Consider the following 57,671-nt stretch of genomic DNA (forward strand, 5'->3'; position numbering starts at 1 on the left):
GCCACGATCGACGGCAACACCGCCACCTTCACCCCGAACATGGACCCGGCCGCGAGCTTCGCCGCCCCCGCCCTGCCGGCCCCCGTGGTCAAGGATGTCGCCAGCCAGGCCGACCAGGACGCCGCGTTCGGCGCCGCGGTCAACCAGTTCGGCATCGCCAGCTCCATGGGCACCCTGCTGGGCACCCTCATCGGCGGCGTGGCCGGCTGCGCCATCGGCGCCGCGGGCGGCGCCATCGCCGGTGTCGTGATCATGTCGGTTCCGACCGGCATCGCGGGCTGTGTGGCCGGCGCCGCGATCGGCATCCCGCTGGGCGCCGCGGCCGGTCTGATCGGTGTAGGCGGGCCCGCCGCCATCGCGGTCGGCATCGGCCTGTTCAACCGCCTCAACGCACCGGACTCCACCCCGGCCGCTGCGGAACTGGTTCCGGCTCGAGAAGGCTGAGACCTTCGGGCTGCCGTCATGGCAGGTCAGTAATCCGTTCAGCTGGTGGTGTGGTGGCCGCCGCTGTCGGAGTGGCCACCGTGGTGGCCGCTGCTGTCGGGGTGGCCACCATGGTGGGGTGGAATTCCGGATTGTGATGTGTCGGAGGAGATTCCGAAGTCATTCAGGGCGCCGCCGCGCTGGCGGGCGCGCGGTCGGGTGTCGCGGTGGACGATCATGGTGCGAATCGCGTAGGCGAACAGCAGCGTGAAGAACGCGATCACGATGACCAAGAAAATTGTCATCGTCGCAGCGTGCGGCGGGGTTGGACCGATGTCAATCGATTTCGAACAAGCCGCATCCCGCGAGGTTCGAATCGGCCGGAGCGGGGCGCGGCTCGCAGCGAGACCGACTGCAGCCGAGGACATCCTCTTCTGCGGCTGACCAACCCGTCGGCAGTGCATGGTGTTGCCGGGTTTCGGATGACCGATGCAGTCCCGCACAATCCGCTGTAGAACAGCGATTCCGCGCCAATTCCTCAGCTGTAGTGCGTGTTCAGAACGGTTGGGTTGGCCGTTCATGCGCGCATGGCAGCGTGCACTTCTGCCGCGGCCCGCGCGGTTCGAAGCGGCCGACACGGGCCTGCGGAAAGTCAACGGGCAGAGTGCTTCACGATCGCCGGCGGTGCACGCTCACGCCGAATGTCAAGTATTTCTGGGGCCGTTGATCGACTGCCGGTCAGTCGGTGAGCAGGATGGTGAGCAGGGTGCGGAGTTGGTGTTGTTGCTCGGTGGTCAGCCGGGCCAGTGGTTGGCTGGCGAACGGCATGCGGGCTCGTAGGTCCTCGGCGACGCGTCTGCCCTGATCGGTCGCCGCGACCAGGCGCACTCGTCGGTCGTTCGGATTCTCCCGGCGCTCGATCAGGCCGCGGGTCTGCAATTTGTCGACGAGGGCGGTGACATTCGACGGCTCGGCGTGCAGGTGTTCGGCGATCCGCCGGGTTACGACCGGTTCCTGTGCTGCCAGCAGCGCTTTGGCCTGCATGGGCGTCAACCCATGGGCGCCGGCCGCTGCCTCCGCCTCGGTGGCGTAGCGGCGATTGATCGCTGCGAACAGCCCTACCACCTCGGTCGTCAGTTCCCGCTGCTCCTGCTCGCTCGACATGCCTTCCACTATAGCGATACCCCATCATAATTATGGTGTATTATGATTATGGTTCATAACCAATAGCCAGGAGGGAACCCCATGAGCCCGTCCATCGACCGGAAAACCGTCCTGATCACCGGCACCTCGACCGGCATCGGACTGCATACGGCCATCCACGCCGCCCGCTCCGGCTGGCAAGTCATAGCCACCATGCGCGACACCGCCCGCTCGACCGCACTTGTCGAGCTCGCCCGCGACAACGGAGTCGCCGACCACGTCGAGGTACGACAGCTCGACGTCACCGATCCGGCCTCCGTCCACCGCTGCGTCTCCGGCATCGTCGACGACCACGGCCACCTCGACGCACTGATCAACAACGCGGGCGCCGGCCACCTGGGCACCCTCGAACTGGAGGACATCGGCGAGATCCGCGCCGTCATGGAGGTCAACTTCTTCGGCGTCCTCGAAGTCACTCGTGCCGCACTCCCGCAACTGCGCGCCACACACGGACGAGTCCTGACCGTCAGCAGCGTCGGCGGGGTCGTCGGACAGCCGTTCAACGAGGCATATTGCGCCGCGAAGTTCGCCGTCGAGGGCTTCATGGAAGCGTTGGCGCCGGTAGCCGCGCAGACCGGTGTCACGGTCAGCGTCATCGAACCCGGTGCCGTCGCAAGCGAATTCGTCGCCAACGTCGGCGGACGCGAAATACTGGCCAGGAACGCGGCCGGACCGTACGCTTCTGCGCTGGCCGCCTACCGCAAGCGCACCGAGGGCGCCTTCGCCAACGCCCAATCTCCCGAATCCGCCGCCCAGGCCATCGTCGAAGCACTCGACGCCACCGACCTCCCGTTCCGAGTCCAGACCTCCGACACCGCCCGAAACTTCGTCGCCGTCAAACTCGCCGACCTCGACGGCGCGAAAGTGCAGGACATGACCAGCACCTGGATCGGATGAACCACCCGACCGCAACCAGGTGATGGCGCGCTCACTGACCCTGCCCACTGACGCTCGCGGTCATCCCGCACCCACCCGGCGGTGAAACCCAATGGGGCCGTGTCGATCTGCACCCGCCCGCCTCGTTGGTCTGACGAAAATGCCCAATCTTCAGCCGTCCGCTTTGCGCGCGTTCATCGCCCGGCCACTTTCAGCAGGATCTTGCCGCCACGGAGGAGATGCTGCACCGCGTCCTGGATGTGCTCGAGGGGGTACACGCCCGCCACGGGGACGACGAGGGTGCCGTCGGCCACCAGCGGTGCCGCCTCACGAATGACAGGCACCACCTTGTCGCGGTAGTCGAAGTCGCCGACAAAGAATCCGCGAACGGTGAGGTGCTTGCCGACCAGTGTCGAGGTATCGACCCACATGGGCTCATCCCTGGCCCAGGAATAGCTGACCAACCATCCACCGTCGGAGAGCAATTCGAGCAGCCGCCCCACTACTGGACCACCGACGGCTTCCACTGCCAGCGCCACTCGCGCGTCGCCGATCGCTGCTCGAACATCGCCGACCGCATCGCGGTCGTCGACGTGGACCACGTCGGCCCCGGCTGCTGTGAGCTCTGCGAACGTCGCCTCGTCACGGGCCAGGTTGATCGTCTTCAGCCCACGAAGTTTGGCCAGTGCGATCAATGACCGTCCCACACCGGAGTTCGCGGCGTTCTGAACCACCCAGTCACCGGGCTGCAGGGGGGTGCATTCACTGAGCATCAACCCTGCCGCCGGGGGGTTGCTGCCCAGCATCGAGTACTGCTCGATGTCGCCGCCGGCCGGGAGTGCGAACAGGCCGTCGGCGGGCACGACGAGCCGCTCACGCCACGCACCGGAATACAGGGGTAGCACAACCAGATCGCCGACTTGAAGTCCATCGACCTCGGCGCCAGTGGCAAGAACGCGCGCGACCCCCTCCGCGCCTGGTATGTGGGGCAGGGGTGGTCGCGCCAGCATGCCGGTGACAACCAGTAGGTCGTGCTTGTTCAACGGCGAGACCTCAACGCTCAACAGAACCTCATGCGGGCCCGGTGGCGGCGGCTCCTCGATGTCGACGACGCGGAGCACCTGCGCGGGGTCGCCGAACTGTTCAATCTGGATGGCGCGCATATTAACCCCTCTCCATCGAAGATTAGGCGAGCACAAGTGGGGAAACTCGGCGAGCACCGTCACAGTGGCGCCGGTCGGCACGGGTGCTGTAGATCAGTCCTTCCTTTGCCGGTAACTGAGTAGGGCTCTGCGCAGACCGCTGAACGCATAGCCGGCCGCCCACACCGAAATCAAAATGAGGACAACGAACATCGGTAGCCAGCTGCTCTTATGATGATCGACGCTCCACCAGACCACCGTAAACAGAATCGTGCAGATGAACAGCAGGATGTCGCGCAAGCTGCCGCGATAGGAGCCGGCCGCTCTGCGCAGCAGCTGGTATCGGTTGACGGTCGCGACCAGGTCGTCGATGCGACTGTCGATGCTCCCTTGGAGTTCGGCTCGCCGCTCCACCTCCTGCGGAGGTAGGCGTTCCAGCAGTTCCATATCCTGCTTGATCGTCTTGCGAACATCCGGGCCCTTCAGATATCCCGCCGCCGCACCGAGAGCCAATCCACCAGCGATGGGCGCGATCCCCACGGCAAGGTCAACCAGAGCGGGCATGCTTCTGTCTCCTCAGCCACCCATCAATATCGCGGCAAAAGTATCGCCCAGATCATATGCCTGGTCGTGTGCCGCTGTGTCGATCGAAACGCCGACCTCGACGTATCTGGTCATGCTTGACCGATCAGACGTTTGCTCGGCATTGCGACGAGAACGGCAAAGTACCGGTATCGGGGTGAGGGGGTCGTCGTCCTGACAGCGCTCGCACGAATCGCGGCGTGCCGCGTCCGCTGTCGAAGTCGATTCAGCGGCGGACGCCGCAGAGGTTGGCTGCGATACGAAATAATCGGAGGGATTCCGATGGGCAATTCTGTTGATCGCCTACGGAAAGTCACCGACGCTACGGCAACCTCGCTACCTCAACCGACTCACTAACGAATCTCACCACTCGTGGCGGTCCGAATTCATCGGGCCGCCATCGAGTGCGGAGGCGCGACGGGACCTGCCGCGCGGGATGATGAAGGCACCGCGGAAATCCGGGTTGAGCGATGCCGAGGTGGTGCGAACGGGATTGCGGAGTGAAGACCTTCCCGGTACACCGGCGCAGCGGTCACCAGATGTTCCAGGTTCCCCTGAGTGGCTTGACCTCCCGGTCTGCGCGCTCCAGATTCGGAACCAGTTCGGCGAAGTATCGGCGGGCGTCGCAGTTGTCGTCGCAGTGTTGATGTTGCTTCAGACCATGTTGTGCCGCTTGCAGATTCATGACCGGATAGTCCGGTGCGTCATGCGAGATGACTGTCATGGCCTGCTCCCTGTCGTCCGTTCGCTCGCACGGATCACGGCGATGGCCTGACGCTTCTTGCCGCACACGGACATCGGGCAGGACTCGTGGGTTCGGAGGACATCGCGCGCGTAACCGATCGACATCGCGCTGATCGCCTCGTGGTTTTCGATGGGAATGCCGTACATGGCTGGCGCTCCGATTGTCGGCGTGGATGTTTGGTGACCCCCGGCCGCCGGTACGACCTGGTCTTGCGACCCGCTCTCGAAGGGCACACGATCGGAACTTGTTGACCGGGTCGGCTGTTCAGGTTCCCGACGGCCGGGGGTGAATACCAGTAAACAGCCGCCCGTTCATTGGCGGAAGATTCCAGGGCAGGAGTACTCGAATTTTCTCCCCGTCTTCCAAACCCCAACACGAAAACCATTCCAAATCAGCGCACAAACGATAGTGAGGCTAACGGAATGATCGGTTCGACCGTTCCCCGCAGAATGTTGGGGCGCGAACTTCGGAGGCTGCGTGAGACATCCGGGGTCAGCGTCTCCAAGGCTTGTGCCGTCATTCAGTGTTCGCCGCAGACCATGTGGCGGCTCGAAGGCGGCCAGGGCGGAGTCAAACTGAAAACCCTATACGTCGAAGCCCTTTGTAAGCTTTACGAAGCCTCCGACGAAGATACTGCCGCCCTGCTCGGACTGATAGAAGAAGCCCAGCGCCCCGGTTGGTGGCACTCGTACGGCGACTGCGTGCCGGAACACTTCGACCTTTACCTAGGGCTCGAGCAGTCCGCTCGGCGTTTCACCGCATGGCAGACGACGTTCGTTCCGGGCCTGATCCAAACACCGGCTTATCGGCGTGCCCTGGAGTGGACAGCCTTCCCCGGAATGCCCACCTCGGTCGTCGAACAGCGTGTGGAATTGATCATGAAACGCCAAGAGCGGTTGGAAGATCCGGCGTTCTCGGCAGCCGTCCTGCTGTCGGAGTCCGTACTGGGTCACGCGATCGGCGGACCAGCTGTCATGGCCGATCAACTCGACCACCTGATCAAGGTCGGGCAGCGGCGCAATGTGTCGATCGGCGTTGTGCCGCAAACGGTCGGCGCGCATCTGGGGCTTCAGACGTACCACTTCGTTCTGCTGGAGTTTCCGCCCCGATCATCGCCGGAATTGAAGACCAAGTGGATCGAGCCGCCTGTGGTCTACGTCGAAGGGTTCACCGGGGCTCTCTACCTCGATCAGGCCGACAAGGTGGACCGCTACCGTAGCGCTCTTGTGGAAATCAAGCGCCGTGCGTTGGATGAGCAATGCACACGGGACTTGTTGGCCCACAAAGCGAAGGAGTATGCGGTATGAGCACCACCCGACTGGGTGCCCAGTGGTACAAGAGCAGCCGTTCAGCATCTCAGGAGGCTTGCGTGGAGGTCGCGCACTTCGGCACCGAGACCGGCGTGCGGGATTCGAAGAACCCCGGCGGCCCTGAGTTGATGTTCCCCGCCGACCAATGGGCTATCTTCAACGCGGCCGTGAAGGACGGAAAGTTCGACCGGTCCTGACCGGCCATGACGACTGTGGGAGTCTGGGCGTGGTGTCCGGGCTCCCCTTCTTCATGCGTGACAAGATCTCCCACCAGCCTCGACACGTATACGACATGATCCGTTGAACACTCATCAAAGGAGATGTGCGATGCAGGTTAGGTCAGCAGTGGTCACCGGCGGCGCAGTGGTCGCTGGGTTGTTCGCAAGCCTTGTTCCGGGTGTGGCCCACGCCGATTTCATCGATCCGGCGCCCTACGTGGACGCCAATGGGGTGGCGTGGTTCAACATGGCGGGAAACAACTGTTCGATTACCCCGAATGGTGTTGTGGGGTGCGATCTTCCGACTCCGGCATCGATCATGTCGATGACGATCGCGGGTATGACGATTCCAGTGCCCTATGTGCCGGCCGTCGCCATCGACACGGCCAACTTTCCCTCGCACCCGCAGTGGAGCTCCAATGGCAGCCACACCCAGCAGGGTGGCAATCCCGCGATTGTGCCGGGGGTCGATCAGTACACGACGTCGATCTACTACGCCGGAGCCACGTGCACCGTTTCGGTCCGCAACGACGTGGTGTGCTCGGGGATGAGTCACGAATTCCGCGTCGCGGGGTTGCAGGCGTCCGGAAACTGAACCAGGGCAATCGGATCGGGCGCCCGCCTCGCCGTTAGGGAAGCATCTCGAAGTGTGATGGGGTGGCATCGCGGGTGCGGTGCCACCCCATCGGCCTGTTTGGTGAAAGCTGTTGCCCGCGTTGGCATTGTCATTCATGTGGCGGGGAAGAACGCCTGACCAGAGCGTTCGTCACGCCTTGAGTGATCGTGTGGAGCAGCCGTTCCGCCGGACCGCGACGGAACCGGCTGCGCCACAGAGTCGCAGCCACCAGGGAACCGATGGCGAGTAGTGCCAGTAGTTCCCAGCCCGGACCGTGGATGCCGCCCGGCAGTGCGGTCGCGTTCTCGTCGGGTATCGGCACCAGGACACGGACCGCCACCACTTGCAGGATGTAGAGGCTCAACGCGCAGGAGCCCGCGGCGATCAAGGGCCGCAAGGCGATACCGGCACGCGGGACCAGTGCCATCAGGACACCGATCACCAGGCAGGCGGTACCGGTCGCGCCGAACACCTCGAATGGGGTGCCGCTGTGCGGAGTGGCGACGGTCAGCCACCACCGGCTCGTTGTCGCCACCGCGCCGAAACCAGTCATATCGATGATCTGGCCCGGATCGAAGTCGGTGACCCCGGCCTGTGCCATACCCGTGGTGAGCAGGTCGACCAGGTGCGCGCGTCCGCCCAGCGGGCGCTGTACCAGCCACGAACCGCCGTATCCGAGCAGGGCCAGCAGTGCACCGACACCGATCACCGGCAGCGGCCGGAGCGCGCGAATCCCCCAGCGGCCCAGGGCCATACCGGCGAAGATGAATGGCATCCAGGTGAGCGCCGGGTACCCGCCGGTGAGCACCAGCATCTGGCCCGCCTGGCGCAGACCCGACCATGAGGTGAACATCTCGAAAATGGGGTCGCCGCCGGAAGCGTTCTGGTGCATGTGGCTTCGGATGACGAAGGACAGGATCGGCCCGGCGATCGCCCACCCCGCCGCGAGTAGCGCGAGCGCCCGGGCCTCCAGCCGCAGGGCGGGCAGGGCCAGCAGGAAGAACAGGCCGTAGTAGGTCAGGATGATCATGATTCCGATGCCGGAATGCAGTTGCGCCAGCGCCAGACCCAGCAGCGCGACCAGCACGGCTCGGGAGCCGATGCGAATCAGGCTGCGGCGGGCCGCGATCCCGGTGGCAGGGTGCGCCCCGCCAGACATGAGCGCCAGCGACACGCCCGCCAATACCGCGAACAGTGCGGCCGACCGGCCCTCGAGGACCGTCAGCCAGGACGCGCCCGGCTGGCCCCGCGGCGGCCCGACATGCACCGCGAACATGCCCAGCACCGCGATGCCCCGCGCCGCATCGAGCGCGAGGACGCGCGGCAGCGAATTCGAAGCATCCGATTCTTGCGGCACGGTGACCGACGCCGGCGATCCCATAACCTTGCCCACCTCCAGGATTTCTACTGGCAATGACAGCGAGGCTAATTCGGCACGCACTCGAAATTCGAGCCCAATGCCCGATTCACGGAAGAAATAGCCGAAAGAGTTAGTTCCCGGTTAACCAGAAGGCTTAGCCGGGAACTCGCGAGCTGAGCCTCGAGGGTGGCATCCAGCTCGATGGTGTCGATCAACCAATGGCTCCGGAAGACAGAACCTAGTCCCGCAGGAGAAGCGTGAGGTAGAGGCGGGTGGCCACGGCGTCGAAGGGCTCGGTACCGGGATCGGAGTAGGTGCGGGCGCCGGGGAGGTCGGCGGCGTACGCACGGGCGGCCTCGGCCAGCGCACCCATGATGCCCGCCGAGCGCTGGATGGCAGACTTCTTGGCCCACGCCAGGGCGCGGGCCGATTCGGGCAGCAGCCGTTCACAGGCGATGCGGACGCACAGCTTGTCGGCGAGGGCTCCATTCTGCAGACCGAACAGTGCAGGAGGCGCGAGGGTTTGGGCGAGTTCCCAGAAGCGGACGGTCTGGAAGACGTGCACGATATGGTCGGCGCGGTCGCCCAGGATGCGGGGATAGAAGTCCGGGACGAGCCGGTCGACGGTGAAGTTGCGGGCGGATTCCGTGCGGGCGATGCCGTCGAGCTCCACGCTGGCCTCGGGTGAATCGATCTGGTGCGCAAGGGTTTTGCCGCCCGCGAAGATGGCGTCGGCGCCGCTGCCGGTCAGGATCGGGCCGGTGACGCCGAGACGGTCCAGGACCGGCTGGATGGCGAGCATCGGGACGGCGTACGAAACCTCCCACAGCTCGGGCACTTTCAGGCGTTCCAGCGATTCCCGCGCCAACGCCGCCACGGCGGGGCCATCCAGTTCGACGATGTCGTGCGGCAGGCCGAGGGCGGTGGCGGCGGCAGTGGCGTTGGCGCGGTCGGTGCCGTCGGCGGTCAACACGGTGAGAGCGTGCGGGCGACGGCCCAGGGCGACGGCGGTGGCGGCCAGGAAGATCGAGTCGACGCCACCGGAGAGCAGGATGACCGGGTCAGCGGGCATGGCCTCGAACACCGCGCGCAGCCGGTCCCGAGTCTCGGCCGCCACCAGTTCGGCGGCGTGCCCGGGATCGGTGAGACGGCGTGAATCCGGGTCGGGGGTAGCGATATCGCGCAGGTCCGCGACGAATTGCATGGGTGCGCCGCTCTGGGCGGCGGGGGCGGTGTGTGCTGCGTCCGGTCGTCCCACGCGGCTCAGCCTACTGCGGCGCGGCACCGGCTCGGATTCCCAGCTGGCACATAGGTCGGACCCATGGCCCGCCCACGTAGGGGCTTCTGGATAGGAGTCACGGCAGGCCCGTCGGCCCGCCATCCCTCCGAGAAAGGTTCTGCGCGTTGAGCCCTGACGCTCCCCCGCACCCGGCCCGAGCCCTGTGCACGGTAGCGTTCGGATGTCGAATCCGAGGGAAAGGCTCTCCACCCTATGGGCAATAGCTGGCTGCGTCACCTGTCCCCTTCACCGAGGAATGGCTCCCACAAGCTGGTCTGCTTTCCCCACGCCGGCGGATCCGCCCTCTCTTTCGGACCATTGGCCGAGTCCGTCGGTTCGGAGTTCGACGTTGTCGCCGTTCAATATCCGGGACGCCAGGACAGAAGGCACGAACGGCTCGTGGGCGATATTTCAGGGCTGGTCGACGGCCTGCTTCCCGAGGTGATCGAGGCGGTCGGGGATACCGAGAATTTTTCCGTGTTCGGCCACAGCATGGGATCCGTCGTGGCTTTCGAGGCGTGCAGGCGGCTCGAGGACGAGGTAGGGGCAACGGCGACAGTGCTGTTCGCTTCCGGCCGCTGTGCTCCGTCGGCGACGCAAACCGGGCGCGTGCATCTGCTCGGCGATCGAGAACTGTGTGAACAATTGCTTCGGATCGGCGGTACGCCCGCGGTATTGCTCGAGGATCCCGACTTTCGGGAATTGATCCTGTCGATCGTCAGGAACGACTACCGAGCCATCGAGACCTACGCGTGTACGACGGACGCAATGGTCAAGTCCCCCATCGTCGCACTGGTCGGCGACCGTGACCCCGACGCGAGTTTCGCGGACATCCAGGAGTGGCGCGCACACACCTCCGGAAGCTTTGCCGCGCAATCGTTTCCGGGCGGTCACTTCTTCATCGATGCGAATTGCCGAGCGGTGGCCGAGTTGATCCGCCGGCACAGCTCGGCGGCGCTGCCGAGCTAGGCGGTGCCGTCGGTTGCTCGCTCGGGGATCCAGCCTGCCGGGTCGTGGATCAGTTCCTCCAAGGCCAGATAGGCGGCACCGGTTGCGCCGGGCGCCGTATCCGGCCGGGCAACCTCGACGCGCGGGGCAATCCACCGTGCCGCTACCACTCGACTGTGGAGGTGTGAGATGAGCGGGGGCAGCAGGAAATCGGCCAGCGCTGCCAAATGCCCGCCGAGCACGATGACCGGTATGCCGAGAATATTGATCGCCGCCGCCAGCGCGATACCGAGAGCCCACGCGGCACGCTCGAGGGAGTGCAGCACTGCGGCGTTCCCCGCGACCGCGTGAGCGGCGAGCTCGGCTATGCCGGTGCCGGCGGGCAATCCGGCGGCGGCGACGAGTGCCTGCCTGCCGGCGTACAACTCGAGACAGCCCGTGGAACCACACGCGCAGGCACCGCCGCCGGGATCGACGGTGACATGCCCGATTTCGCCGCTGCCCCCGTATGGCCCGGCCATCACCGTGCCGTCGATCACCGCCGCCCCGCCGATACCGGTATCGCCGGACACGTAGAAGAAGTCCCGGACCGCTCCTGGGCGGCCGGGAGCGTATTCGGCCGCTGCCCGGGCGGCCAGGTCCGCCTCGTTGCCGACTCGCACGGACAACCCGGCGCGTGCCCCGGCAGCGATGAACTCCTCGGGACGCAGTTCGGGCCATCCCAGATTCGGTGCGGTCATGAGTGTGGCGGTGTCGGCGCGCACGACCCCGGGCAGCGCCAAGCCGACCCCGACGACTCGCGCGTCGCCGGCCAGAGCTGTAATCAGTTCTGTGCTGAGCTCGCCGAGTCGGGCCAAGCAGGCGGCGGGCCGGCTGTTTCGCCAGTCGCCGATCTCGCTGCGTTCGCCGGCGATCTCCCCGGACAACGTGATCGCTCGAGCGGTCAAACGATTCGTATCCACTTGCAGCCCTAGGGCGATGAGCCGACTTGCGGCGATGATCGGCGTCGCCGGCCGCCCGCGGCTCGGTGCGGCCGCGCGCGGCAGCTCGGCGAGGATGCCACCGGCGACCAGCTCGTCGACCAGGCGAGACGCGGTGGCTCGGGTCATGCCGGTCGCCGCGGCGATACTCGCGCGCGACACACCCGCCGGGTTCCGCAGCACCGTGGTCAGCACCAACGCCAAGTTCGCCGCCCGGAGCGATGTCTGGCGGGCACTTGTCGGCGCCGTGCGTCCGGCCAGCGAAGAACCTCGATTCACGGATTGACCGTAACCCACCGGACAATTAAGTTCATCGGCTAAACAAATGAGAGGATCGTGCGATGTCCCGCCAACCCACACCGCAGGACAGGTTCTCGTTCGGACTGTGGACAGTCGGCTGGAGCGGCGCTGATCCGTTCGGTGCCGCGACCCGTCCGACACTGGCTCCGTGGGACTACGTCGACGGACTGGCCCAGCTCGGGGCGTGGGCAATCAGCTTCCACGACAACGACATCTACCCCTTCGATGCCGACGAGGCCATTCAGCGGCGGCGGGTGGCCCGGGTGAAGGACGCGGCCGATCGCGCTGGTCTGGCAATCGAGATGGTCACCACCAACACCTTCACCCATCCGGTGTTCAAGGAGGGTGGACTGTGCGCCAACGACCGGGCGGTCCGCCGCTTCGCGTTGCGGAAGATCCTGCACGCGGTCGATCTGGCCGGACAGGTCGATGCCACCACCTTCGTCATGTGGGGCGGCCGTGAGGGCAGTGAATACGACGGATCCAAGGACCTCTACGCCGCGCTCGAACGGTACAAGGAGGGCATCGACACCGTCGCGGCCTACATCGAGGCGCAGGGATACGACCTGCGAATAGCCTTGGAGCCCAAACCCAACGAACCGCGCGGCGACATCCTGCTGCCGACCGTGGGACACGCCCTCGCGCTGATCGCGGAGCTCGACCATGCAGACCTCGTCGGGGTCAACCCCGAGACCGGCCACGAGCAGATGGCGGGACTCAACTACACCCACGCGATCGGGCAGGCGTTGTGGAGCGGCAAGTTGTTCCACATCGACCTCAACGGGCAGCGCGGCGCGAAATACGACCAGGACCTGGTCTTCGGCCACGGCGATTTGATGTCGGCGTTCTTCACCGTGGACCTGCTCGAGAACGGGTTCCCCGGCTACCCCGACGGCCCGCGCTACACCGGGGCCCGGCACTTCGATTACAAGCCCTCACGCACCGAATACATGCCCGGGGTGTGGGAATCGGCACGAGCGAACATGTCGACGTACCTGATGCTGGCCGACAAGGCCCGCGCATTCCGGGCCGACTCTCGCGTGCAGGAGGCGATGGCGCACGCCGGGGTGTTCGACCTCGCCCAGCCGACACTGGGCGAGGGTGAATCGATACAGGCGTTCGCGGCGGCCCGAGACCAGCTGTTCGACCCCGACACCGCCGCGACGCGCGACTACGGTTTCGTGCGCTTGCACCAGCTCGCCGTCGAGCATGTGATCGGATGAGGCCATGACACTCGTAGCTGGGGTCGATTCCTCGACCCAATCCTGCAAGGTTGTCATCCGCGACGCCGACAGCGGCCGGCCGGTGCGCTCGGGTGCCGCCCCACACCCGCCCGGCACCGAGATCGATCCCGAATATTGGTGGCAGGCACTGCAATCGGCGATACAGCAGGCCGGCGGCCTCGACGACGTGGCCGCGGTCTCGGTCGGCGGGCAGCAGCACGGACTCGTCTGCCTGGACGCCCGCGGTGCGGTGATCCGTCCGGCGTTGCTGTGGAACGACACCCGATCCGCTGCTGCCGCACGCGACCTCGTCCACGAAATGGGCGACGGCGATCACGACGCAGGTGTGCGGCGCTGGGTCGACGTGGTCGGCACCGCACCGGTCGCGTCGCTGACCATCACGAAACTGCGCTGGCTGGCCGACCACGAGCCCGCCAATGCCGCCCGTATCGCGGCGATCGCATTGCCTCATGATTGGCTGACCTGGCGGTTACGCGGCGCGAGGTCGCTCGACGACCTGGTCACCGACCGCAGCGAAGCGTCGGGCACCGGCTATTTCGATCCGGTGTCCGGTGTCTACCGGCGTGAGCTGCTGGCAATGGCCTTGCGGTACAGCCAGACCCACGCGCAGGGCATCGTGTTGCCGGCGGTCGCGGCGCCGACGGCGGCCGCGGGCCCCTCCGACCCTGCGCTGAGCCGGTCGGAGATGATCGTCGGGCCCGGGTGCGGCGACAACGCCGGCGCAGCGCTGGGTTTGGGACTGCACGCCGGTGAGGTGATGCTCTCGCTGGGTACCTCGGGCGTGATCGCCGCCGTCACGACCACGCCGGTCCGGGACCCGTCCGGCACGGTGGCGGGCTTCGCCGACGCTACCGGTCGTTTTCTTCCACTGGTGTGCACGCTCAACGCCGCCAGGATCCTCGAGGCGACTGCCACCGTTCTCGGCGTGGATCTCGACGAGCTGTCGGCGTTGGCACTGGCGGCGGCGCCCGGCGCGGGCGGGCTGGTGCAGGTGCCCTACCTGGAAGGTGAACGGACGCCGAATCTTCCCCACGCCACCGGCTCCCTGTACGGCATGACGATGGAGTCGATGACCCGGGAGAATATCGCCCGGGCGGCGGTGGAGTCGCTGTTGTGCCTGACCGCCGCTGCTGCCGATGTGTTCCGTCGTGGTTCGGTGCCCGTCAACCGGGTCACGCTGACCGGTGGCGGTGCACGCTCGGCGGCCGTGTGCGCCATCGCGCCGGCGGTGTTCGGGGTGCCCGTCGATGTTCCTGTTCCAGGTGAATACGTCGCCGCAGGAGCCGCTCGCCAAGCCGCATGGGTGATGTCGTCGGCCCCGCAGCCCCCTGCCTGGCCATTGGCCACAACCCGCACCTTTTCCGCAGACCCGTCACCGGAGTTGCTGGCCCGATACCAGGAAGCAGCAGCACGCTCACACCCATAATCCGCTGGTTCGGTCCCGTTTGTCAGATCATTTGGTGCACATAGCTTTCCGAGACCCACAACAATCGCCGCCGCTCTGAATACCGCGTCGGCTTACTCGAACAAGGCGCTCGGCGAGAACGACCGGGTGAGCTTCAGCTCACCCGGTCGTCGCCCCTAACCCGCGAGCCAGCCCTCGATCACGTCCGCGGCATCCGCCGAGCCATCCTCCAGGATCGTGAAGTGATCAGCCTGGACCGGCACGACGGAATGCGTTGCGTCCCAAGGCTGGGCCTGCCAGTCCGCGCGCTCCGCCGAACTTCCCAGGAACGACCGGTCGCACTGGACGAACAAGGTCGGCGTGACAACGGGACCGGGCGCCATCTCCTGGAGCAGCCGGACATACCAGCCCATACCGGACAAACGGGCCTGGTCGAAGCGGCCGAAGGTCGCCTCGTTGGACACCATGTGCTCGGCCATCGCCCGCAGCAGCCATTCGCCCTCGCCGTCGTCCACCCGATAGGTATCGAGCATGACCACGCTCGCGGGCGCGGGTCCGCCCACCGCCTCCAGGTGCTCGGTGAGGAGGTAGGCCAGCAGACCGCCCGAGGAGTACCCGAGTAGCACGAACGGATCTCCTTGCGCCGCTTCGAGAACGCTGCGCGCCAGGGCCTCCAAGGCCGCCGTCGGCGTCGCCGGCAGGGATTCTCCCGTCCGGCAGCCGATCGGCGACAGCGCCACGACATCACGGGCGGTGCGCAGGTGCGAGGCGATCCTGGCGTACTGATGCGCGCCGCCGGTGGCCAGTGGCGGTGTGAGGCAGATGATCCGTGGCAGCGCCGAACCCGCGGCGACTCGCGCCGGAGCAGGGAGCCGATCCAGTTCGGATGCCGACGCGAACTGCTCGCGCAGCTCCGCCGCCAGATTCAACAGGGCGAAGCCGGTGCCGACTCGCCCGGATTCCACTGCGCCGCGGAACATTCCGTACAGCGAGTCGTCCTCGCTCACCCGTCCGCTGTCGTCTCGGGTGGCTGTGGTGAGCTCCTTCCGCAGGTATCGGGCCAGTGCCGCAGGCGTTTTGTGATCGAAGATCGCGGCGGTCGGCAGGGTCAGGCCGGTGGAGGCATTCAGCGTTGTCCGCAACTCCATGGCGGCCAGTGAGTCGAACCCGGCCTCGAGGAAGTCACGCTCGGGGTCAAGCGCGTCGGCGCTCTCGTGCCCGAGCAGTCTGGCGGCGTTCTCGAGGATGTGGGTCCGGAGCCACTGTTCCTGCTCGGACTCCGGGAGCTGTGCCAGCTGCCTGCGCAGCGCTCCCGTGTCCTGCGTTCCGCTGCCGTGCCGGCGCCCGGCCCGCTTGGCCAGGTCGCCGAGCAGTGCGGGCACCGCGTCCCGGGCGCGCAGCGCGGCCAGGTCGATCTCGACCGGCACGTGCACCGGACGCGTCGTGGATACTGCCGCGTCGAACAATTCGAGCGCCTTGTCCGCGGTCAGCGGCGGCATGCCCTGGCGGCGCATGCGCAGCCGGTCGGCCTGGTTGAGCCATTGCGACAGTCCGGTTTCGATGTCCCACAGGCCGTAGGCGAGCGAGGTGGCCGGTAGGCCCTCGGCGTTCCTGAAGGTGGCGAGGGCATCGAGGAACACGTTGGCCGCCGCGTAACCGCCCTGCCCGGCAGGCAGGATCGAGCCTGCCACCGAGGAGATCATCACGAACGCGGACAGTCCGGCGTCGCGGGTGAGTTCGTGCAAATACCACGCGGCGTCGGCCTTGGCGCCGAGGCAGTAGTCGATCTGCTCCGGCGCCAAGGTGTCGACCAGACCGTTGTGGGCGACGCCCGCCACGTGGACGACCGCACCCAGCGGATGCTCCGCGGGTATCGAAGCGAGCAGGTCTCGCAACGCATTCCGGTCGGTGACATCGCAGGCGGCCACGCGGACCCGGGCGCCGAGAGCGCCGAGTTCGTCGATCAGATCCGCGGCGGCGTCCGGTCCGCGACGACCGGCCAGCAGCAGGTGCCGCACACCGTGTTCGGTCACCAGATGTTCGGCGAGGTGGCGACCGATGCCGCCGGTACCACCGGTAATCAGCACCGTCCGTTCGGGATCCCATGGTGCCTGTCGCTCCGGGTCGGGCGACGCGGCGCGAACCAGGCGTGGCACCCGCACCCCGTCGGCGTCGACAGCCAGTTCCGGCTCACCCGAGATCGCCGCGGCGACAAGGCGATCCGCCGCTGTCGCCACACGCGCCTCGATGAGCACGATCCGCCCGGGGTGCTCCGCCTGCGCCGCGCGCACCAGACCCCACACCGCGGCCGCGGCCGGGTCGGCCTCGGAGTCGGTGATCACAGCCAAAGTGGTCGCGGCGTACCGCTCTTCACTCAGGAACTGTTGGATGACGCCGAGCGTGCGGTGCAGCCCCGTCCGCAACCGGGCCGGCACGTCGTCGCCGTCGACCGGGGGCCGGAAGAGCAGGACCGACGCCGGCTCCGGCGCGCCCCATTCGGCCCACGAGACTCCCGCCGCCGAACGCAGTTCCGGACCGGGCCGCCAGGTGAGCTCGTACAGCGCGTCCTGCGAGGACCGGGCCGCCCCGGAGAGCAGTTCGACCGACAGCGGGCGCAAGGCGAGCGACCGCACCGAAAGCAGTGGCGCACCACCGGAATCGGCCATCGCCAGGGTGACTTCTCCCTGATTCAGCCAGGTCAACCGGACTCGCACCCGCCGGGCGCCGTCCGCGTGCACACGCACCGAAGACCACGCGAACGGCACCAGGGTCGGCCGCTCTGCCTGCTCGTCCACACCCTCGGGAAGGCCGAAGGACAGTGCGTGCATGGCCGAGTCGAGCAGCGCGGGATGCACACCGTAGCCCTGGGCCGAGGTCTGCTCGGGGAGAGCGACTTCGGCGAAGAGATCCGCCCCGCGCCGCCACAGGGCCGAGAGCCCTTGGAAGGCGGGCCCGTAGTGGTACCCGTTCTCCGCGAGTTCGTCGTAGGCCCCGTCCAACGGCACGGCCGTGGCACCGGCCGGTGGCCACTGCACGAAATCGGCCCAGCCGTCGTCGCCGGCCGCTTGGCCCGGGCTCACCGTGCCGTGCGCACGGTGGGTCCACGAGAGCGACGGATCGTCCTCGTCCTTGCGCGAGTAGATGTCGAGCCCTCGGCGACCGGTCTCGTCGCTGTCGCCGACGATCACCTGGATCTGCACTCCGCCATGCCCGTGCAACACCAGCGGAGCCAGCAGTGTGAGTTCCTCGAGTTCCGGGCAGTCGACCTGGTCTCCGGCGTGTACAGCGAGCTCGACGAATCCGGTGCCGGGGAGCAGCACCGTGCCGAGCACGTCATGATCGGCCAACCAGGGATGGGTGGCCGTGGACAGGCGGCCGGTGAACCTGACGCCACCGCTCTCCGGCTGTGCCACCATCGCGCCGAGCATGGGGTGCTCGGTGGACCGCAGGCCGAGCGCGTGCGCCTCGCCGGTGTGCAGTGGGCCCGTGGCCCAGAAGCGGCGGTGCTGGAAGCTGTAGGTCGGGAGGTCGGTCTTCGTGCCACCGACTCCGGCGTAGTAGCTGGTCCAATCCACCGTCGCACCGGTGACGTGCAGCCGGGCGAGGCCCGTCAGCAGGGTCGCGGGGGTCGCGTTGTCCCGCCTGGCGAGAGCGATTGTGGTTGCGGTATCGAGGGTTTGGGCGATCATCGGGGTCAGCACCGCATCGGGACCGACCTCGGCGAACCTGGACACGCCGAGCTCGGCGGCCGTGGCGACCGCGTCGGCGAATCGGACGGTCTCCCGGACCTGACGCACCCAATACGACGGATCCGACATCTCGTCGGTCACCCGTGCACCGGTCACCGTCGACACCAGCGGGATCCGAGGGCGGGCGAACGCCAAACCCTGTATCGCTGTGGCGAATTCGGCCAGCATCGGTTCCATAGACGCCGAATGGAAGGCATGCGAAACACGCAACCGATGCGTGCGCCAACCCTTGTGCGCACACCGCTCAGCGACGGCGACGACATCGTCCTCAGCGCCGGAAAGCACCACCGACGCAGGGCCATTCACCGCAGCGATCGACACCTCACCGGCCAGCAATGGCAGCACGCCGGCCTCGGACGCACCGACCGCCACCATCGCTCCGCCAGTGGGTAGCGCCTGCATCAACCGCCCACGGGCAGCCACCAGCACACACGCATCCGCCAGAGACAGCACACCCGCCACATGCGCGGCAGCCACTTCCCCGATCGAGTGACCGGCCACCACATCGGCACGGACTCCCCAGGATTCGAGCAACCGGAACAGCGCCACCTCGAACGCGAACAAACCCGCCTGCGCGAACACGGTCTGGTCCACGAGGTCAGCACCGGCCAACGCCGCATTCAACGAAACCTGCTGCCCCAGCAGCGGATCCAGCTCGGCGACAATCGCGTCGAACACCTCGGCGAACGCCGGATACGCGCCGCGCAGCTCAGTGGCCATACCGGCCCACTGCGCACCCTGACCCGAGAACATCAGACCCGTCGAACCCGACGTCACCCGGCCGATCACCACACCGGGGGCCTGCTCACCGGCAGCCAACGACCGCACGCCCGCGAGCAGATCATCACGGCTCTCGGCTACCACAACCGCGCGATGTTCGAAAACAGCGCGCGTGGACGCCAGTGAGAAGCCGACATCCGCCGGATTCAGGTCGCGATCACCCACATGGGAAGCGAGGCGAGCAGCCTGACCGCCGAGCGCCTCGCCGCTTCGTGCCGAAATCACCCAGGGCAGTGGTCCGTCAGCGCGGTCCGTCGCCACCGGCGCCTGATCCACCGCCGGAGCCTGCTCGACGATGAGGTGAGCGTTGGTGCCGCTGATACCGAAGGACGACACACCCGCACGACGCGGACGATCCACCTCCGGCCACGCCACCGCCTCGGTCAGCAACCGGATATGACCTTCGCTCCAATCGACTTTGGTGGTGGGTGCATCGACGTGCAGGGTCTTGGGCAGCACGCCGTGGCGCATGGCCATCACCATCTTGATCACGCCGCCCACACCCGCCGCGGCCTGGGCGTGACCGATGTTGGACTTCAACGACCCCAGCCACAGCGGCCGATCCGCCGCACGGTCTTGGCCGTAGGTCGCAAGCAGCGCTTGGGCTTCAATGGGATCGCCCAGCGTCGTACCCGTGCCGTGGGCCTCCACCACATCAACCTCGACCGGCGAGATCCCGGCATTCGCCAGGGCTTGGCGAATCACGCGCCGCTGCGACGGACCGTTGGGTGCCGTGAGACCGTTCGACGCGCCGTCCTGATTCACCGCCGAACCAGCGATCACCGCGAGCACCTGATGGCCGTTGCGACGGGCGTCGGACAGGCGCTCCAGCACCAGCACACCGGCGCCCTCGGACCACCCGACGCCATCGGCGGTGTCGGAGAAGGACTTACACCGACCATCCGGAGACAAGCCCCGCTGACGGCTGAACTCCACGAAGGTCTCCGGGGTGGCCATCACCGCCACACCACCGGCCAGCGCCAGGTCACATTCACCCGACCGCAGCGACTGCGCGGCCAGATGCATGGCCACCAGGGACGACGAGCAGGCCGTGTCGACCGAGACGGCCGGGCCCTCCAATCCCAGGGTGTAGGAGATGCGACCGGAGACGAGACTGCCGGTCGCGCTGTTCCCGCTGCCCTGGGCGTAGTCGTGGTACATGACGCCGGTGAACACGCCGGTCGAGCTGCCGCGCAGCACCGCCGGATCCACACCGGCGCGTTCCAGCGCCTCCCAGGTCGTTTCCAGGAGTTGGCGCTGTTGCGGATCCATCATCGTGGCTTCGTTGGGGCCGATGCCGAAGAAGTTCGCGTCGAATTCCGCAGCGGTGTGCAGGAATCCACCTTCCCGGGTGTAGGACTTGCCCGCGCGGCCCGGTTCCGGATCGTAGATGCCGGTGATGTCCCAGCCTCGATCGGTCGGGAGGGTCGACACCGCATCCCCGCCGGCCCGGACCAGTTCCCACAGTTCCTCGGGGGACGTGACGCCTCCGGGGTAGCGGCAGGCCATTCCGACGACGGCGATCGGGTCCGTGTCGACGGCCCTGCTGGCGGTCACCTCGACGTCGCGGCTGGTGCCGGCGAACTCGTCGGCCAGGTATTTCGCCAGGGCCTGAGGTGTCGGGTAGTCGAACACCAGGGTCGCGGGCAGCTGCAACCCCGTCACGGCCTTGAGAGCGTTGCGGAACTCGATGGCGGTGATCGAATCGAAGCCCAACTCGCCGAAGGCTCTGTCCGCCGCGACCGCGTTCACGTTCTGATGCCCCAGAATCGTGGCGACCTGCGCACGCACGATCTCCACGAGCACATCGAAACGTTCGCTCTCGGGAGTGTTCGCCAGCCGAGCCCGCAGCGCCGTGAAGGCGCCCGAGGCCGCCTTGCGGCGAGCCGGGATGAGGCCCGCGAAGAGCGCCGGCGCGGCAGTGCCCGCGCTGCGGATGCTCTCGAAATCGAGACGGGCGAGAACCGGAGCCGCCACGTCGATCTCGAGAGCGGCATCGAACAGTGCGAGGCCCTGCACCTCCGACAGCGGCAGCATGCCTGAACGCGAAAGGCGTTGACGGTCAACGTCACTGAGTTGTCCGGCCATGCCACCGTCCCAGAGACCCCAGGCCAGAGAACTACCGCGGCCACCCGCAGCCCTGCGGTGTGCCGCCAGCGCGTCCAGGCATGCGTTGGCCGCGGCGTAGTTGCCCTGGCCGGGGTTGCCGAAGGCACCGGCGACCGAGCTGAACAGCACGAACGCCTGCAATGGCAGTCCGGCGGTGAGTTCGTGCAGATGCAGCGCGGCATCGACCTTGGGCCCCAGCACCGTATCCATGCGTGCCGCGGTCAGCGAGGCGATCGCACCGTCATCGAGGACGCCGGCCATGTGGAACACGCCGGTGAGCGGACGATCGGCGGGCACGCCTGCCAGCACCTCGGCGAGGGCGCCACGATCGGCGACATCGCATGCGGCGAACTCGACCTCGGCACCCAGCTGCCGCAGCTCTGTCCCGAGTTCTGCAGCGCCAGGCGCGGATTCGCCGCGCCTGCTCAACAGCAGCAAGCGACGAACACCGCGGGTGGCGACCAGATGCCGGGCGAACATCCCGGCGAGCAACCCGCCCGCGCCGGTGATCAGAACGGTGTCGCCCGGATCGAAGGCGGGAGCGACGGTCGGCGCGGTGGCGGCCGCTCGGCCCAACCGCGCGATGTGCACCTGCCCGGCACGCACGGCGACCTGCGGTTCGGCCGCGGCCACGATGCCGCCGAGCAGCCCGTCGAGAGCGGAGTCGCTGTCGATCAACACGATCCGGCCGGGGTTCTCCGCCTGCGCGGAGCGGACCAGGCCACCCACGGCGGCACCGGCCAGGTTCGTAATGTCCTCCCCGGCAACCGAAACCGCGCCGCTGGTTCGAACCACCAGCACCGATTCGATGAATCGCCGGTCTGCGATCCAGGCCTGCAGGATCTCCAGAACATCATGCGTCGCAGCATGAATGGCAGCCGGATCGTTGCCCGTGGGGCACTCCAGCACGACCACCGGCGGGACCTGCTCACCGAGATCCGGCCACACTGCCGCGGTGACCTCGGTAGGACGCATCGTGATCGGCGTCCAGTCGATCTGCAACAGCCCATTGCCGACGACGGATGTGCCCGTGGTCAGCTGCGCGGGATCGATCGGCCGGGAGGCCAAGTGCCGCACGGTCGCCACCGAAGCACCGGTCGAGTCCGCCAGGTCGATGGCGACGCCGTGCTCACCGGCACGGGTGAGCCGGACACGCAGGGCATCGGCGCCGGCCGCGTGCACGGTGACGCCGGACCATTCGAACGGCAGCGCGAGCCCGGCGCCCTCCGCCGATGCGTCCTCGTCAAACCGCAACGCGTGCAACGCCGCATCGAGCAACGCCGGATGCAGACCGAACCGCTCCGCCTCGGCGCGGGCCGCCTCGGGCAGTTCGACCTCGGCGTAGAGCAGCCCATCCGCCGCGCGCCACACCGACTTCAGCGCCTGGAACACCGGACCGTAGTGATAGCCCTGCGCATCGAGCGAGTCGTACGCACCATCGATGTCCACCGCGACCGCATCGGCCGGCGGCCATTGCACCAGATCGACAGGTGCACTGCCGATTTCGGGTGCGAGCACACCTTCGGCGTGCAAGGTCCATGCCGGTGCCGCATCGACACCGTCCTCGGAGCGGGAGAAGATCCGCACCGCGCGACGGCCGGTCTCGTCCGGAGCGCCGGCCACGACGCGCACCGCGAGTCCCGCGGATTCCGGGAGTGCCAGCGGGACCTGGAGGACCAGTTCCTCGAGGGTCGAGCAGCCGACCTGTTCGCCGGCGTGCAGGGCGAGTTCGACCAGACCGGTACCGGGGAACAGTACGGTGTCCATGACCGTGTGGTCGGCGAGCCAGGGGTGTGCCTGCACCGACAGCCGGCCGGTGAGGGTCACCGCGTCGGAATCCGGTTGCGACACCACCACCGCGGCCAGGGGGTGTCCGGTGGCGGCGAGGCCCATGGCCCGGGCGTCACCGCCGACGGCGGAGCCGTCGAGCATCCAGTAGCGGCGGCGCTGGAAAGCGTAGGTGGGCAAGTCGATTCGCCCGGCTCCGGTACCGGCGTAGAGGCCGGCCCAGTCTACGTGAGCGCCGGTCACGAACAGCCCGGCCACTCCAGCCAGCACGGACGACGCATCCGCCTCCCCACGACGCGCCAACGCCACCACCGCGACAGCACCGTCATCGAGGGTCTGGGCGACCATCGGGGTCAGCACCGCGTCGGGTCCGACCTCGGCGAACCGGGACACACCCATACCCGCCATCGCGATGACCGCATCGACGAAACACACGGTGTCCCGGACCTGACCGACCCAATACGACGGATCCGACATCTCGTCACCGATCCGGGCACCGGTCACCGTCGACACCAACGGAATACTCGGGCTAGCGAACGCCAAACCCTCGATCGCCGAACCGAACTCGGCCAGCATCGGCTCCATCAGCGCCGAATGGAAGGCATGCGACACCCGCAGCCGGTGCGTCCGCCAACCCTGCTCGGCACACCGCTCAGCGACAGCAAGAATACCATTCTCGACCCCGGAGAGCACCACCGACGACGGACCATTCACCGCCGCGATCGACACCTCATCAGCGGGCACGTCACCGGCCGCCAGCAGCGCCCGAACATCGGTCTCGGAGGCACCGACAGCGACCATCGCCCCACCAGTGGGCAATGCCTGCATCAACCGGCCACGCGCGGCCACCAGCACACACGCATCCGCCAGAGACAACACACCCGCCACATGCGCCGCAGCCACCTCACCGATCGAATGACCCGCCACCACATCCGCACGCACACCCCACGACTCGAGCAGACGAAACAACGCCACCTCGAACGCGAACAAACCCGCCTGCGCAAACACCGTCTGGTCGATCACGTCGGCACCGGCCAAGGCTTCACTCAGCGAAACCTGCTGCCCCAGCAGCGGATCCAGCTCGGCGACGATCGCGTCGAACACCTCGGCGAACACCGGGTGCGCCGCACGCAGTTCGGTAGCCATACCGGCCCACTGCGCACCCTGACCCGAGAACACCACACCGGTCAAGCCCGCCACCACACGACCGGACACCACACCAGGAGTCGTTTCACCGCGGCCCAGCGCTCGAGTGCCGGCCCGCAGGCCGTCCTGCTCGGGGGACAGCACCACGGCGCGATGGTCGAACAGCACCCTCGAAGTCACGAGCGAGAAGCCGATGTCGATCGGGTCGTGATCGTGCTCGTCCGTATGGGATGTCAGGCGGGCAGCCTGCTCGGCAAGAGCTTCGCCGGTACGTGCCGAGAGCACCCACGGCAGCACTGCACCGGCCGGGGCGGTCCTGGCCGCCGGAGCCGGGGCCGCTGCCGGAGCCTGTTCGACGATGAGGTGGGCATTGGTGCCGCTGATACCGAAGGAGGACACACCGGCACGACGCGGTCGATCAACGTCCGGCCACGTCACCGGCTCGGTCAGCAACCGGATATGGCCTTCGCTCCAATCGACTTTGGTACTGGGCTGATCCACGTGCAGCGTTCGCGGCAGCAGGCCATGGCGCATCGCCATGACCATCTTGATGACACCACCCACACCGGCAGCGGCCTGAGCGTGACCGATATTGGACTTCAACGAACCCAACCACAGCGGACGATCCGCCTCGCGGTCCTGCCCGTAGGTCGCGAGTAGTGCCTGGGCTTCGATCGGATCGCCCAAAGTCGTTCCCGTGCCATGAGCTTCGACCACATCCACGTCGGCCGAAGTCACCCGGGCATTGGCCAGCGCTTGGCGGATGACCCGCCGCTGCGAGGGACCGTTGGGTGCGGTCAGACCATTCGACGCGCCATCCTGGTTCACCGCCGAACCGGCGATCACGGCGAGAATCTGGTGGCCATTGCGCTGGGCGTCGGAGAGTCGTTCCAGCACCAGCATTCCGGCGCCTTCGGACCAGGCGACGCCGTCGGCGGCGTCGGCGAAGGACTTGCATCGTCCATCCGGTGCGAGCCCGCGCTGGCGGCTGAACTCGAGGAACATGTCCGGGGTGGCCATCACGGCGACACCACCGGCCAATGCCAGATCGCACTCCCCCGACCGCAGCGACTGCGACGCCAGATGCAGCGCCACCAGCGACGACGAACACGCCGTGTCCACCGAGACGGCCGGGCCCTCCAATCCCAGTGTGTAAGCGATCCGGCCCGAGACCAGGCTGCCGCCGGTGCTGGCTCCGGTCCCGGTTCCCTGGGCGTAGTCGTGGTACATCACGCCGGTGAACACACCGGTCGAACTGCCGCGCAGCACCGCCGGATCCACACCGGCGCGTTCCAGCGCCTCCCACGAGACCTCCAGCAGCAACCGCTGCTGAGGATCCATCATCGCGGCTTCGTTGGGGCTGATCCCGAAGAACTCCGCGTCGAATTCCGCTGCGGAGTACAGGAATCCGCCGCGTCGCGTGTAGGTCCTGCCTGCTTTGCCGGGTTCGGGATCGTAGATGCCGTCGATGTCCCAGCCACGATCCACCGGCAACTCACCGGTGGTGTCGGCACCCGAGACGACGAGGCTCCACAGATCCTCCGGCGACATGACGCCACCCGGATAGCGACATCCCATCGCCACCACGGCAATCGGCTCGTCGTCGGCTCGGACTCGACTGGTCGCGAGCTCTTCGACGACTCCGGCGCCGGTGAGTTGCGAACCGATGAACTCCGCGACGACCTGCGGATTGGGGTAGTCGAAGACGAGGGTGGCCGGTAGTTGCAGACCGGTCGCGGTATTGAGTTTGTTGCGGAATTCGACAGCGCTGAGCGAGTCGAACCCGAGCTGCTGGAAAGCCTGCTGGGGTTCCACAGCTGCCATGGACGCGTGCCCGAGAATGTCGGCGGCAGTGGACCGGACGAGTTCGAGCAGTGCGCTGTCGCGATCGCTGTCGGAGAGACCGGCCAGCTTCCGCAGGAATGCCTGACCTGCCGCGGTGCGAGTGTGGCGACGCACGGGCGTCGGCACGACCGCGCGCAGAAGCGCCGGGATCCGCTCGCCCTGGGTTCGCAGGATGGCCGGATCGACTCGCAGCGCGACCAGTTGGGCCAGGTCGGTGGCGATCGCCGAGTCGAACAGCGCCAGGCCCTCGGCCTCGGTCAGCGGCGGGTAGCCCTGCCGCCGCATCCGGTCGAAGTCGCTCTCGGACAGCTCGGCGCCGAGCGCGGTGGACCGCGCCCACAACCCGTAATCGATGGATGTCGCGGGCAATCCCAGGCCGCGACGGTGGGCCGCGAGCGCATCCAGGAAGACATTCGCGGCGGCGTAGTTCGCTTGGCCGGCGGCCAGCACCAGGCCACCCGCCGACGACACCAGCACGAACAACTCCAGCGACCGGTCGCGGGTGAGTTCGTGCAGATGCCACGCGGCGTCGACCTTGGGCCGGAACACCCGCTCGATGCGGTCGGGCGTGATCGATTCGATCAGGCCGTTGTCGGCGGTTCCGGCCGCGTGGATCACTCCGGCGAGAGGGTGCTGGTCGGAGATGGTGTCGAGCAGGGCGGCCAGCGCGTTTCGATCGGAGACGTCGCACGCGGCGATGGTGACCTCGGCGCCGAGCTCGACGAGTTCGTCCCGAAGCTCGGTGGCTCCCGGCGCATCCGGACCACGACGACCGGTCAGAAGCAGTTGGCGCACACCGTGTTCGGTCACCAGGTGCCGGGCGATCACCGCACCGAGACCACCGGTGCCGCCGGTGATCAGCACCGTGCCCGACGCTGCCGATCGAACAATCGTGCCCGAAGCGTGGCGACTCAAACGCGGCACGAGCACGCTCGTGCCCCGCAGTGCGACCTCGGGTTCCGACGCGACAGCGGCGACCGCGGTCGCGGCGGCGAGCAGCTCACCGTCGTCATCCAGATCGATAAGCTGGAAACGACCCGGGTGTTCCGCCTGCGCTGCCCGTACCAGCCCCCACACCGGGGCCTGATCCAGCCGCACCTGCTCCGCATCGGCGACGGTCACTGCCTGCCTGGTGAGCACCACCAAACGGGAACCGGCGAAACGAGATTCGGCCAGCCATCGCTGAACGGTATCCAGGACACCGGTGACAACCTCCCGTGCGGCCTCCGGCTCGGGGCCGTCACCGCGGGGGCAGTCCAGCACGACGATCTCAGGGACAACCGCGTCGGGGTTCGCATCCAGATCGGCGATCAACGCCGCGAGATCACGATGGCCGGGCACCCCGTCAGCGCCGCCCTGATCAGAACCGAGGAGCGCCACCCGATCCGGCTCGACCGTCACCCCCTCCGACAACCCGGCGGCGACCCACTCCACACCGAACAGGGCTTCCGACGCGTGGCGGCCGCCGAGCCGCTCGGCCGACACCGGCCGGGAGACCAGCGCATCCACCGACAACACCGGTTGCCCTTGCCCGTCGGCCAGCTGGACGGCGAACCTATTGTCCTGCACCGCGATACGTACTCGCACTGAGGCAGCGCCGATCGCGTGCAGCGCCACCCGGTTCCAGGTGAAGGGCAGCACCGGCGAATCACCGCCACCGTTGCGACGGCCGTGCACGATTCCGGCATGCAGAGCGGCGTCGAACAATGCGGGATGGATGCCGAAACCGCCGGCTCCCTGCGGATCCGGTAGCGCCACCTCGGCGAACAGTTCTGCATCGCGCTGCCATGCGGCCTGCAAACCCTGGAACAGGGGGCCGTAGCCGTATCCGAGATCGAACAGCTCGTCGTAGACGCCGTCGATCTCCATCGGCCGCGCACCGGCCGGAGGCCACGCGGCAAGATCGAAATCCGCCGCCACCTCGTCCGGCGCGAGCACACCTTCGGCGTTCAATGTCCACGCCGACGCGGAATCGACGCCACTGTCGGGGCACGAGAAGATCCGCACGCCGCGACGACCCGCGCCGTCCGGGGCAGCGACCACCACGCGCACCGCGACCCCGGCCGACTCCGGAAGCACCAGCGGCGCTTGCAGGACCAGCTCGTCCAGGGTCGGGCAGCCGACGTGTTCTCCGGCCCGCAGGGCGAGTTCGACCAGTCCGGTACCGGGCAGCAGGACCGTGTCCATGACCTTGTGATCGGCCAGCCATGGCTGGGTCTGGGCCGACAAACGGCCGCTGAGCGCGACCACCTCGGAATCCGGCTGCGAGACCACGGCCGAAACCAGCGGATGCCCGCTGGCCACGAAACCCATCGACCGGGCGTCGCCACTACCGGTGGACGTCGGAGCCATCCAATAGCGCCTCCGCTGGAAAGCGTAGGTGGGCAGGTCGATTCGCCGGGCACCGGAACCGGTGTACAGAGCGGCCCAATCGACCTGGGCGCCGGTCACGAACAACCCGGCCACTCCGGCCAGCAGTGTCGGCGTATCGGCCCGATCGCGACGCGCCAATGCGACCGGCGCGGCGGCACCGTCATCGAGGGTCTGGGCGATCATGGGGGTCAGCACCGCGTCGGGACCGACCTCGGCGAACCTGGACACGCCCGAATCAGACATCGCCACAACGGCATCCGCGAAGCGCACCGACTCCCGGACCTGACCCACCCAGTACGACGGTTCGCACATCTCGTCGACGATTCGAGCGCCGGTCACGGTCGACACGAGCGGGATGCTCGGGCGAGCGTACGCCAAACCCTCGATTGCCGTGGCGAATTCGGACAGCATCGGCTCCATCAGAACCGAATGGAAAGCGTGCGAGACACGCAGTCGGTGAGTGCGCCACCCCTGTTCGGCGCAACGATCGGCAACGGCCACGACGTCGTCCTCGACGCCGGACAACACCACCGACGACGGGCCGTTGACCGCCGCGATCGACACCCGGCCGGCCACCAGCAGCGGCAGCACATCGGCCTCCGACGCGCCGACCGCGACCATCGCCCCACCAGTGGGCAAACCCTGCATCAACCGGCCACGCGCCGCGACCAGCACACACGCATCCGTGCGAATCAACACCCCGGCGACATGCGCGGCCGCCACCTCACCGATCGAGTGTCCGGCCACGACATCGGCGCGCACGCCCCAGGATTCGAGCAGACGGAACAACGCCACCTCGAACGCGAACAAACCCGCCTGCGCGAACACGGTCTGGTTGACCAGATCACCGTCGGCCAACGCCTCGCTCAGCGAAACCTGCTGCCCCAGCAACGGATCCAGCTCGGCGACGATCGCATCGAATGTCTCAGCGAATGCCGGATACGCCGCACGCAGCTCGGTAGCCATACCGGCCCACTGCGCACCCTGACCCGAGAACACCACACCGGTCGAACCCGACATCGGGCGACCGGTCACCACACCGGGTGCCTGCACACCGGTAGCCAACGACCGTAGTCCCGAGAGGAGACCTTCACGCCCCTCGGCCACGACGACAGCACGATGCTCGAGCACGGTACGCGTGGACGCCAGCGAGAAACCGATATCGATCGGATCGTGTTCGCCCACAGACGATGCCAATCGAAGAGCCTGGCCGGCGAGAGCGTCACTACCGCGCGCCGAAACCACCCACGGCAGCGCCGCCGGAACGGTCTCGACCACCGGCACCGACTCCGCCACCGGAGCTACCGGTGCCTGCTCGACGATGAGGTGAGCGTTCGTGCCGCTGATACCGAAGGACGACACACCCGCACGACGCGGACGATCCACCTCCGGCCACGCCACCGCCTCGGTCAGCAACCGCACATGGCCCTCGGACCAGTCGACCTTGGTGCTGGGCTGATCAGCGTGCAGCGTTCGGGGTAGAACCCCGTGCTGCATCGCCATCACCATCTTGATCACGCCACCGACACCGGCCGCGGCTTGGGCGTGACCGATGTTGGACTTCAACGACCCCAGCCACAATGGCCGATCCGCCGCACGGTCTTGGCCGTAGGTCGCAAGCAGCGCTTGGGCTTCGATCGGATCGCCCAGCGTCGTACCCGTGCCGTGGGCCTCCACCACATCAACCTCGACCGGCGAGATCCCGGCATTCGCCAGGGCTTGGCGAATCACGCGCCGCTGCGACGGACCGTTGGGTGCCGTGAGACCGTTCGACGCGCCGTCCTGATTCACCGCCGAACCAACGATCACCGCGAGCACCTGACGGCCGTTGCGACGGGCGTCGGACAGGCGCTCCAGCACCAGCACACCGGCACCTTCGGACCACCCGACGCCATCGGCGGTGTCGGAGAAGGACTTACACCGACCATCCGGAGACAAGCCCCGCTGACGGCTGAACTCCACGAAGGTCTCCGGCGTCGCCATCACCGCCACACCACCGGCCAATGCCAGATCGCACTCCCCCGACCGCAGCGACTGCGACGCCAGATGCAGCGCCACCAGCGAGGATGAACACGCCGTGTCCACGGTGACCGCGGGGCCTTCGAGGCCGAAAACGTACGAGACCCGGCCCGAGACCAAGCTCCCGGTTGCGTTGTTCCCGGTTCCTTGCGCGTAGTCGTGGTACATCATGCCGGTGAACACACCGGTCGAGCTGCCGCGCAGCACCGCCGGATCCACACCGGCGCGTTCCAGCGCCTCCCACGAGACCTCCAGCAGCAACCGCTGCTGAGGATCCATCATCGCGGCTTCGTTGGGGCTGATCCCGAAGAACTCCGCGTCGAATTCCGCTGCGGAGTACAGGAATCCGCCTTGACGGGTGTACGTCTTGCCCGCGTGACCGGGTTCGGGGTCGTAGATGCCCTCGATGTCCCAGCCACGATCCGTCGGCATCTCGCCGGTGGCATCGATGCCGGAGGTGACCAGATTCCACAGGTCTTCGGGCGAGGCGACACCGCCGGGATAGCGGCAGCTCATCGCCACCACCGCAATCGGCTCGTCGTCGACGGCCGCGCTGGCGACCAGCTCGACGTCTCGGCCGGTTCCGGTGAATTCATCGGCCAGATATTTCGCCAGCGCCTGCGGTGTCGGGTAGTCGAATACCAGTGTCGCGGGCAGTGATAGGCCGGTGACGGCTTTGAGGGCGTTGCGGAACTCGACAGCGGTGATCGAGTCGAAGCCCAGCTCGCCGAAGGCCTTGTCCGCCGCGATCGCGTTCGTGTTCTGATGACCGAGAATCGCCGCGACCTGACCGCGCACGATCTCCACGAGCACACCGGAACGCTCGCTGTCGGGAGTGGTGGCCAGACGAGCACGCAATGGCGTCGCCGTACCTGAGGCCGCTCTGCGGCGAGCCGGGATCAAGCCGGAAAACAGTGCGGGCACGGCGAATTCGGTGCCCCGCAGGCCGTCCAGATCCAGGCGGGCGAGAACCGGAGCGGTCACGTCGCTCGCGGTGGCGGCGTCGAACAACGCCAGGCCCTGGTCCTCCGACAGCGGCAGCAGGCCCGACCGCGAAATGCGGTGCAGGTCAGCATCGCTGAGCTGCCCGGCCATGCCCCCGTCCCACAGACCCCAGGCCAGAGACTGTGAGTGGCTGCCCGAGGACCTGCGCAGTGCCGCGAGCGCATCCAGGCACGCATTGGCCGCGGCATAGTTGCCCTGTCCGGCATTGCCGAACGCGCCGGCCACCGAGCTGAACAGCACGAACGCTTTCAGCGGCAGGCCGGCGGTGAGTTCGTGCAGGTGCAGGGCGGCATCGACCTTGGGGCCCAGCACCGCATCCATCCGGGCCGGGGTCAGCGACGCGATGGCGCCGTCGTCGAGGACGCCGGCCATATGGAACACGCCGGTGAGCGGGTGGGCGGCAGGCACATTCGCGATCGCCTGCGCGAGTGCCTCGCGATCGGCGACATCACACGCGACGAACTCGACCTCCGCGTCGAGCCGCTGTAGCTCCGTGCGCAATTCCGCGGCGCCGGGAGCAACCTCGCCACGTCGGCTCAGCAGCAACAGGCGACGCACACCATGGGTGTCGACCAGGTGCCGGGCGAACAGTCCACCGAGCAGACCACTCGCACCGGTGATCAGAACCGTCTCGTCCGGAGCGAAGGAGTCGGTCGCCGAAGCGGTCGCCACGGTGGCCCGGCTCAGCCGCGCACCGTGTACCTGACCGGCACGCACGGCAACCTGTGGTTCCTGCGCGGTGAGAATCCCGCCCAGCAGCCCGTCGATCGCGGAGTTGGTGTCCACCAAGACGATCCGGCCGGGGTTCTCTGCCTGCGCGGAGCGAACCAGGCCGCCGACGGCAGCACCGGCCAGGTTCGTAATGTCCTCCCCGGCCACCGATACCGCTCCACTGGTCCGAACCACCAACGTCGACTCGGCGAACCGAGAATCGGCGATCCAGGACTGAACCACCGCGAGAGCTGCATGGGTCGCGGCGTGGATGGACGCGGGGTCGTTGCCCTCCGGGCAATCGAGCACGACCGCGGCCGGAACCTCGTCACCGAGATCCGCCCACGACACCGCGCCGACTTCGGCCTCCCCCACCGAGATCGGCGCCCAGCCGATCTGGAACAGCGCATTGCCGACCGCGGATGCGCCGCCCGTGAGCTGCACGGGATCGATGGGCCGGGAAGCCAGCTGCCGCACCGTCGCCACCGGGGTACCGGTCGGGTCCGCCAGATCGAGGGTGACCGCGTGCTCGCCGACGCGAGTGAGCCGGACGCGCAGCGCGCCCGCTCCGGTCGCGTGCACGGCGACACCGGACCACTCGAACGGCAAGGCCAGCCCGGCACCCTCCGCGGACATGCCATCGGCGAAGCGCAGAGTGTGCAGCGCGGCATCGAGCAATGCCGGATGCACGCCGAACCGCCTGGCGTCCGGACGGGCCTGCTCCGGCAGCTCGACCTCGGCGTAGAGCAGGCCGTCGGTGCCCCGCCACACCGAGGTCAGCGCCTGGAACATCGGACCGTAGTGATAACCCTGCGCATCGAGGGAGTCGTAGACACCGTCGATATCGACGGCGGTGGCGCCGGCGGGCGGCCACTGCGCCAAATCCGCCGGCGCGCTGTCGAATCCCGATGCGAGCACACCTTCGGCGTTCAATGTCCACAACGGCACCGCATCGACACCGTCATCGGGGCAGGAGTAGACCCGCAGCCCGCGTCGGCCTGCGGCGTCCTGGGCACCGACCACCACGCGCACCGCGACGCCGGCCGACTCCGGCAGCACCAGCGGCACCCGTAGGACCAACTCCTCGAGGGTCGGGCAGCCGACCTGCTCCCCCGCCTGCAGGGCGAGTTCGACCAGACCCGTGCCGGGGAAGAGCACGGTGTCCATCACCCGGTGATCAGCCAGCCATGGATGCGTCTGCGCCGACAGTCGGCCGGTGAGGGTGACCGCATCGGAATCCGGTTGCGACACCACCACCGGGACCAGGGGATGTCCGGTGGCCGCCAGGCCCATCGCCCGGGCATCGCCACCGACAGCGCCCGCGGCGATCCAGAAGCGCCGATGCTGGAATGCATAGGTGGGCAGGTCGATTCGCTGAGCTCCGGAGCCGGTATAGAAGCCGGCCCAATCGACGTCGGCACCGGATACGAACAGCCCGGCCACGCCGGACAGCACGGCGAACGAATCGGCCCGATCCCGGTGCGCCAAGGCCACGACCGCGGCGGCATCGTCGAGAGTCTGGGCGATCATGGGGGCCAGCACGGCGTCGGGTCCGACCTCGGCGAACCGGGACACGCCCGAATTCGCCATCGCGGCAACCGCATCAGCGAACCGCACGGTGTCGCGGACCTGACCGACCCAATACGACGGATCGATCATTTCGTCGGTGACCCGGGTGCCGGTGACCGTGGACACCAACGGGATGGTGGGGCGAGCGAACGCCAAACCAGCTATCGCCGTGGCGAACTCGGCCAACATCGGTTCCATCAGGGCCGAGTGGAAAGCATGCGACACCCGCAACTTGTGTGTACGCCAACCACGCTCGGCACACACCTCGACAGCGGCGGCGACCGCGTCTTCGACGCCGGAGAGCACGACCGACGACGGACCATTCACCGCCGCGATCGACACTTCACCGGCCACCAGCAGCGGCAGCACATCGGCCTCGGAGGCACCGACCGCCACCATCGCCCCACCGGCGGGCAGCGCCTGCATCAACCGGCCACGCGCGGCCACCAGCACACACGCATCCGCCAGAGACAACACACCCGCCACATGCGCGGCAGCCACCTCACCGATCGAATGACCCGCCACCACATCAGCACGCACACCCCACGACTCGAGCAGACGAAACAACGCCACCTCGAACGCGAACAAACCCGCCTGCGCAAACACCGTCCGATCAACCAGATCAGCACTCGCCAACGCCCCACTCAACGAAACCGACTGCCCCAGAAGCTGATCCAGCTCCGCGACAATCGCATCGAAAGCCTCGGCGAACACGGGGTACGCGGCACGCAGTTCGGTAGCCATACCGGCCCACTGCGCACCCTGACCCGAGAACACCACACCCGTCGAGCCCGCCACCACACGACCGGACACCACGCCAGGAGTGATTTCGGTGCGGCCCAGCGCCCCGACTCCCGCCAGGAGACCATCGCGGTCCTCGGCCACCACAACTGCGCGATGCTCGAAAACAGCCCGCGTGGACGCCAGCGAGAAGCCGATATCGATCGGATCATGTTCGGCCACAGCCGATGTCAGGCGAACAGCCTGACCGGCGAGCGCCTTGTCGGAGCGTGCCGAAACCACCCACGGGAGCCAGCCACCGGCCGGGACGGTCTTCACCGCCGCCACCTGATCCACCATAGGCTCGGTCACCGGGGCCTGCTCCACGATGACGTGTGCATTGGTGCCGCTGATACCGAACGAGGACACACCCGCACGACGCGGACGATCCACCTCCGGCCACGCCACCGACTCGGTCAACAGTCGCACGTGACCCTCGGACCAATCCACCTTCGTGGAGGGCTGATCCACATGCAGGGTCTTGGGCAGCACGCCATGGCGCATCGCCATGACCATCTTGATCACACCACCCACACCGGCAGCGGCCTGGGCGTGACCGATATTGGATTTCAGCGAGCCCAGCCACAATGGCCGGTCCGCGTCGCGCTCCTGCCCGTACGTCGCCAGCAGCGCCTGGGCTTCGATCGGATCACCCAGAGTCGTACCGGTGCCGTGGGCTTCGACGACATCCACCTCCGCCGGGGACACCCCCGCATTGGTCAGGGCCTGGCGGATGACCCGTCGCTGCGAGGGACCGTTGGGTGCGGTCAGACCATTCGACGCGCCATCCTGATTCACCGCCGAACCGGCGATCACCGCGAGAATCTGATGCCCATTGCGCTGGGCGTCGGAGAGTCGTTCCAACACCAGAACACCGACGCCCTCGGACCAGCCGACACCATCGGCGTTGTCGGAGAAGGACTTACACCGACCATCCGGGGACAAGCCCCGCTGACGGCTGAACTCCACGAAGGTCTCCGGCGTCGCCATCACCGCCACACCACCGGCCAGCGCCAGATCGCACTCCCCCGACCGCAGCGAGGCCGCCGCGGAATGCATTGCCACCAATGAGGACGAGCACGCCGTGTCCACGGTGACCGACGGCCCTTCCAGGCCGAACACATACGAGACCCGGCCGGAGGCAATGGATCCTGAGTTCGCATTGGCTGGATAGTCGTGGTACATCATGCCAACCCAGACGCCGGTCCGGCTGCCCTTCAGCGAGCCGGGGTCGACACCGGCCCGCTCGAACGCCTCCCATGAGGTTTCCAGCAGCAGGAACTGCTGCGGATCCATGAGAGCGGCTTCATTGGGACTGATGTTGAAGAAAGCCGGGTCGAATTCACCTGCGGAATGCAGGAATCCGCCCTGGCGGGTGTAGGTGGAATTCGGTGTCTCCCCGGTCGCGTCGTAGAGGCGATCGATATCCCAGCCACGATTGCCGGGGAACTCCGAGGTCGCGTCCGTTCCCTCCGCGACCAGATTCCACAGCTCCTCAGGCGAACTGACCCCACCCGGGTACCGGCAGGCCATACCCACAATCGCGATCGGTTCGCGAAGAGCCGCGTCGAGCTTGCGGTTGCGGGCACGCAACCGCTCCGTCTCCTTGAGCGAGACGCGCAATGCCTGAGCGAGCTTCTGAGTATTGTCTTCGGGCTTCGTCATTAGTGTGCTAGCTCTTCCTAAGGTCAGCGTGACTCGTCGGCGAATGTCGCCGTCAGTCTTCTGAGGAGTTGTTGTAAGCCAGGTCGATCAGGTCGTCGATATCGAGCTCGTCGATCGATTCCTCGGTGATGCCGTGCTCGATCTCGCCGGGGCTTTCCTGCCCGCCGGCGAGTTTCATGAGGGCATCCAACAGGCCCGCGTCGCGCAGGCGGGTGAGCGGAATCGTCTGGAGAGCTCGGCGAATATCGTTCTCCGACAGATCTGTCGATTGGCCGGTGTGGTGCTCGTCGGTGAACTCGTCGGCCAGGTATTCGGCCAGCGCCTGCGGCGTCGGGTAGTCGAATACCAGCGTCGCCGGCAACCGCAGGCCCGTCACGGCTTTGAGGGCATTGCGGAACTCGACAGCGGTGATCGAATCGAAGCCCAGCTCGCTGAAGGCCCGGTCGGCCGCGATCGCATTCGCGTTCTGATGACCGAGTACCGCCGCGACCTGACCGCGAACGATTTCGGCGAGCACACCGAGGCGTTCGCTCTCGGGAGTATTCGCCAAACGAGTCCGCAGTGCCGCGGGCGCGTCCGAGGCCGCTTTGCGGCGCGCCGGGACCAGGCCGGACAGCAGGACCGCGGCGAACCCCGCGTTGCGGAGGCTCTCCAGATCGAGACGGGCGAGGATCGGAGCCGCCGTATCGATTCCGGTGGCCGCGGCGAACAATGCCAGGCCCTGTTCTTCCGACAGCGGCAGCATGCCGGAACGGGACATGCGCTGCCGGTCGACCTCGCTGAGCTCGGTGGCCATACCGCCGTCGGTGCCCCACAGACCCCACGCCAGCGACTGTCCGCTACGCCCGGATGCCCTGCGGTGCAATGCCAAGGCGTCCAAGCATGCGTTGGCCGCGGCATAGTTGCCCTGACCGGGATTGCCGAATGCACCGGCCGCCGAACTGAACAGCACGAACGCCTTCAACGGCAGATCGGCGGTCAGCTCGTGCAGGTGCAGGGCGGCGTCGACCTTGGGCCGCAGGACCGTGTCCATGCGATCCGCGGTGAGCGAACCGATGGCGCCATCGTCGAGCACACCGGCCGTATGGAACACACCTGTGAGCGGGCGGTCCGCCGGGATGGCGGCCACTACGTGCGCGAGCGCGCCACGGTCGGTCACATCGCAGGCGACGAACTCGACCTCGGCACCGAGATGCTCCAGTTCCGCCCGCAACTCGGCTGCGCCCGGGGCGGACTCACCGCGCCGGCTCAGCATCATCAGGTGACGGACACCCTGGGTGCCGACCAGATGCCGGGCGAACAGTCCGCCGAGGAAACCGCTGGCTCCGGTGATCAGAACGGTTTCGTCCGGACCGAGAGCGGCACTCGGCGCTGCAGCGGTCGGCGCGACGGCACGGGCGAGTCGCGCGACATGCACCTGAGCGCCACGCACGGCGGCCTGGGGCTCCCCGGAGGCCAGAATTCCGCCGAGCAGCCCGTGCAGGTCGGAATCGGTGTCCACCAACATGATCCGGCCCGGGTTCTCCGCCTGCGCGGAGCGCACCAGACCACCGACGGCGGCACCGGCGAGGTTCGTAATGTCTTCCCCGGCAATCGATGCAGCGCCGCTGGTCCGAACCACGAGCACCGACTCGCTGAACCGGTGATCGGCAATCCAGGACTGAAGTACTTGCAGCACACTGTGAGTCGCGGCACGAACTCCGGCGGGATCATTACTCGCCGGGCAGTCCAGCACTACGGCGGCCGGAACCTCGTCACCGAGATCCGCCCAGGACACGGCGCTGATCTCGGCCTCGGATACCGAGAGCGGGGTCCAGTCGACCTGGAACAGCGCGTTGCCGACGGTGGGTGCGCCGGTGGTCAGCTGTGCGGGATCGATTGGCCGGGAGGCCAGATGCCGCACCGTCGCCACCGGAGCACCGGTAGGATCCGCCAGATCCACGGCCACCGCATGCTCGCCGACGCGGGTCAGCCGGACGCGCAATGCGCCCGGTTCCGCCGCGTGCACGGTGACACCGGACCACTCGAATGGCAATGCCGGTCCGGTTCCCTCCGCGGACAGGTAGCCCGCCAGGCGCAGTGCGTGCAGAGCGGCATCGAGCAGAGCTGGATGCAGCCCGAAACCCTTGGCGTCCTGCGGATCCGGAAGGGCGACTTCGGCGTATACCTCATCGCCGCGCTGCCATGCCGCCTGCAAGCCCTGGAAGAAGGGACCATAGCCGTACCCGGCATCGAGCAGCTCGTCGTAGACACCGTCGATGGGCAGGGGCTGCGCACCGACCGGAGGCCACGAGGTGAGGTCGATGGGGGTCGCCATTTCATCCGACGCAAGTGCGCCTTCGGCATTCAGCGTCCACGACGTCGCGGAATCGACGTCGCCATCGGGGCAGGAGTAGATCCGCACCGCGCGACGGCCGGTCTCGTCCTCGGCCGCGACCACGATGCGCACCGCGACACCGCCGGACTCCGGCAGCACCAGCGGAGCCTGCAGCACCAAGTCCTCCAAACTGGTGTGGCCGACTCGCTCCCCGGCATACAGGGCGAGTTCGACCAGACCGGTGCCGGGGAACAATACGGTGCCCAGGACCCGGTGATCGGCCAGCCACGGATGGGTCTCCACCGAGAGGCGACCGGTCAGGATCACCGCGCCGGAGTCCGGTTGTGACACCATCGCCGAGATCAGGGGGTGCCCGGTAGCCGCCAGACCCATGGCCCGGGCGTCACCGGTACCCGCGGACCCCTCGCGCATCCAGTAGCGGCGGCGCTGGAAAGCGTAGGTGGGCAAGTCGATTCGCTGGGCTCCCGTGCCGGCGTACACACCGGCCCAGTCGACGGGGGCGCCGGCCACGAACAGCCCGGCCACCGCGTTCAACACGGCCGACGCATCGGCATGGTCTCGACGTGCCAGCGCCACCACCGTTGCGGCCGAGCCATCCCCGTCATCGAGGGTCTGGGCGACCATGGGGGTCAGCACGGCGTCGGGTCCGACCTCGGCGAATCGGGACACACCCATACCCGCCATCGCGGTGACCGCATCGGCAAAGCGGACGGTCTCGCGAACCTGATCCACCCAGTACGACGGATCCGACATCTCGTCACCGATCCGGGCACCGGTCACCGTCGACACCAACGGGATGCTCGGGCGGGCGAATGCCAAACCCTCGATCGCCGTGCAGAATTCGGCCAGCATCGGCTCCATCAGCGCCGAATGGAAAGCATGCGACACCCGCAACCGGTGCGTCCGCCAACCCTGCTCGGCACACCGCTCAGCGACAGCAAGGACATCGTTCTCGACGCCGGACAGCACGACCGACGACGGACCATTCACCGCCGCGATCGACACTTCACCGGCCACCAGCAGCGGCAGCACATCGGCCTCGGAGGCGCCGACAGCGACCATCGCCCCACCGGCGGGCAGCGCCTGCATCAACCGGCCACGCGCGGCCACCAGCACACACGCATCCGCCAGAGACAACACACCCGCCACATGCGCCGCAGCCACCTCACCGATCGAATGACCCGCCACCACATCAGCACGCACACCCCACGACTCGAGCAGACGAAACAACGCCACCTCGAACGCGAACAAACCCGCCTGCGCAAACACCGTCCGATCAACCAGATCAGCACTCGCCAACGCCCCACTCAACGAAACCGACTGCCCCAGAACCGGACCCAGCTCCGCGACAATCGCATCGAAAGCCTCGGCGAACACCGGGTACACGGCACGCAATTCGTCAGCCATACCGGCCCACTGCGCACCCTGACCCGAGAACACCACACCCGTCGAGCCCGCCACCACACGACCGGACACCACGCCGGGTGCCTGCACACCCGCAGCCAGTGCCCGCGCTCCCGCGAGGAGACCATCACGGTCCTCGGCCACCACAACTGCGCGATGCTCGAAAACAGCCCGCGTGGACGCCAGCGAGAAACCGATATCGATCGGATCATGTTCGGCCACAGTCGATGTCAGGCGGGCGGCCTGATCGGCGAGCGCCTCGGCGCTGCGTGCCGAGAGCATCCACGGCACTACGGTCGGCACCGCATCCCGGGGAGCCTGTTCCACCGTAGGCTCGGTCACCGGGGCCTGCTCCACGATGACGTGTGCATTGGTGCCGCTGATACCGAACGAGGACACACCCGCACGACGCGGACGATCCACCTCCGGCCACGCCACCGACTCGGTCAACAACCGGACATGGCCCTCGGACCAATCCACCTTCGTGGAGGGCTGATCCACATGCAGTGTTCGGGGCAGCACGCCGTGCTGCATCGCCATGACCATCTTGATCACACCGCCCACACCGGCCGCAGCCTGGGCGTGACCGATATTGGATTTCAGCGAGCCCAGCCACAATGGCCGGTCCGCATCACGATCCTGCCCGTACGTCGCCAAAAGCGCTTGAGCCTCGATCGGATCACCCAGCGTCGTACCCGTGCCGTGGGCCTCCACCGCGTCCACCTCGACCGGTGAGACACCGGCATTGGCCAGCGCTTGGCGAATGACACGCCGCTGCGAGGGACCATTCGGCGCGGTCAAACCATTCGACGCGCCATCCTGATTCACCGCCGAGCCAGCGATCACCGCGAGCACCTGATGACCATTGCGCTGCGCGTCGGACAACCGCTCCAACACGAGAACACCGGCGCCCTCGGACCAGCCCACGCCATCGGCCGCGTCGGCGAAGGACTTGCAGCGTCCATCCGGGGACAGACCCCGCTGACGACCGAACTCGAGGAACATGTCCGGGGTGGCCATCACGGCGACACCACCGGCCAATGCCAGATCACATTCCCCCGACCGCAGCGACTGCGACGCCAGATGCAGCGCCACCAGCGACGACGAACACGCCGTATCCACAGTGACCGCAGGGCCTTCCAGGCCGAACACGTAGGACACCCGGCCCGAGACCAAACTGCCTGCGGCGCCGCTACCGGTGCCGGTCGCCTGGGCGTAGTCGTGGTACATCACGCCGGTGAACACACCGGTCGAACTGCCGCGCAGCACCGCCGGATCCACACCGGCGCGCTCCAATGCCTCCCACGAGACCTCCAGCAGCAACCGCTGCTGCGGGTCCATCACGGTCGCCTCATTGGGACTGATCCCGAAGAAGTCGGCATCGAATTCCGCTGCGGAGTACAGGAATCCACCCTGGCGTGTATAGGTCTTGCCCGCCTTGCCGGGTTCGGGATCGTAGATGCCCTCGATGTCCCAGCCACGGTCCACCGGCATCTCGCCGGTGGCGTCGATACCCGAGGTGACCAGACCCCACAGGTCTTCGGGCGAGGCGACGCCACCGGGATAGCGGCAGCTCATCGCCACCACCGCGATCGGGTCATCGCCGGTTCGGACCCGGCTGACCGCGACCTCCTCGACGGCGGCGCTGCCGGTGAGCTGGGAGTCGATGAACTCGGCGACGATCTGCGCATTGGGGTAATCGAAGACGAGCGTCGCGGGCAGTTGCAGACCGGTCGCGGTATTGAGTTTGTTGCGGAACTCGATGGCGCTCAACGAATCGAAACCGAGCTGCTGGAAGGCCTGCTGGGGTTCGACAGCTGCCATGGAGGCGTGCCCGAGGATCTCCGCAGCCACCGTTCGCACGAGGTCGAGCTGAGCGGTCCTGCGATCGGCGTCGGACAGTCCGGCCAGCGTGCGCAGGAAGGCCTGGCCCGCCGCCGGAGTCCGGCGGCGGACCGGGGCGGGCACGAGCGCGCGGACCAGGGCGGGAATCTGCTCGCCCCGGGTCCGGAGCACGGCCTTGTCGACCCGTAGCGCCACCAGCTGGGCGGTATCGGTCGATATCGCCGCATCGAAGAGCGCCAGACCCTCGGCCTCGGAGAGCGGCGGGAAACCCTGCCGGCGCATCCGGTCGAAATCGTCCTCGGACAGTTCGGTCCCGAGTCCGCTCGAGCGCGCCCACATTCCGTAATCCAGGGACGTGGCAGGCAATCCCAGGCCGCGGCGATGAGCCGCCAGCGCGTCGAGGAAGACATTCGCCGCGGCGTAGTTCGCTTGGCCGGCAGCCAGCACCAGGCCGCCCGCGGACGACACCAGCACGAACGATGACAGCGAGATGTCGCGGGTGAGCTCGTGCAGATGCCAGGCCGCGTCGACCTTGGGCCGGAAGACGCCGTCGATACGATCCGCGGTGATCGACTCGATCACGCCGTTGTCGGCGGTTCCCGCCGCGTGCACCACACCCGTCAGCGGATGCTGATCCGACATGCTGTCGAGCAGTGCCGCGAGCGCGTCTCGATCGGACACATCGCACGCGGCGATGGTGACCTCGGCGCCGAGCTCGGCCAGCTCCCGACGAAGCTCGGCAGCGTCGGGAGCATCCAGGCCACCCCGAGAGGTCAGAAGCAGATGGCGCACACCGTGTTCGGTCACGAGGTGCCGGGCGATCACCGCGCCCAGACCACCCGTGCCACCGGTGATCAGGACGGTGCCCGGTGTTGCCGATCGATCGATCGTGCCGGGTGCGTGAGCGGTCAGACGCGGCACGAACACGCTCGTGCCGCGTAGGGCCACCTCCGGCTCCGACGCGACAGCGGCGGCCACGGCCGCCACGGCGGACGGATCACCGGATTCATCCAGATCGAGAAGCTGGAAACGACCTGGGTTCTCCGCCTGCGCGGCACGCAGCAAACCCCAGACCGGCGCCTGCGCCAGATCCACCGACTCGGAATCATCCATGGACACTGCGTGTTTGGTGAGTACCACCAAACGAGAACCGGCGAAACGAGTGTCGGACAACCAACCCTTGACGGCGTCGAGGACGCTGGCCGCGACCTGCCGTGCGGCTCGAGGCGGCGCACCGTCGAAGTGAGGGCACTCGAACAAGACGACCTCGGGAACAACCGAATCGGGATCGGCATCCAGATCGGCGGTCAATCCCGCGAGGTCACGATGATCGACGGTCGTCGGCGACGGCGCGACAGGGACCCAATCCACCCCGAACAGGGCTTCCGACACCCGGTCCGCGCCCAGGCGTTCAGCCGAAACCGGCCGAGAGACCAAGGCCCCCACCGACATCACCGGCCGACCCTGCTCATCGGCGAGCTGCACAGCGAACCGGCCCTCTGCACGCACGATGCGCACCCGCAGCGCGGGAGCACCCGCCGAGTGCAACACGACCCGGTTCCAGGTGAACGGCAGCACAGCGGCACCACCGTCACGGCCGTGCACGATCCCGACATGCAGGGCCGAATCGAACAGTGCCGGATGGATTCCGAAACCCTTGGCGTCCTTCGGGTCCGGCAGCGCGACCTCGGCGAACAACTCGTCGTCGCGCTGCCAGGCCGCCCGCAACCCTTGGAAGAACGGGCCGTAGCCATATCCGATGTCGAGCAGCTCGTCGTACACGCCATCGACGGGCAACGGCTGCGCACCGGCCGGAGGCCAGGCGGTGAGGTCGAAGTCGGCCGGCACCTCGCCCGGTGCGAGAACACCTTCGGCGTGGAGCACCCACGGACCCTGTGCCGTCTGCTGCGAATGGACGGTCAGCCGTCGACGACCGGCGTCGTCGGCCGCGGCCGCCACCACCTGCACTGCGACACTGCCGTCGGCCGGCGCCGTCAACGGGGTGTGTAGCACGAGCTCCTCCACCACCGCGCAACCCAGCAGCCCACCGACGTGGGCGGCCAGCTCGACGAAACCGGTGCCCGGCAGCAGCACGGTGCCGAGCACGCTGTGGTCGGCCAGCCATTCGACGGAGTCCAGCGACCAGCGGCCGGTGAAGCTCACCGCGCCCGAATCCGGGTGCGGCACAACCGCACCGAGCAGGGGATGGTCCACCGCGTCGAGACCGACCGAGGTGACGCCGCCCAGTTCGGCGCCGAGCCACGACTGGGCCAGCATCTGCCGGGCATCGAGCCAGAAGCGCTCGTGCTGGAAGGCATAGGTGGGCAGGTCGATTCGCCGCGCCCCGGTACCGGTGTAGAAACCGGCCCAGTCCACCTCCGCGCCGGAGACGAACAGCCCGGCCACCGCACGTACGACGGTCGTGGCGTTCGCATTGTCACGCCTGGTCAGCGCGATTGCTGTTGCGGTATCGAGAGTTTGGGCGACCATCGGGGTCAGCACCGCATCGGGACCTACCTCGGCGAACCTGCTCACGCCCAGGCGGGCCATTGCGGTGACCGCGTCGGCGAACCGCACCGTGTCCCGGACCTGACCGACCCAATACGACGGGGCCGACATGTCGTCGCCGACCTCGGCGCCGGTCACGGTCGACACCAACGGAATACGCGGACTGCCGAAGGCCAAACCCGCTATGGCCGTCGCGAATTCGGCCAGCATCGGCTCCATGAGGGTCGAGTGGAAGGCATGCGAAACGCGCAGCCGATGTGTCCGCCAGCCCTGCTGGGCACACCGCTCGACGACAGCGACGACAGCGTCCTCGCCACCGGACAGCACAACCGAAGCAGGGCCATTCACCGCGGCAATCGACACCTCACCGGCCAGTAACGGCAACACATCTGCCTCGGACGCACCGACCGCCACCATCGCTCCGCCAGCGGGAAGCGCCTGCATCAACCGGCCACGGGCGGCCACCAGCACACACGCATCCGCCAGCGACAGCACCCCGGCCACATGCGCGGCAGCCACCTCACCGATCGAATGACCCGCCACCACATCAGCACGCACACCCCACGACTCGAGCAGACGGAACAACGCCACCTCGAACGCGAACAGGCCCGCCTGCGCAAACACCGTCCGATCAACCAGATCAGCACTCGCCAACGCATCACTCAACGAAACCGACTGCCCCAGAATCGGATCCAGCTCGGTAACGATCCCGTCGAACGCCCCGGCGAACACGGGGTACGCGGCACGCAGTTCGGTAGCCATACCGGCCCACTGCGCACCCTGACCCGAGAACACCACACCCGTCGAGCCCGCCACCACGCGACCGGACACCAATCCGGTGGCCGGTGCGCCCACGGCCACCGCTCGCACACCTGCCAGCAGACCATCGCGGCCCTCGGCCACGACCACCGCACGGTGCTCGAAAACACTGCGCGTCGACGCCAGCGAGAAACCGATATCCACCGGATCCCGTTCGCCCGCAAACGATGTCAAACGCTCGGCCTGAGCGGCGAGAGCCGCGCTACCGCGCGCCGAGACCACCCACGGCAGCACTCCACCGGCCGCGACGGTCTCGACCACAGCCGGAGCCGGGTCCGCCGCCGGAGCCTGCTCGACGATGACGTGAGCATTCGTGCCACTGATACCGAACGAGGACACACCCGCACGACGCGGACGATCCACCTCCGGCCACGCCACCGCCTCGGTCAACAGCCGGACATGGCCCTGGGTCCAATCGACCTTGGTGCTGGGCCGATCGACATGCAGCGTCTTGGGCAGCACGCCGTGGCGCATGGCCATCACCATCTTGATCACGCCACCCACACCGGCCGCGGCCTGGGCATGACCGATGTTGGACTTCAACGACCCCAGCCACAGCGGGCGATCGGCATCCCGGCCCTGCCCGTACGTGGCCAGCAGCGCTTCGGCCTCGATCGGATCACCCAGTGTCGTGCCGGTGCCGTGGGCCTCCACCACATCGACGTCGGCCGAGGAAACCCTGGCATTCGCCAGCGCTTGACGGATCACCCGCCGCTGCGACGGACCGTTCGGCGCGGTCAGGCCGTTCGACGCGCCATCCTGATTCACCGCCGAACCGGAAACCACTGCGAGCACGTCATGACCATTGCGGCGGGCGTCGGACAGCCGCTCCAGCACCAGCACACCGGCGCCTTCGGACCACGCCACGCCGTCAGCGGTGTCGGAGAAGGACTTGCTCCGCCCGTCCGGGGCCAGCCCGCGCTGACGGCTGAACTCCACGAACGTCTCCGGCGTCGCCATCACCGCCACACCACCGGCCAATGCCAGATCACACTCCCCCGAGCGCAGCGACTGCGCGGCCAGGTGCATGGCCACCAGCGAGGACGAGCACGCCGTATCCACGGTGACTGCCGGGCCCTCCAGGCCGAACACATACGAAACCCGACCGGAGGCAATGGATCCCGCGTTCGCGTTGACCGGATAGTCGTGATACATCATGCCGGTGAACACCCCGGTCGAACTGCCGCGCAGTTCCGCCGGATCGACTCCGGCCCGCTCCAACGCCTCCCAGGAGGTTTCCAGCAGCAGGAACTGCTGGGGATCCATCACCGCGGCTTCATTGGGGCTGATGCCGAAGAACGCGGGATCGAATTCGCCTGCGGAGTGCAGGAATCCGCCCTCGCGCGTGTAGGTGGTGTGCGGCCTCTCGCCGGTGGGGTCATACAGACGGTCGGTATCCCAGCCTCGGTTCACCGGGAACTCCGACGTCGCGTCGATCCCGTTCGCGACGAGATTCCACAGCTGCTCGGGAGAACTCACGCCGCCCGGGTACCGGCACGCCATGCCGACGATCGCAATCGGTTCGTCGTCGGCGGTCTTGGTGGCGGTGACGGCGATGTCGCGTCCGGTGCCGGTGAGCTCGTCGGCCAGATAGGCGGCCAGGGTGCGTGGTGTCGGGTAGTCGAAAACGACTGCGGCCGACAGTGACAGGCCGGTGGCGGTCTTGAGCCGATTGCGCAGCTCGACCGCGCTCAGGGAATCGAATCCCAGGTCCTGGAAGGCGGAATCGGGTTCGATCGCGGAGGCATCGTCGTGACCGAGCACGGCCGCGATGTGGGTGCGCACGGTCGCGAGTACCGCCTGCCGCTGCTGATCGGCATCCAGACCGGTGAGTCGCTGCCGGAGACCGGATGCCGCCGCCGAGGTCGCCGCCGCTGGACGCCGGGCCACGGCAGGCGCCAGTTCCCGCAGCAGCGGCGGCAGGAGTCCCGCCTCGGCGCGAGCGCGGATCGCGGTGGTGTCCACGGCCGCGATCACCGCCAGCGCCGTGTCCTGTGCGAGCGCCGCATCCCATCCAGCCAGCGCCTGCTCGTCCGGCATCGCGGTGAAGCCGCCGCGGCTCATCCGGGCCACATCGGTCTCACCCAGGTGTCCGGTCATGCTGCCCGAGCGTGCCCACGGACCCCAGGCCAGCGATTGCCCGGCCAGTCCCCGTGCACGCCGGTGCGCCACCAGGGCGTCGAGGAAGGTGTTCGCGGCCGCGTAGTTGGCCTGCCCGGGTCCGCCGATGGTGCCGGACACCGAGGAGAACACCACGAACGCAGCCAGATTCAGATCCGCGGTCGCCTCGTGGAGGTACCAGGCGGCATCTGCTTTCGGCGCCAGGACCGTGTCCAGCCGCTGCGGGGTCAGGGACGCGATGATCCCGTCGTCGAGCACACCCGCGGCGTGGATCACGGCGGTCAACGGCTCGGGCGCGTCGGCCAGGAGTCGGGCCACCGCATCGGCGGCGGTGACGTCACAGGCCGCGACTCGCACCTGTGCGCCCAGGTCGGTCAACTCGTCGCAGAGGGCTGACACGCCCTCGGCCTGCGGACCGCTGCGGCTGACCAGCAACAGCGACCGCACGCCGTGCTCGACGACCACATGCCGGGCCACCACGGCACCCAAACCGCCTGTGCCGCCGGTGATCAGCACCGTTCCCGCGCCGAAGGCGGATTCCTCGCCACGTGTGGATGACACGGGTGCAGGCCGAGTGAGTCGAGCGGTGTGGGTGACGCCGGCCCGCGCGACCACCTGGGGTTCGTCCACGGCCAGGACGGTGGCCGCGAGTCGCTCGTCGAGGCCGGTGTCCGCGTCCACCAGGACAATTCGGCCGGGGTCCTCCGTCTGCGCGGTACGCACCAAGCCCCACACGGCGGCACCCGCGAGGTCGGTGAGGTCTTCACCGGGCAGGGCGACCGCGCCGCGCGTGGCGACCAGCAGGGTGCTCGAGGCGAACCGGTCCTGATCCAGCCAGGCCTGCATCACCTCGAGGATTCGTGCGACCTCGGTGTGGGTGGTGGTCACCACGTCAGTGCCGGTGTGTTCGTTCCAGCCGGACCCGGCCTCGACGATCACCACCGGGGGTACCGGTGACTGCGGATCCAGCCGATCCCACCGGCCCACAACGACATCCGCCACCACGGGCTCGGACGCGCTCGGCGACCACACCAGTTCCAGCAGCGGATCGGCCGCGCCGCTCGCACCGGCGGCGGCCAGCTGTGCCAATGGCATCGGGCGGGGCGTCACCGAACCCGACAGCACGGGTTGTCCCTGCTCGTCGCCCGCCCACACCGATACCGACGATCCGGTCGTGGTCAGACGCACGCGCAGCACCGGCGCTTCGACCGCGTACAGCGACACCGACTCCCAGGAGAACGGCAACACCACCTGGCCCGCCGCCACGGTGAACGGTGAATCCGGCTGTCCCGCAGCCTCTTCGGACACCCCGGCTAGCAGTCCCGCCTGCAAGGCCGCGTCCAGCAGTGCCGGATGGATGCCGAACCCCTCGGCTCGCATCCCGGCGTCCGGATCGATGGCGACCTCGGCGAACACCTCGTCGCCGCGCCGCCACAGCGCCCGCACGCCCTGGAACGCGGGGCCGTAGTCGTAACCGCGTGCCAGCAGGGCCGTGTACGCGGCCGAGACATCGAGAGCGGTCGCCTCGGCAGGCGGCCAGGTCTGCGATTCGGGTTGGGTGGCGTCGTCGCGGGTGGTCAGCAGACCCCGCGCGTTGAGTACCCACTCTCCGTCGCGATCGTGTTCGGCGCGAGAGTAGATCGATACCGGCCGTCGCGTGAGTTCGTGTTCCGGCCCGCCGACGACGACCTGGATCTGGACACCGCCGGACGCGGGCAGGACCAGGGGCGCCCGCAGTGTCAGTTCGTCGATCGCCGGGTACCCGGCTTCGGCGCCGGCGCGCAGCGCCAGCTCCACGAAACCGGTCCCGGGCAGCAGGACCGACCCGGCCACCGCATGGTCGGCCAGCCAGGGATGGGTCGCCACCGACAACCGGCCGGTCAACAGCACGCCACCGGATTCGGGTTCCGAGACCACCGCGCCCAGCAGCGGATGCTGCACCGCACCCAAACCTGCGGCCTCGACACCGGCAGTGCCGTGCGCAGCCTCGAGCCAGTAGCGGCGACGCTGGAAAGCGTAGGTGGGCAACGACACTCGCGAAATCGGCCGACCGGCGAAGAACGCGGTCCAGTCCACCTCGAGGCCGACCGTGTGCGCGTGGGCCAGGCAGGTGACGAACTGCTCGACCTCGGCCCGCCCTCGACGGGCTCCAGCGATCACCAACAACTGGGATTCGAGGTCCTCGGGCAGGCATTGCCGGGTCATGGCCGTCAGGACCGCATCGGGACCGATCTCCAGGAACCGGCGCACACCCGAGACCGCGAGAGTTTCGACGCCCCGGGCGAACTGAACACTCGCCCGCACCTGCTGGACCCAGTACGCGGGCTCGAGTACCTCATCACCGGCGATCCGGCCGGACAGATTCGAGACCAGCGGAATCTGGGGGCGGCGATAGGTCACTTCCCGTGCGACAGCGGCGAACTCGGCCAGCATCGGATCCATCCGGTGGGAATGGAACGCATGCGACACCCGTAGCCGCGAGGTTTTGCGGCCACGGTCGGTGAACCACTGCTCGAGCGCCGTCACCGCGTCCTCGTCACCGGAGACCACCACGGCCGCAGGCGAATTCACGGCGGCGATGGACGCGCGGTCCGCACGGCCGGCGAGCGCCTCGGACACCTCGCGCTCGGTGGCCGCGACGGCCAGCATCGCGCCGCCCTCGGGCAGCCGGCCCATGAGGCGGCCGCGCGCCGCGACCAGCCGGCACGCGTCCGGGAGCGACCACACACCGGCGACGTACGCGGCGGCCAGCTCACCGATCGAATGGCCGATCAGGAAATCCGGTGTCACACCGAAGGATTCCAGGAGCCGGCACAGTGCGACTTCGTAGGCGAACAGTGCGGGCTGGGTGAACTCGGTCCGATCCAGCACGGCGGTATCGGCAGCGCCGACCTGCCGGCCGGTAAACATCACCTGCTTCAGCGATCCGCCCAGCAGTGGATCGAACTGTGCGCACACCTCGTCCAACGCGGCGGCGAATGCCGGAAACGCCTCGGCTAGTTCACGTCCCATTCCGGCCCGCTGTGCGCCCTGCCCGGTGAACAGGAAGGCTGCCTTGCGCGTGACCGCCTGCGCCGCCGTCACGCCCGCGGCCGTGCTCGCCGATCCGTGCTCCGCCAGCGCTGCCAGTCCGGCCAGCATGGCGTCCCGGTCGCCGGCGACCACCGTGCCCCGCCAGTCCAGCCGGGCGCGGGTCGTCAACAGCGAATAGGCGATCTCGTCGGTGGTCAGGTCGGGGTGTTCGGTCACCCACCGCCGCAGTTTGCCCGCCTGCGCGCGCAGGCCGTCCTCGGTCTTCGCCGAGACCAGCCACGCGGAGACATCGGACGCCACGACCGGTGCACCCTGATCGGGGGCCTCGTCCGTTGGTTCGGCGGGGGCCTCTTCCAGGATCAGATGCGCGTTCGTTCCGCTGGCGCCGAAGGAGGACACGCCGGCGCGGCGCACCCGCTCCCCCGCCGGCCACGGTTCGGCCGCGGTGAGCAGCCGCACCGAGCCCGCCGACCAGTCCACGTGCGGAGTCGGAGCGTCGACATGCAGTGTGGCGGGCAGCGTTTCGTGCCGCAGCGCCTGCACCATCTTGATCACGCCGCCGACACCGGCCGCGGCCGAGGTGTGCCCGATGTTCGACTTGAGCGAACCGAGGCGCAGCGGAGCACCGACGCGTCCGCGGCCGTAGGCAGCGATCAGCGCCTGGGCCTCGATCGGGTCGCCGAGGGTGGTGCCGGTGCCGTGCGCTTCGACCACATCGACGTCGCCGGGCGTCAGACCGGCATTGGCGAGGGCCTGCGCGATCACCTTTTCCTGCGATGGGCCGTTCGGGGCGGTCAGACGGTTGCTGGCGCCGTCCTGGTTGATCGCGCTGCCGCGGATGACCGCGAGGACGGGGTGGCCGAGACGGCGGGCATCCGACAGTCGCTCGATCGCGAGCATGCCGAGGCCCTCGGAGAATCCGGTCCCGTTCGCCGCCGCCGCGAAGGCCTTGCACCGCGCGTCCGGGGACAGCGCGCGCTGGCGGCCGAACGCGATCAGCAGGGCCGGATCGGACATCACGGTGACGCCGCCGACCAGGGCGAGCGAGGTGTCGCCCTGCCGCAGCGCCTGGCACGCGAGGTGCAGGGCGACCAGCGACGACGAGCACGCGGTGTCCACCGAGAGAGCCGGGCCCTTGAACCCGAAGGTGAAGGCGACCCGGCCGGAGAGGATGCTGGATGAAACACCCAGGTAGGCATGGCCTTCCGCCTCGGCGGTCAGGCCCGGCGAACCCACGCGGGGGCCGTAGTCCTGATGGATCACACCGGCGAAAACACCGGTGTCGCTGCCGCGCAACGACACCGGATCGATGCCCGCATCCTCCAGGGCCTCCCAGGCCGCTTCCAGGAACAGGCGCTGCTGCGGATCCATCGCCAGGGCCGCGCGCGGGCCGATCCCGAAGAATCCGGCATCGAAATCGCCTGCCGCATCCAGGAATCCGCCTTCGCGGGTGTAGATGGCGCCGGGCGTATCGGGATCGGTGTCGAACAGCCGCGCGAGGTCCCAGCCGCGGTCGGCCGGGAATGGCCCGATGGCGTCGGTGCCGGAGGCGACCAGATCCCACAGCTGCGCCGGAGTTTCGACCCCGCCCGGATAGCGGCAGCTCATGCCGACGATCGCGATCGGTTCGCCGGCCCGGTCCTCCAGATCCTGGATGTGCTTCTTGGCGACGCGGAGGTCTCCGGTGAGCTTGCGCAGATACCGGCTGAGCCGTTCCTCGTTGCTGGTGCCGGGGTTGCTCATGCTGGGCCAAACTCCTCGTCGATCAGATCCAAGAGCTCACTGTCGGATAGCGCAGTGTCGGAATCGAATTCGAGATCGTCGTAGCCGCTGCGCGACCATGTACCGCCCAGGTGGGCGACGAGGCGCTCGTTGACGCCCCGCAATCCGGTGACGATCTCGTCGTTGTCGCCGCTGCTGGCGATGATTCGCTCGAGCAGTGCCTCGAGCCGCGCCAGGTCGCCGGCCGTCGCCGACGGCGGTTGCGCCGGCGCGGTCACCACGGTCTGCGCCAGCAGGTAGTTGGCGACATCACCCGCCGTCGGATAGTCGAATACCAGGGTCGAGGGCAGCGACAGCCCCGTCACCTTCGCCAGCCGGTTTCGGAACTCGACGCCGCCGAGGGAATCGAAACCGAGTTCGTTGAAGCCCCGGTCGGGTCCGATGTCGTCGGCCGAGCCGTAGCCCAGCACCGCCGCCACATGTTCCCGCACCAGGTCCAGGACGAACCCGCGGCGCTTCGTTTCCGCCACACCGTGCAGACGGTCCCCGAGCGACTGCGCGCTGCTCGGCGCTGCGACCGACCGGGCGCGATGACGAACGAATCCGCGCAGCACCGCGGGCACCGGACCGGAATGCGATTCCATACGCAGTCTGTCGGTGTCCAGCCGCGCCGGCACCGATACCGGTTCCGCCGTGGTCAGCGATTCGTCGAACAGGCGCAGGCCCTCGGCACGATCCAGCGGGTCCAGGCCCAGTCGCTCCAACCGGTTCAGGGCGGCACGATCCAGAACGCCGGTCATACCGATGTCCTGCTGCCACGGCCCCCAGGCGAGCGCGAGCGCCGGGAGTCCCGCGGCGCGGCGCTGCACCGCGAGAGCGACCAGGAAGCTGTTCGCGGCAGCGTAATTCGCCTGCCCGGCCGAACCGATCATTCCGGCGATCGACGAGAACATCACGAACGCCGACAGCTTCATGTCGCGGGTGAGCTCGTGCAGAGCCCACGCCGCATCGGCCTTGGGGGCGAACACCCGGTCGATCTGGTCGCGGGTGAGCGTGTGAAACGCGCTGTCGTCGAGCACGCCCGCGGTGTGGACGACACCGGTCAGCGGATGCTCCGCGGGCACGGCGGCCAGCAGGTCCCGAAGCGCGTCGCGGTCGGTGACGTCGCAGGCGGCGATCCGTACCTCGGCACCGGATCGCGCCAGTTCCGCCGCGAGTTCCGTTGCACCGTCCGCACTCTCGCCGCGGCGTGAGACCAGAAGCAGGTGCCGCACCCCGTGGTCGGCGACCAGGTGGCGGGCCAGCAGCGCACCCAATCCCCCGGTACCGCCGGTGATCAGCACCGTCCCCGGACCGAACGACACCCGCTCGGCCGCCGAGGATGCCAGCGCCTGTAGCCGCGGCACCAGGACACTATTGCCCCGTACCGCCGCCTGCGGTTCTCCGGTCGCGATCACGGCTCGGATCGAGTCGGCCGAAAGGTGCTGCACACCAGCGGATTCCTCGGCGTCGAGCAGTACGATCCGCCCCGGATACTCGGTCTGGGCACTTCGTATCAGCCCCCACACCGCGGCCGATCCGGTGTCCGGTATCTCTTCGGGCAGCGCTGCCGCCCGGCCGGTCACCACGACCAGCTGCGACCGCGCGAACCGCTCGTCGGCCAACCAGTCCCGCACCGTACACCGGGCGGTATCGACCCGATCGCGTGCGGATGGTTGCGAATCATCGTGCAGCGCTGCGGCTTCGGACCACACCACGACGCCCGGAACGATCGGAGCCGAGGCGAGCGTCGCCAGATCCGGGTACTGCTCATCGATTCCGGCCACCTGCCCGGCCCCGAGCACGGCCACGCTCGGGGCCGTGGCGTCGGCGAGCACCTCCGCCGGTGCCCAGCGCAACCCGTACCGTGCCGCGCGGCCGCCCGGCAGCGCGGCACGGAACTGCTGGACGTCGTAGGAGCGCATGAGCACTTCGTCGATGCTGACGACCGGGTTGCCGTCCTGGTCGACGGCCACGACGGAGATCGCCTCACTGCTGCGCTGGATGGCCATCACCCGCAGCCTCGTCACGGTGGACGCGGTGTGGAATTGCGTTCCGCCCCAGCGGAACAGCAGCTTGCCCTCGGACGCGTCGCCCTGGTGGTCGGGCCAGATCAGGCAGGCGAGTCCGGCATGCATCACCATGTCGAACAGCGCCGGGTGCAGCTGGAACCGGTCGGCCGGGGTGTCCTCGGTCAGGGCGACCTCGGAGAAGACCGTGTCGCCGCTGCGCCAGGCCGCCTCGATGCCGAAGAAGGCGGGTCCCCATTCCAGTCCGGCGGCACGCGCCACCTGGGCCGGAATCCATTCGGGGTCCACCGGTTCGGCATCGGCGGGCGGCCAGGAAGCGGCGCGCACCATGTCCACCAGCCCGATGTCGATCAACTGCCGGGCGCTGAGCACGCCGCTGGCATTGCGGGTCCATTCGCCGTCGGCGGCATCGCCGGTCAGGCGGTAGTGGAAGGTGAACGATCGGCGTCCCTCGGCGTCCGGTTCCCGCACCAGGACCTGGAGTTCGACCTCGCCCTCCGCCGGTGGCAGGATCGGCGTCTCGAGGGTGAGCTCCTCCACGGCGCCGCAGCCGATCCGCCGACCGGCGACCAGCAGCATCTCCATGAGCGCGGCGCTCGGGACGAGCACCACGCCGTAGGTGGTGTGGTCGGCGATCCAGGGCTGGGCGCGCAGCGACAGCCGTCCCGTGAACAGCCACTCGTCACGGTCGGCCACCCGCACCACATCGGTGAGCAGCGGGTGTTCCGAGCTGGCGGTCCGAGGCTCGTCGAGGTGGGGTTCGAGCCAGTACCGCCGATGGTCGAAGGCGTAGGTGGGCAGGGCGATTCGCGCCATCGGGCGGGCGGTGAACAGCTGACTCCAGTCGACCGCCACCCCGGCGTTGTGTGCCTGGGCGAGCATCGTCAGGAACTGCTCGACCTCGTCGTGGTCCCGGCGGGCGGCCGCAGCCACCATCGATCGGGCCTCGGCCTCGGCGGGGAGCGTCTGCCGGGTCATCGCCGCCAGCACCGCGTCGGGGCCGATTTCGAGGAACCGGCGTACGCCCGACGCCGTCAGCGTCTCGACACCGTCGGCGTAACGCACCGCGGCGCGCACCTGGGACACCCAGTACCCGGGAGCCAGGATCTCGTCGCCCGCGATCCGGCCGGAGACGTTCGACACCAACCGAATTCGCGGTGCACTGAACATTACGCGCGCGGCGAGGGTCTCGAACTCGGCCAGCATCGGCTCCATCCGTGGGGAATGGAACGCGTGCGACACCCGCAAGCGGTTCGTCTTGCGTCCCTGCTCGGTGAACCGACGGCCGATCTCGTCGACGGCGTCCTCGTCACCCGAGACCACCACGGCCGCAGGAGCATTCACCGCGGCCACCGATACCCGGTCACCGAATCCGGCGATCATGGCAGCGACTTCGGCCTCGGCCGCGGCGACGGCCAGCATCGCACCGCCCGCGGGCAGCGCCTCCATCAGTCGTCCGCGGGCCGCGACCAGCTCGCAGGCGTCGTCCAGGGACCACACACCAGCGACGTACGCTGCCGCCAGCTCGCCGATCGAGTGCCCGACCACCAGGTCCGGGGCGAGGCCGAACGACTCCAGGAGCCGGTACATCGCCACTTCGAACGCGAACAGCGCGGGCTGGGTCAGTCGGGTCCGATCCAAGGTGCCGGTTTCCGCGTCGACTCCGTGATCGTCGATCAGGTGTCCGCTGAACATCACTTGCTTCAGGGAACATCCGAGCAAGGGATCGAACCGGGCACACACCTCGTCCAAGGCCGCGGCGAACACCGGGAAGGCGGCGGAGAGACCCGCGCCCATGCCGACCCGCTGCGCGCCCTGACCGGTGAAGAGGAAGGCGGTCTTCCCGGAGCCCACCGTGCCGGAAACCACTCCGGCAGAGGCGGATCCGGCGGCCAGCTTCGCGAGCCGCACCACCAGTTCGTCGCGATCACCGCCGAGGACCGCTGCCCGCCACTCGTGCCGGGCACGTGTCGTGACGAGCGAGTAGGCCACGTCCGCCGCGTCGGCGTCGGGGTGATCGATCAGCCACCGGTGCAGTTTCGCCGCCTGTGCGCGCAGGGCGTTCTCGCTCTTGGCCGACACCAGCCACGGCAGCACCGTGCGCGGGCCGTCGGCGGCGGGTGACGCGACGACCGGTGCGGTGGGTGCTTCCTCCAGGATCAGATGGGCGTTGGTGCCGCTGACTCCGAACGACGACACACCGGCCCGGCGGGCCATTCCCCCGGCAGGCCAGGGTTCCGGACGGGTCAGCAGGCGCACCGCCCCGGCCGACCAATCCACGTGCGGGGACGGAGTTTCCGCGTGCAGGGTCGGGGGCAGGGTCTCGTGGCGCAGCGCCTGTACCATCTTGATCACGCCGCCGACACCGGCGGCCGCGACGGTGTGACCGATATTCGATTTGATCGATCCCAGGCGCAGCGGCTCGCGGTCGCCGCGATCCTGCCCGTAGGCGGCGATCAATGCGTTGGCTTCGATCGGATCACCCAGCGGGGTGCCGGTCCCGTGCGCTTCCACCGCATCCACGTCGGCGGGTGTGAGCCCGGCATTGGCGAGGGCCTGCGCGATCACGCGCTCCTGCGACGGGCCGTTCGGCGCGGTCAGGCCATTGCTGGCACCGTCCTGATTGACCGCGCTGCCGCGAATGACGGCCAGGATGTCGTGGCCCAGTCGCCGGGCATCCGACAGCCGCTCCAGGACCAGAACGCCCACGCCCTCGGCGAAGGCCACACCGTCGGCCGCGGCGGAGAACGCCTTGCAGCGGCCGTCCGGCGACAGACCGCGCTGCCGCGCGAAATCCACGGAGAGATAAGGGGTCGCGGCCACGGTGACGCCGCCCGCCAACGCCAGCGAGGTCTCGCCCTGACGCAGGGCCTGACACGCCAGGTGCAGCGCGACCAATGAGGACGAGCAGGCGGTGTCGATGGTGACCGCCGGTCCCTCGAGGCCGAACACGTAGGCCACGCGGCCGGAGACGACGGAGTGGGTGGTGCCGGTCAGCCGGAAGCCCTCCAGGTCGCCGGTGACATTGTCGACATAGCCCGAGGCGCACGCGCCCGCGAACACGCCGGTATCGCTGCCGCGCAACGTGATCGGGTCGATGCCGGATTCCTCCAGTGCCTCCCAGGAGGCTTCCAGCAGCAGCCGCTGCTGGGGGTCCATCGCCAGGGCCTCGCGCGGGCTGATTCCGAAGAAGCCGGCGTCGAAATCGGCTGCGTCGTCGAGGAATCCGCCGCCGCGGCTATAGACCGTTCCGGGCTTGTCCGGGTCCTGGTCGATCAGGCGCTCGAGATCCCAGCCGCGATCGTCCGGGAATTCCGTGGTGGCATCGGTTCCGGACCGGACCAGGTCCCACAGCTGCTCGGGGGTGCGGACGCCGCCGGGGAATCGGCAGCCCATGCCGACGATCGCGATGGGCTCGTCCACGCGGGCGCGGCGCGAGACGCGGGCAGGTTTGGAACCGGATTCGGTTCCCTCGATCTTGCTGTGCAGCAGGGCGGCGACCGCCGCGGCGGTGGGGTGGTCGAAGACCAGGGTGGACGGCAGTTGGACACCGGTGGCCTTCGCCAGCCGGTTGCGGAATTCGACGCCGCCGAGCGAGTCGAATCCCAGGGCGTCGAATCGTTCGGTGGGACTGATGTCTTC

Annotated in this window: 19 protein-coding genes and 1 pseudogene (1 of these 20 running past the window's edge); 8 read left to right on the forward strand and 12 right to left on the reverse strand. The window is 68.1% G+C overall.

Annotated elements, in window-relative coordinates:
• Window positions 1-444, forward strand: a pseudogene (locus tag AB0L60_RS33885) (hypothetical protein); the annotation flags it as partial.
• A 38-nt stretch (window positions 445-482) separates the two neighbouring features.
• Here AB0L60_RS33885 and AB0L60_RS33890 read toward each other — a convergent pair.
• Window positions 483-728, reverse strand: a complete 246-nt coding sequence (locus AB0L60_RS33890) for a hypothetical protein (protein ID WP_364622643.1) — start codon at window positions 726-728, stop codon at window positions 483-485.
• 433 nt (window positions 729-1,161) lie between these two features.
• Window positions 1,162-1,587: a MarR family transcriptional regulator gene (locus AB0L60_RS33895; protein ID WP_364622646.1), complete on the reverse strand. Its 426-nt coding sequence runs from the start codon at window positions 1,585-1,587 to the stop codon at window positions 1,162-1,164.
• Window positions 1,588-1,668: 81 nt separating this feature from the next.
• On the opposite strand from AB0L60_RS33895, the gene AB0L60_RS33900 reads away from it, so the two are divergent.
• Window positions 1,669-2,523: an SDR family oxidoreductase gene (locus AB0L60_RS33900; RefSeq protein ID WP_364622649.1), complete on the forward strand. Its 855-nt coding sequence runs from the start codon at window positions 1,669-1,671 to the stop codon at window positions 2,521-2,523.
• Window positions 2,524-2,696: 173 nt separating this feature from the next.
• Here AB0L60_RS33900 and AB0L60_RS33905 read toward each other — a convergent pair whose 3' ends face one another.
• From AB0L60_RS33905 to AB0L60_RS33920, 4 genes are all read right to left on the reverse strand, one after another.
• Window positions 2,697-3,665: a zinc-dependent alcohol dehydrogenase family protein gene (locus AB0L60_RS33905; protein WP_364622652.1), complete on the reverse strand. Its 969-nt coding sequence runs from the start codon at window positions 3,663-3,665 to the stop codon at window positions 2,697-2,699.
• Window positions 3,666-3,758: 93 nt separating this feature from the next.
• Window positions 3,759-4,208: a hypothetical protein gene (locus tag AB0L60_RS33910; protein ID WP_364622655.1), complete on the reverse strand. Its 450-nt coding sequence runs from the start codon at window positions 4,206-4,208 to the stop codon at window positions 3,759-3,761.
• Window positions 4,209-4,758: 550 nt separating this feature from the next.
• Window positions 4,759-4,950 (reverse strand): hypothetical protein, encoded by a 192-nt coding sequence (locus tag AB0L60_RS33915; protein ID WP_364622658.1) that lies wholly within the window; start codon window positions 4,948-4,950, stop codon window positions 4,759-4,761.
• On the reverse strand, window positions 4,947-5,117 hold the full coding sequence (locus AB0L60_RS33920) for a hypothetical protein (RefSeq protein WP_364622660.1): 171 nt from the start codon (window positions 5,115-5,117) through the stop codon (window positions 4,947-4,949). Before AB0L60_RS33920 ends, AB0L60_RS33915 begins: the two co-directional genes overlap by 4 nt.
• 276 nt (window positions 5,118-5,393) lie before the next feature.
• On the opposite strand from AB0L60_RS33920, the gene AB0L60_RS33925 reads away from it, so the two are divergent.
• The 3 genes from AB0L60_RS33925 (at window position 5,394) to AB0L60_RS33935 (ending at window position 7,094) form a co-directional block, all read left to right on the forward strand.
• Complete coding sequence (locus AB0L60_RS33925; protein WP_364622663.1) at window positions 5,394-6,278, forward strand: helix-turn-helix transcriptional regulator; 885 nt, start codon at window positions 5,394-5,396, stop codon at window positions 6,276-6,278.
• Window positions 6,275-6,478, forward strand: coding sequence for a DUF397 domain-containing protein (locus tag AB0L60_RS33930; protein WP_354843786.1), 204 nt, complete (start codon window positions 6,275-6,277; stop codon window positions 6,476-6,478). Before AB0L60_RS33925 ends, AB0L60_RS33930 begins: the two co-directional genes overlap by 4 nt.
• A gap of 148 nt (window positions 6,479-6,626) precedes the next feature.
• Window positions 6,627-7,094, forward strand: a complete 468-nt coding sequence (locus AB0L60_RS33935; RefSeq protein ID WP_364622666.1) for a hypothetical protein — start codon at window positions 6,627-6,629, stop codon at window positions 7,092-7,094.
• A gap of 130 nt (window positions 7,095-7,224) precedes the next feature.
• Here the strand turns inward: AB0L60_RS33935 and AB0L60_RS33940 are convergent, their stop codons facing one another.
• Together AB0L60_RS33940 and AB0L60_RS33945 are read right to left on the reverse strand one after the other, a co-directional pair.
• Window positions 7,225-8,496: a DUF418 domain-containing protein gene (locus AB0L60_RS33940; RefSeq protein WP_364622669.1), complete on the reverse strand. Its 1,272-nt coding sequence runs from the start codon at window positions 8,494-8,496 to the stop codon at window positions 7,225-7,227.
• Between the two features lie 217 nt (window positions 8,497-8,713).
• Complete coding sequence (locus AB0L60_RS33945) at window positions 8,714-9,733, reverse strand: asparagine synthase-related protein (protein WP_364622672.1); 1,020 nt, start codon at window positions 9,731-9,733, stop codon at window positions 8,714-8,716.
• Between the two features lie 234 nt (window positions 9,734-9,967).
• Here AB0L60_RS33945 and AB0L60_RS33950 point away from each other — a divergent pair, with 234 nt between their 5' ends.
• Complete coding sequence (locus AB0L60_RS33950) at window positions 9,968-10,723, forward strand: alpha/beta fold hydrolase (protein WP_364622675.1); 756 nt, start codon at window positions 9,968-9,970, stop codon at window positions 10,721-10,723.
• On the opposite strand, the gene AB0L60_RS33955 is transcribed toward AB0L60_RS33950, so the two are convergent.
• Window positions 10,720-11,961 carry an ROK family protein gene (locus AB0L60_RS33955; RefSeq protein WP_364622678.1) on the reverse strand — a complete coding sequence of 414 codons (1,242 nt, stop codon included), beginning with the start codon at window positions 11,959-11,961 and terminating at the stop codon, window positions 10,720-10,722. The two genes, AB0L60_RS33950 and AB0L60_RS33955, sit on opposite strands and share 4 nt — an antisense overlap.
• A gap of 62 nt (window positions 11,962-12,023) precedes the next feature.
• Between AB0L60_RS33955 and xylA the strand changes: the two genes are divergently transcribed.
• Both xylA and AB0L60_RS33965 read left to right on the forward strand, forming a co-directional pair.
• The gene (xylA, locus tag AB0L60_RS33960; RefSeq protein ID WP_364622680.1) at window positions 12,024-13,205 is read left to right on the forward strand and encodes a xylose isomerase; all 1,182 of its coding nucleotides are present in this window, start codon (window positions 12,024-12,026) and stop codon (window positions 13,203-13,205) included.
• Between the two features lie 4 nt (window positions 13,206-13,209).
• Window positions 13,210-14,652, forward strand: coding sequence for an FGGY family carbohydrate kinase (locus AB0L60_RS33965; protein WP_364622683.1), 1,443 nt, complete (start codon window positions 13,210-13,212; stop codon window positions 14,650-14,652).
• 155 nt (window positions 14,653-14,807) lie between these two features.
• Here the strand turns inward: AB0L60_RS33965 and AB0L60_RS33970 are convergent, their stop codons facing one another.
• The 3 genes in view from AB0L60_RS33970 to AB0L60_RS33980 are tightly spaced (at most 52 nt apart) and all read right to left on the reverse strand, a layout consistent with a single transcriptional unit that may run on beyond the window.
• Window positions 14,808-36,170, reverse strand: coding sequence for an SDR family NAD(P)-dependent oxidoreductase (locus tag AB0L60_RS33970; RefSeq protein WP_364622686.1), 21,363 nt, complete (start codon window positions 36,168-36,170; stop codon window positions 14,808-14,810).
• A gap of 52 nt (window positions 36,171-36,222) precedes the next feature.
• Window positions 36,223-51,981 (reverse strand): type I polyketide synthase, encoded by a 15,759-nt coding sequence (locus AB0L60_RS33975; RefSeq protein WP_364622689.1) that lies wholly within the window; start codon window positions 51,979-51,981, stop codon window positions 36,223-36,225.
• Window positions 51,978-57,671: the final stretch of a type I polyketide synthase gene (locus AB0L60_RS33980; protein WP_364622692.1), read on the reverse strand. It continues 8,130 nt past the right edge of the window; only the last 5,694 of its 13,824 coding nucleotides appear in the window; the start codon falls outside the window, past its right edge; its stop codon occupies window positions 51,978-51,980. Before AB0L60_RS33980 ends, AB0L60_RS33975 begins: the two co-directional genes overlap by 4 nt.

It is taken from the genome of Nocardia sp. NPDC051981 (genome assembly GCF_040680715.1).
GTDB lineage: Bacteria > Actinomycetota > Actinomycetes > Mycobacteriales > Mycobacteriaceae > Nocardia.

Bases quoted from the DNA above. Each gene is read 5' to 3' on its own strand.
- AB0L60_RS33940 (WP_364622669.1), bottom strand. From the start codon at position 8,496: ATGGGATCGCCGGCGTCGGTCACCGTGCCGCAAGAATCGGATGCTTCG.
- AB0L60_RS33965 (WP_364622683.1), top strand. From the start codon at position 13,210: ATGACACTCGTAGCTGGGGTCGATTCCTCGACCCAATCCTGCAAGGTT.
- AB0L60_RS33975 (WP_364622689.1), bottom strand. From the start codon at position 51,981: ATGAGCAACCCCGGCACCAGCAACGAGGAACGGCTCAGCCGGTATCTG.
- AB0L60_RS33890 (WP_364622643.1), bottom strand. From the start codon at position 728: ATGACAATTTTCTTGGTCATCGTGATCGCGTTCTTCACGCTGCTGTTC.
- AB0L60_RS33895 (WP_364622646.1), bottom strand. From the start codon at position 1,587: ATGTCGAGCGAGCAGGAGCAGCGGGAACTGACGACCGAGGTGGTAGGG.
- AB0L60_RS33930 (WP_354843786.1), top strand. From the start codon at position 6,275: ATGAGCACCACCCGACTGGGTGCCCAGTGGTACAAGAGCAGCCGTTCA.
- AB0L60_RS33900 (WP_364622649.1), top strand. From the start codon at position 1,669: ATGAGCCCGTCCATCGACCGGAAAACCGTCCTGATCACCGGCACCTCG.
- AB0L60_RS33910 (WP_364622655.1), bottom strand. From the start codon at position 4,208: ATGCCCGCTCTGGTTGACCTTGCCGTGGGGATCGCGCCCATCGCTGGT.
- AB0L60_RS33920 (WP_364622660.1), bottom strand. From the start codon at position 5,117: ATGTACGGCATTCCCATCGAAAACCACGAGGCGATCAGCGCGATGTCG.
- AB0L60_RS33950 (WP_364622675.1), top strand. From the start codon at position 9,968: ATGGGCAATAGCTGGCTGCGTCACCTGTCCCCTTCACCGAGGAATGGC.
- AB0L60_RS33925 (WP_364622663.1), top strand. From the start codon at position 5,394: ATGATCGGTTCGACCGTTCCCCGCAGAATGTTGGGGCGCGAACTTCGG.
- AB0L60_RS33970 (WP_364622686.1), bottom strand. From the start codon at position 36,170: ATGACGAAGCCCGAAGACAATACTCAGAAGCTCGCTCAGGCATTGCGC.
- AB0L60_RS33915 (WP_364622658.1), bottom strand. From the start codon at position 4,950: ATGACAGTCATCTCGCATGACGCACCGGACTATCCGGTCATGAATCTG.
- xylA (WP_364622680.1), top strand. From the start codon at position 12,024: ATGTCCCGCCAACCCACACCGCAGGACAGGTTCTCGTTCGGACTGTGG.
- AB0L60_RS33905 (WP_364622652.1), bottom strand. From the start codon at position 3,665: ATGCGCGCCATCCAGATTGAACAGTTCGGCGACCCCGCGCAGGTGCTC.